At 52.8% G+C, this 57,671-nt stretch carries 52 protein-coding genes and 1 riboswitch (1 of these 53 running past the window's edge); of the genes, 26 read left to right on the top strand and 26 right to left on the bottom strand.

Annotated elements, in window-relative coordinates; all coding sequences use genetic code 11:
- From HB631_RS24445 to zur, 9 genes are all read left to right on the top strand, one after another.
- Positions 1 to 351 carry the 3' portion of a helix-turn-helix transcriptional regulator gene (locus tag HB631_RS24445; RefSeq protein ID WP_213993786.1) on the top strand. The gene continues 9 nt to the left of window position 1, outside the view, so only the last 351 of its 360 coding nucleotides appear in the window; its start codon lies off the left edge, out of view; it ends in the stop codon at positions 349 to 351.
- Positions 352 to 447: 96 nt separating this feature from the next.
- A complete protein-coding gene (locus tag HB631_RS27180; RefSeq protein WP_255557264.1) occupies positions 448 to 588 on the top strand; it encodes a hypothetical protein in 141 nt (46 codons plus the stop codon).
- On the top strand, positions 575 to 826 hold the full coding sequence (locus HB631_RS24440; protein WP_255557263.1) for a pyocin activator PrtN family protein: 252 nt from the start codon (positions 575 to 577) through the stop codon (positions 824 to 826). Before HB631_RS27180 ends, HB631_RS24440 begins: the two co-directional genes overlap by 14 nt.
- Positions 827 to 1,360: 534 nt before the next feature.
- Positions 1,361 to 2,746, top strand: a complete 1,386-nt coding sequence (locus tag HB631_RS24435; RefSeq protein WP_213993784.1) for an MmgE/PrpD family protein — start codon at positions 1,361 to 1,363, stop codon at positions 2,744 to 2,746.
- Between the two features lie 86 nt (positions 2,747 to 2,832).
- Positions 2,833 to 3,588 (top strand): SDR family NAD(P)-dependent oxidoreductase, encoded by a 756-nt coding sequence (locus HB631_RS24430; protein WP_213993783.1) that lies wholly within the window; start codon positions 2,833 to 2,835, stop codon positions 3,586 to 3,588.
- Between the two features lie 26 nt (positions 3,589 to 3,614).
- Entirely contained in the window at positions 3,615 to 4,292 is a 678-nt protein-coding gene (locus tag HB631_RS24425) for an FCD domain-containing protein (RefSeq protein WP_213993782.1), read from the top strand.
- Between the two features lie 111 nt (positions 4,293 to 4,403).
- Positions 4,404 to 5,786 carry an MmgE/PrpD family protein gene (locus tag HB631_RS24420; protein ID WP_213993781.1) on the top strand — a complete coding sequence of 461 codons (1,383 nt, stop codon included), beginning with the start codon at positions 4,404 to 4,406 and terminating at the stop codon, positions 5,784 to 5,786.
- A gap of 712 nt (positions 5,787 to 6,498) precedes the next feature.
- Positions 6,499 to 7,149, top strand: a complete 651-nt coding sequence (gene rcsA, locus HB631_RS24415; RefSeq protein WP_213993780.1) for a transcriptional regulator RcsA — start codon at positions 6,499 to 6,501, stop codon at positions 7,147 to 7,149.
- Positions 7,150 to 7,313: 164 nt separating this feature from the next.
- Positions 7,314 to 7,823 (top strand): zinc uptake transcriptional repressor Zur, encoded by a 510-nt coding sequence (gene zur / locus HB631_RS24410; RefSeq protein WP_213993779.1) that lies wholly within the window; start codon positions 7,314 to 7,316, stop codon positions 7,821 to 7,823.
- 144 nt (positions 7,824 to 7,967) lie between these two features.
- Here zur and HB631_RS24405 read toward each other — a convergent pair whose 3' ends face one another.
- From HB631_RS24405 to HB631_RS24395, 3 genes are all read right to left on the bottom strand, one after another.
- Positions 7,968 to 8,177: a CsbD family protein gene (locus HB631_RS24405; protein ID WP_213993778.1), complete on the bottom strand. Its 210-nt coding sequence runs from the start codon at positions 8,175 to 8,177 to the stop codon at positions 7,968 to 7,970.
- 746 nt (positions 8,178 to 8,923) lie between these two features.
- Entirely contained in the window at positions 8,924 to 9,532 is a 609-nt protein-coding gene (gene lexA / locus HB631_RS24400; protein ID WP_213993777.1) for a transcriptional repressor LexA, read from the bottom strand.
- Positions 9,533 to 9,655: 123 nt separating this feature from the next.
- Complete coding sequence (locus HB631_RS24395; RefSeq protein ID WP_213993776.1) at positions 9,656 to 10,024, bottom strand: diacylglycerol kinase; 369 nt, start codon at positions 10,022 to 10,024, stop codon at positions 9,656 to 9,658.
- 125 nt (positions 10,025 to 10,149) lie between these two features.
- On the opposite strand from HB631_RS24395, the gene plsB reads away from it, so the two are divergent.
- Positions 10,150 to 12,612: a glycerol-3-phosphate 1-O-acyltransferase PlsB gene (plsB, locus tag HB631_RS24390; protein WP_213993775.1), complete on the top strand. Its 2,463-nt coding sequence runs from the start codon at positions 10,150 to 10,152 to the stop codon at positions 12,610 to 12,612.
- A 138-nt stretch (positions 12,613 to 12,750) separates the two neighbouring features.
- Here the strand turns inward: plsB and ubiA are convergent, their stop codons facing one another.
- The 7 genes from ubiA to pgi all read right to left on the bottom strand — a co-directional run bounded on the left by ubiA (position 12,751) and on the right by pgi (position 20,525).
- Positions 12,751 to 13,614, bottom strand: a complete 864-nt coding sequence (gene ubiA, locus HB631_RS24385) for a 4-hydroxybenzoate octaprenyltransferase (RefSeq protein WP_213993800.1) — start codon at positions 13,612 to 13,614, stop codon at positions 12,751 to 12,753.
- Between the two features lie 54 nt (positions 13,615 to 13,668).
- On the bottom strand, positions 13,669 to 14,175 hold the full coding sequence (gene ubiC, locus HB631_RS24380) for a chorismate lyase (protein ID WP_213993774.1): 507 nt from the start codon (positions 14,173 to 14,175) through the stop codon (positions 13,669 to 13,671).
- A gap of 195 nt (positions 14,176 to 14,370) precedes the next feature.
- Positions 14,371 to 16,458 carry a YjbH domain-containing protein gene (locus tag HB631_RS24375; RefSeq protein ID WP_213993773.1) on the bottom strand — a complete coding sequence of 696 codons (2,088 nt, stop codon included), beginning with the start codon at positions 16,456 to 16,458 and terminating at the stop codon, positions 14,371 to 14,373.
- Complete coding sequence (locus HB631_RS24370) at positions 16,458 to 17,213, bottom strand: capsule biosynthesis GfcC family protein (protein WP_213993772.1); 756 nt, start codon at positions 17,211 to 17,213, stop codon at positions 16,458 to 16,460. Before HB631_RS24370 ends, HB631_RS24375 begins: the two co-directional genes overlap by 1 nt.
- Positions 17,210 to 17,857: a YjbF family lipoprotein gene (locus HB631_RS24365; RefSeq protein ID WP_213993771.1), complete on the bottom strand. Its 648-nt coding sequence runs from the start codon at positions 17,855 to 17,857 to the stop codon at positions 17,210 to 17,212. The genes HB631_RS24370 and HB631_RS24365 overlap by 4 nt, the downstream gene beginning before the upstream one ends.
- A gap of 70 nt (positions 17,858 to 17,927) precedes the next feature.
- A complete protein-coding gene (locus HB631_RS27175) occupies positions 17,928 to 18,314 on the bottom strand; it encodes a hypothetical protein (protein WP_255557262.1) in 387 nt (128 codons plus the stop codon).
- Positions 18,315 to 18,875: 561 nt separating this feature from the next.
- A complete protein-coding gene (pgi, locus tag HB631_RS24355; RefSeq protein WP_213993770.1) occupies positions 18,876 to 20,525 on the bottom strand; it encodes a glucose-6-phosphate isomerase in 1,650 nt (549 codons plus the stop codon).
- Positions 20,526 to 21,042: 517 nt separating this feature from the next.
- A riboswitch (Lysine riboswitch) is annotated at positions 21,043 to 21,238 on the top strand.
- Positions 21,239 to 21,344: 106 nt separating this feature from the next.
- Here pgi and lysC point away from each other — a divergent pair.
- Positions 21,345 to 22,709 carry a lysine-sensitive aspartokinase 3 gene (gene lysC / locus HB631_RS24350; RefSeq protein ID WP_213993769.1) on the top strand — a complete coding sequence of 455 codons (1,365 nt, stop codon included), beginning with the start codon at positions 21,345 to 21,347 and terminating at the stop codon, positions 22,707 to 22,709.
- Positions 22,710 to 22,712: 3 nt separating this feature from the next.
- On the opposite strand, the gene HB631_RS24345 is transcribed toward lysC, so the two are convergent.
- The 7 genes from HB631_RS24345 to HB631_RS24315 are packed head-to-tail and all read right to left on the bottom strand — an operon-like array spanning position 22,713 to position 29,557.
- A complete protein-coding gene (locus tag HB631_RS24345) occupies positions 22,713 to 24,368 on the bottom strand; it encodes a sodium-dependent inorganic phosphate transporter (protein ID WP_213993768.1) in 1,656 nt (551 codons plus the stop codon).
- Between the two features lie 19 nt (positions 24,369 to 24,387).
- On the bottom strand, positions 24,388 to 25,038 hold the full coding sequence (locus HB631_RS24340) for an HAD family hydrolase (RefSeq protein WP_213993767.1): 651 nt from the start codon (positions 25,036 to 25,038) through the stop codon (positions 24,388 to 24,390).
- Positions 25,035 to 26,027: an ABC transporter ATP-binding protein gene (locus tag HB631_RS24335; protein ID WP_213993766.1), complete on the bottom strand. Its 993-nt coding sequence runs from the start codon at positions 26,025 to 26,027 to the stop codon at positions 25,035 to 25,037. The genes HB631_RS24340 and HB631_RS24335 overlap by 4 nt, the downstream gene beginning before the upstream one ends.
- Positions 26,028 to 26,029: 2 nt before the next feature.
- On the bottom strand, positions 26,030 to 26,815 hold the full coding sequence (locus tag HB631_RS24330) for an ABC transporter permease (RefSeq protein ID WP_213993765.1): 786 nt from the start codon (positions 26,813 to 26,815) through the stop codon (positions 26,030 to 26,032).
- Between the two features lie 32 nt (positions 26,816 to 26,847).
- Complete coding sequence (locus tag HB631_RS24325) at positions 26,848 to 27,687, bottom strand: ABC transporter permease subunit (protein WP_213993764.1); 840 nt, start codon at positions 27,685 to 27,687, stop codon at positions 26,848 to 26,850.
- Positions 27,684 to 28,481, bottom strand: a complete 798-nt coding sequence (locus HB631_RS24320) for an alkaline phosphatase family protein (RefSeq protein WP_213993763.1) — start codon at positions 28,479 to 28,481, stop codon at positions 27,684 to 27,686. Before HB631_RS24320 ends, HB631_RS24325 begins: the two co-directional genes overlap by 4 nt.
- A gap of 14 nt (positions 28,482 to 28,495) precedes the next feature.
- Complete coding sequence (locus HB631_RS24315; RefSeq protein WP_213993762.1) at positions 28,496 to 29,557, bottom strand: ABC transporter substrate-binding protein; 1,062 nt, start codon at positions 29,555 to 29,557, stop codon at positions 28,496 to 28,498.
- A gap of 195 nt (positions 29,558 to 29,752) precedes the next feature.
- Here HB631_RS24315 and HB631_RS24310 point away from each other — a divergent pair, with 195 nt between their 5' ends.
- Positions 29,753 to 30,493, top strand: a complete 741-nt coding sequence (locus HB631_RS24310) for a UTRA domain-containing protein (RefSeq protein WP_213993761.1) — start codon at positions 29,753 to 29,755, stop codon at positions 30,491 to 30,493.
- A 24-nt stretch (positions 30,494 to 30,517) separates the two neighbouring features.
- On the opposite strand, the gene HB631_RS24305 is transcribed toward HB631_RS24310, so the two are convergent.
- Both HB631_RS24305 and metH read right to left on the bottom strand, forming a co-directional pair.
- On the bottom strand, positions 30,518 to 30,847 hold the full coding sequence (locus tag HB631_RS24305) for a Dabb family protein (RefSeq protein ID WP_213993760.1): 330 nt from the start codon (positions 30,845 to 30,847) through the stop codon (positions 30,518 to 30,520).
- Positions 30,848 to 31,444: 597 nt separating this feature from the next.
- Positions 31,445 to 35,128: a methionine synthase gene (metH, locus tag HB631_RS24300; protein WP_213993759.1), complete on the bottom strand. Its 3,684-nt coding sequence runs from the start codon at positions 35,126 to 35,128 to the stop codon at positions 31,445 to 31,447.
- Positions 35,129 to 35,579: 451 nt separating this feature from the next.
- Between metH and gntK the strand changes: the two genes are divergently transcribed.
- Both gntK and edd read left to right on the top strand, forming a co-directional pair.
- A complete protein-coding gene (gene gntK / locus HB631_RS24295) occupies positions 35,580 to 36,116 on the top strand; it encodes a gluconokinase (protein WP_213993758.1) in 537 nt (178 codons plus the stop codon).
- A 350-nt stretch (positions 36,117 to 36,466) separates the two neighbouring features.
- A complete protein-coding gene (gene edd / locus HB631_RS24290) occupies positions 36,467 to 38,278 on the top strand; it encodes a phosphogluconate dehydratase (RefSeq protein ID WP_213993757.1) in 1,812 nt (603 codons plus the stop codon).
- A 36-nt stretch (positions 38,279 to 38,314) separates the two neighbouring features.
- Here edd and metA read toward each other — a convergent pair whose 3' ends face one another.
- The 6 genes from metA to HB631_RS24260 all read right to left on the bottom strand — a co-directional run bounded on the left by metA (position 38,315) and on the right by HB631_RS24260 (position 45,052).
- On the bottom strand, positions 38,315 to 39,244 hold the full coding sequence (metA, locus tag HB631_RS24285) for a homoserine O-succinyltransferase (protein WP_213993756.1): 930 nt from the start codon (positions 39,242 to 39,244) through the stop codon (positions 38,315 to 38,317).
- Between the two features lie 427 nt (positions 39,245 to 39,671).
- A complete protein-coding gene (locus HB631_RS24280; protein ID WP_213993755.1) occupies positions 39,672 to 41,597 on the bottom strand; it encodes a sigma 54-interacting transcriptional regulator in 1,926 nt (641 codons plus the stop codon).
- Positions 41,598 to 41,679: 82 nt separating this feature from the next.
- On the bottom strand, positions 41,680 to 42,651 hold the full coding sequence (locus HB631_RS24275) for a 2-keto-3-deoxygluconate permease (protein WP_213993754.1): 972 nt from the start codon (positions 42,649 to 42,651) through the stop codon (positions 41,680 to 41,682).
- A 63-nt stretch (positions 42,652 to 42,714) separates the two neighbouring features.
- On the bottom strand, positions 42,715 to 43,878 hold the full coding sequence (locus tag HB631_RS24270; RefSeq protein ID WP_213993753.1) for a UxaA family hydrolase: 1,164 nt from the start codon (positions 43,876 to 43,878) through the stop codon (positions 42,715 to 42,717).
- A gap of 12 nt (positions 43,879 to 43,890) precedes the next feature.
- A complete protein-coding gene (locus tag HB631_RS24265) occupies positions 43,891 to 44,181 on the bottom strand; it encodes a UxaA family hydrolase (RefSeq protein WP_213993752.1) in 291 nt (96 codons plus the stop codon).
- A gap of 211 nt (positions 44,182 to 44,392) precedes the next feature.
- On the bottom strand, positions 44,393 to 45,052 hold the full coding sequence (locus HB631_RS24260) for a GntR family transcriptional regulator (protein WP_213993751.1): 660 nt from the start codon (positions 45,050 to 45,052) through the stop codon (positions 44,393 to 44,395).
- Positions 45,053 to 45,318: 266 nt separating this feature from the next.
- On the opposite strand from HB631_RS24260, the gene HB631_RS24255 reads away from it, so the two are divergent.
- The 11 genes from HB631_RS24255 (at position 45,319) to HB631_RS24205 (ending at position 55,940) form a co-directional block, all read left to right on the top strand.
- Positions 45,319 to 45,519, top strand: a complete 201-nt coding sequence (locus HB631_RS24255; RefSeq protein ID WP_213993750.1) for a hypothetical protein — start codon at positions 45,319 to 45,321, stop codon at positions 45,517 to 45,519.
- Between the two features lie 272 nt (positions 45,520 to 45,791).
- Positions 45,792 to 46,610 carry an ABC transporter substrate-binding protein gene (locus tag HB631_RS24250; protein ID WP_213993749.1) on the top strand — a complete coding sequence of 273 codons (819 nt, stop codon included), beginning with the start codon at positions 45,792 to 45,794 and terminating at the stop codon, positions 46,608 to 46,610.
- A 63-nt stretch (positions 46,611 to 46,673) separates the two neighbouring features.
- A complete protein-coding gene (locus HB631_RS24245) occupies positions 46,674 to 47,468 on the top strand; it encodes an amino acid ABC transporter permease (protein WP_213993748.1) in 795 nt (264 codons plus the stop codon).
- On the top strand, positions 47,465 to 48,133 hold the full coding sequence (locus HB631_RS24240; protein ID WP_213993747.1) for an amino acid ABC transporter permease: 669 nt from the start codon (positions 47,465 to 47,467) through the stop codon (positions 48,131 to 48,133). Before HB631_RS24245 ends, HB631_RS24240 begins: the two co-directional genes overlap by 4 nt.
- Position 48,134: 1 nt before the next feature.
- Positions 48,135 to 48,890, top strand: coding sequence for an amino acid ABC transporter ATP-binding protein (locus tag HB631_RS24235; protein ID WP_275955700.1), 756 nt, complete (start codon positions 48,135 to 48,137; stop codon positions 48,888 to 48,890).
- A gap of 40 nt (positions 48,891 to 48,930) precedes the next feature.
- The gene (locus tag HB631_RS24230; protein ID WP_213993746.1) at positions 48,931 to 50,109 is read left to right on the top strand and encodes a Xaa-Pro peptidase family protein; all 1,179 of its coding nucleotides are present in this window, start codon (positions 48,931 to 48,933) and stop codon (positions 50,107 to 50,109) included.
- Positions 50,110 to 50,300: 191 nt separating this feature from the next.
- A complete protein-coding gene (locus HB631_RS24225; protein ID WP_255557258.1) occupies positions 50,301 to 51,560 on the top strand; it encodes a Zn-dependent hydrolase in 1,260 nt (419 codons plus the stop codon).
- A gap of 15 nt (positions 51,561 to 51,575) precedes the next feature.
- On the top strand, positions 51,576 to 52,583 hold the full coding sequence (locus tag HB631_RS24220) for a hydroxyacid dehydrogenase (RefSeq protein WP_213993744.1): 1,008 nt from the start codon (positions 51,576 to 51,578) through the stop codon (positions 52,581 to 52,583).
- Positions 52,584 to 52,673: 90 nt separating this feature from the next.
- Positions 52,674 to 53,573: a hypothetical protein gene (locus HB631_RS24215; protein WP_213993743.1), complete on the top strand. Its 900-nt coding sequence runs from the start codon at positions 52,674 to 52,676 to the stop codon at positions 53,571 to 53,573.
- A complete protein-coding gene (locus HB631_RS24210) occupies positions 53,566 to 54,654 on the top strand; it encodes an Ldh family oxidoreductase (protein ID WP_213993742.1) in 1,089 nt (362 codons plus the stop codon). The genes HB631_RS24215 and HB631_RS24210 overlap by 8 nt, the downstream gene beginning before the upstream one ends.
- Complete coding sequence (locus HB631_RS24205) at positions 54,651 to 55,940, top strand: hydantoinase/carbamoylase family amidase (protein WP_213993741.1); 1,290 nt, start codon at positions 54,651 to 54,653, stop codon at positions 55,938 to 55,940. The genes HB631_RS24210 and HB631_RS24205 overlap by 4 nt, the downstream gene beginning before the upstream one ends.
- A 99-nt stretch (positions 55,941 to 56,039) precedes the next feature.
- Here the strand turns inward: HB631_RS24205 and HB631_RS24200 are convergent, their stop codons facing one another.
- Positions 56,040 to 56,615: an ABATE domain-containing protein gene (locus HB631_RS24200; RefSeq protein ID WP_255557257.1), complete on the bottom strand. Its 576-nt coding sequence runs from the start codon at positions 56,613 to 56,615 to the stop codon at positions 56,040 to 56,042.
- A 150-nt stretch (positions 56,616 to 56,765) separates the two neighbouring features.
- On the opposite strand from HB631_RS24200, the gene HB631_RS24195 reads away from it, so the two are divergent.
- Positions 56,766 to 57,653, top strand: a complete 888-nt coding sequence (locus tag HB631_RS24195; protein WP_213993739.1) for an alpha/beta hydrolase — start codon at positions 56,766 to 56,768, stop codon at positions 57,651 to 57,653.
- The last annotated feature ends 18 nt before the right edge of the window (positions 57,654 to 57,671 follow it).

Raw genomic sequence — 57,671 nt, 5'->3', positions numbered from 1 at the left:
ATTCAATACATCAATGATACCGCCGGCAAACCTCAGTTTGTCGTGCTGCCCATCGCTGAGTATGAAAAATTGCTCAGTGATGGCTGGGAAGATGTTCCCTACCAGGCCGACGAACACGACGACGAAACAGTACCCGGTGAAGTCGTGTCCATCATGGTCAAACAGGACGTCAGCCTATTGGCCGCCTGGCGCATTCACTCCGGGCTGTCACAGTATGACGTGGCTGAGAAACTCGAAACCACACAATCCGCTGTTTCACAGTGGGAATCTGTGGACTCGAAACCCCAGAAAAAAACCCGCGAAAAGCTGGCGGCGTTGTACGGATGCCGTCCGGAACAGTTGACGCTCTAAGATGCAGCCCCGCCAGGGGCTAATCTGCACTTTTCCGGCAAGGAATCTCTACTGGAGTAATCATAACCACAACGGCAAATTAAAGGAGATAACCGCATGAATTTACTTGAAAATAAAACCGATTTTCTAATATTTAATACAAGTATTCATCTTCTTGAAGCATATGAACAAGTGGCTATTACTGCTCGTAACTCTTCATTTCAGTGCGAACAAGGACAGAGCATTGAAGATATCTGATGTCGCCGAGAGATATCTTGGTATGAAACCCGCGACTGCAGATAAAAAAGCTGGCGCCGGTGACCTGCCGATCCCGACCTTTCGTATCGGGGACAGCCAAAAAGCACCTCGGCAAATTCACGTCCAAGACCTGGCTGATTTTATCGATAAACGTCGCCAAGAAGCTCAGGACGAACTGGAGCGGCTCAAATATAAGCGGCGAGAAGCGGCAAAAGTTGAACTGGCCCGAGCCAGATAAACGCATATTTTGGGGTGATTATTGCAGGCATCAGCACCCCAATAGCACCCCATAACATTTTAACGTGTTGAATTTTATAGCCAGTGCATCCCATCCAGCATCGGCGCGACGGAGAAGCGCTGGGAGGGGAATTGAGCCGTTACCGGTTGAAGCCGGCCGGGAGAGCATTGCGGGAATGTAGTATTGTCGAGCATTTCGGACCATTTATCGTAGTGGCTTTAACAGCACCCCCGGCCCAGTTGAACGAGACCTACGGGATAAAAATACAAAGGGCATGATAGCATATAAAATCGGCTGCCCGCCGCCATTACCAGAGCCCCCCTTCAAACCATTTATACGGTTTTCACGAGGGCTACCCATGACCTGACGCCTTTATCTGCCGTCGCTGCTAAACTTTATCGCTCGCTTTCCTGACGATTATTATCTGATCTATGTAACAGATTTGGAAAATTTACTTTACAGAATTTCCTAAACCATCGAATATTGTCGACAATATGCAATATATCCGTTCATTTGTTTATAGGGGAGCAGTTTATGTCATTTCCTGATTCTCAACAGGCTGCGATGAGAGCCGATGAAGGCGTTACTCGCGTCTTGGCCCATTATCTGGTGGCATCCAGGGCGGGGGATTTGCCGGAAAAAGTCCGCATCCACGGCATCTGTTCTTTCGTTAACTGGCTGGGCTGCGCCGTCGGGGGAAGCGGGCATCCGGCGGTGGATATGGCTTACTCGGCCCTCGCGCCCTTTGCAGGAGCGGAACAGGCTTCTCTGCTTGGTCGGAATACGCGTACGGACATCATGACGGCGGCGTTGCTCAACGGCATCGCCTCCCACGTTTTTGACTATGATGATACCCATCTTAAAACGGTCATCCACCCGGCGGGTCCGGTGGCATCAGCCATTATGGCGCTATCGGAATTTCGCGGCATCAGCGGCGCGGAGTTCATCCATGCCCTGATACTGGGCATCGAGACGGAGTGCCGCATCGGTAACGCGGTTTATCCGGACCATTATGATATCGGCTGGCATATCACCGGCACGGCGGGTGTGTTTGGCGCGGCGGCGGCGGCGGGAAAACTGTTGGGGCTTGATGAGCAACAAATGGTGTGGGCGTTGGGCCTGGCCGCGTCGCAACCGGTGGGGCTGCGGGAAATGTTCGGCACCATGACCAAAAGCTTTCATCCGGGACGGGCGGCGCAAAACGGTTTGACGGCCGCGCTGCTGGCGGCGAAGGGTTACACCAGTTCGGAACAGGGCATCGAGGCAAAACGGGGCTGGGCCAACGTGACCAGCACCCATCGCAACCTGGCGGAGATAACCGAAGGATTGGGGGAGCGTCATGAAAGCCTGCTGAACACCTTCAAACCTTTCGCCTGCGGCATCGTGATCCATCCGGTGATTGACGGCTGTCTGCAGCTACGCGATGAACACTCTTTGCAAGCCGCCGACATCGACGGCATAGAACTGCGGGTTCATCCCTTGGTGCTGGAATTAACCGGCAAGCGCACGCCGAAAACCGGTCTTGACGGTAAGTTCAGCGTCTATCACTCCGCCGCCGTGGCACTGATCCAGGGGCGGGCCGGTGAAGCGCAATACAGCAATGCGGCGGTACAGGATGAACAAATCATGGCATTAAGGGATAGAGTCAGCGCCGTCATCGATCCCGCCCTGGCTGCCGATGCCGCGCATATCGTCATCAGATTGCATAACGGCCGACGCCTTGAAATATTTGTTGAACATGCCATAGGCAGCGCGGCCAGACCGATGACCGAGCGGGATTTGAATAACAAGTTTAATGACCTGGTGGTACCGATAGTAGGACAGGATCAGGCGGCGGCGCTATTACGGGCATGCTGGGACATCGAGTCATGCCGCAATATGGCGGAACTGTCGGCCATGACTCAAGGGGAGCGACGCTAAGCTTTACCCCGACGTCGACGATATTCTTTTAGCTTTGGTAGGTCAGGGAATATAACAACGTTAATGATACAGGCGGAGGGCAATCAATGTCCGGAGAACTGAGTGGCCAGGTGGCGGTGGTGACGGGCGCGGCCCGTAATATTGGCCGGGCGATAGCCCTTGAACTGGCGGCGGCGGGTGCGGCGGTGGTGGTCAACGCCAAGCAATCCGCCGAAGCGGCGGCAGAAGTGGTCCATGAAATTGAACGTCAGGGCGGGCAAGGGTTATTGTTTCTTGCCGATATCAGCGAACCGGAGGGCGCCCGGGATTTAATGACCGCAGCGCAAAACCGCTTCGGCAGAATTGATATTTTGGTCAACAATGCCGCTATACGCCGCGAAGTCCCTTTTGCTCAATTGGACTGGGCGCAGTGGCGCGAGGTATTGTCGGTGATTCTAGATGGCGCTTACCTGTGTGCAAGCGCGGCCTTACCGGCGCTGCGACAGTCCGGCAAAGGCTCCATTATCAATATCGGCGGCATGTCCGCCCATGCGGGATCATCGGGCCGGGCGCATGTCATGGCCGCCAAAGCCGGGCTGCTGGGATTAACCCGCGCCCTTGCCCATGATTTGGGCGCCGACGGCATTACGGTGAATTGCGTGGTGCCGGGCATGATCAATACCACCCGCGGCGCGGCGGCGGGTAATACCGAACCCGCCCATCATGCGGTTCACAACACCTTATTGGGACGACGCGGCACGCCGGAGGATATTGCCGATCTGGTGCGTTTCCTCAGCGGCCCCCACGCCCGTTACCTGACCGGGCAAGTCATCCATGCCAATGGCGGCGCGTTTCTCCCTTGAAAACCCATCTCATCACAGGCGAATTTATGTCTAATACAGCTGATTCCATTATGGTATTACGTTCGTCAACCCTTTGTGATCTGGTGCAGGAAGAGATCCTGCGCCGTATCAAAACCCGGCAACTGGTGGCCGGGATGAAACTCAATGAAATGGAGCTGGCCGAGCATTTGCAAATCAGCCGCAGTCCGGTAAGAGAAGCTTTCCGCGCCTTGGAAGAGGCCGGACTGGTGTCACTGGAAAAAAACCGGGGCGCCTGGATCAGGGACATTTCCGAACAGGAAGCCGCCGAACTTTATGAGGTGCGCGCCGGCCTTGATGTCATCGCCGGTCGCCGTCTGGCGTTGATTATTACTGAGGATCAGCTGCGGGAATTACACGGAATGCTGGACCAGTTGGAGTCCAGTTCGCTGCATGACGATGTGAATAATTATTTTTTATTAAATATCGCCTTCCACGACCGGGTGGTGGCAATGGCGGGCAATGCCACATTGTTGACGCTTTATCGCCAGGTTATCAACCGTATGCATTTAATACGGATGCAAGGCCTTGCCTTATCCGGAAGCTCACAGGCTTCCCATGCCGAACACCGTATGATTTTAGCGTCGCTGGCGGCACGGGACCCCGATGCCGTTGCCCGCACCATGCGTCAGCATATTCAACAAGGGTATCAGCGCGCCTGCAGCGCGCAACATTCGGCGCTTTAGCACGCGAGAAGACATGCCGATGTAAAAGTGCGCGGGCCGTATTCTATAAGCAGCGCTTTAGCGCGCGCGATGCCTTAGTCGATCACATTCTGCACCGGGAGTGTAAACCTTATGAATGGTCGCAATATGGATAATAGCTCTATTGCCGAACGGCTTGCCCATTGGATCCTGTCCCAGGATGCCCGTGGCTATCCGCAAAAAACGGTAGACACCGCGCGCCTGCTGTTGATGGATGTGATGGGCCTATGCATTGCCGCGCGACGTGAATATTACGTACAGTCCGCCCTGTCGTCGACGGACGGCAGCGGTTTATGTACTGTATTGGGACTGCCGGGAGGGCTGACAGCTTATGATGCCGCTCTGGTGAACGGCACCGCCGCCCATGGTGAGGATTATGACGACACCTTTGAGGGCGGCCCGGTTCATTCGGGAGCGGTGATTGTGCCGGCGGTAATGGCGATTTGCGAACGTGAAGGGTTATCCGGGGAAGCATTGTTGCGGGGCATTGCCGTGGGAGCGGAGTTAATGTGCCGTCTTAGCCTGGTGGCGCCAAAAGCCATCCATCGCGCGGGGTTCCATCCCACGGCAACCATCGGCTCCGTTGCCTCGGCGGGAGCCGTTGCGGCGGCGCTGCGGCTGGATTTCGGACAGACAACATCGGCACTGGGTATTGCCGGAAGCATGGCGTCCGGGATTATCGAATACCTGGCCGAAGGGACCTCCACCAAACGCATGCACGCCGGTTGGGCTGCGCAATCGGGCATTCGCGCCGCCTTGATGGCCAGGGGAGGATTAGACGGACCCCGTACCGTGCTCGAAGGGCGCCATGGTTTTTTTCAGGCCTTCGCACCTTCGGTCACGCCTGATTTCGCCCCGCTCTTATCCGGCCTTGAGCAAGACTGGCTGATGCAGTCCATCGCCTTCAAGCCTTATGCATGCGGCACCATGACCCAGCCCTATATCGATTGCGCCATCGCCCTGGCGCGCCGGAAAATCAATCCTGCCGATATCCGTGATATTGTCTGCCGGGTGGGAGAAGGCACCGTGCACCGGCTGTGGGAGGATTTGGCGGTCAAACATCGCCCTCCCACCGCCTATGCGGCAAAATTCAGCACGCCGTTTTGCATGGCCGTGGGTTTTTATGACGGCCGTGCCGGGTTGGGGCAATTCACCCCGGCAAGAATAAACGATCCCGCGGTGCTGGCGCTGGCAAAAAAAATCCGCTATGAAATAGATCCGCAAAATCCCTACCCGGCACAGTTCACCGGCCACCTGCGGGCAACGATGAACGACGGCACCGTGTATGAGCATGTGCAGCCCTGGATGCGTGGAGGCGCGCAACAGCCGCTGTCGCCGGAAGAGCTGGCGGAAAAATTCCGTGATAACGCCCGCCACGGCGGCTGGAGTGACAGCCAAAGCGAAAAGATGCTTCACCTGTTCCAAGAGATTTTTACCCAAGTTGATTTAATCTCCCTGCAGCAGGGAAGAGTGTAGCCTTTAAAGCAAAACACCTAAAACGGATAAGCCTGGTATTTTTTAACAGGCTCTTCCCCCTGTCCAAACATATATATTATCTCAATTATGACCTATGCATTTTCAATAAAAACGAGCAAAGAAAATTTTTATTAATAGTTATTTCCCCATCATATTCAAACCTCTCCTCAGTGCGTCTGGCATAAAATGACACCGCGTTTTTTGAGCACACAAAATGAGGCTGTTTCCAGCCAGGCGGACGTGAAGCCAGGCGGTGACGGGAGAAAATTTTGCCCGCTTTAGGACCGTCGGCGCATGGTACCGAAACCGCGCTTTAGCAGCGAAGTATTAACATTCGATAAGTTTTTTTTGAAAAATATCACACTGCGTGCCAAATAACATACATTCCGTCCCAATGGCTTTAATGGCGATTTACAAACTCGTCATAATCCTCTATCACATGGATTTAGCGCATCCCCTTCGTAATTATTGAGTGAAAGGTTAACCTATGATCATTTACAGCGTGCTTATCACGATTTTGCTGATGTTAGCCATAATCAGCTTAATTTTGCATGTTAGGGAAAGCAGACAAAGAAAGATCATTTTTAACCGAACAAGCAGATGATAAACAAATACCATAAGTAATGTTTTTCGTATTCCAAAGAAAATTTATAGAACGCCTAAAAGCACTCTCTCCCTTTCAATAACATTAACTATAGATACCGCGATTATTATGACAGTGTTTATTCTTGATCCTTGCGCATACACCAGATATGCGTTGAAAAGCTCTCTTGGCGCAAATGGTGTCAAAGGAAGTATTCGTACACTGGATAGCTTGTCAACATTGAGGAAAAAATGCGAAACCGCATCTCCCTCCATTATATTTATCAATCAGAATTATTTTCAATATCAGCACGATAATGAGGAGCTTAAGTCCGTAATTGAGCAACACCCCGCGACGCTCTTTTTTATCTTTATTGGTAATGAAAGCATAAAATTCTATGATTTCATCCCAATTAAAAAAAATGTTATTATCACATCGAAATTTATCAAAATCAGCACTATCAATATGATTATCCGTTACTATCTGGATGTCAGAACATGGCTGGATGATAATAACAAGTTGGGATTTTCACCACTGCGCTTTAGTAAAACGGAAGCAGAAATCCTCACCATGTGGATGTCCGGCTACGATACGATACATATTTGCTCGCATTTACATATTAAAGAAAAAACCCTTTCTTCCCATAAAATAAATATTAAGCGGAAAACCCGGGCAAGCAACAAACAGGTTATTTATCACTTAATGACCATTGCCAACAGCGTCACGGAAGGCATCAATATCCATTCCCCCCGGGAATTGAATATCGCAGGCCACGCCTGATCGCCTGAAATATCATGTCCATGCTGTTTTGCAGCTAGCCTGGAATGCTATGCTTGGAATTTTATACCGGAAATGCGGAAATTAAGTTCAGACGACATGCCTGGATTCGGTATTTTACCGCCATCATGGTAAGATGATGAGTAGATAAGCTACGGGGATTCTCTATGAAAAGCATGACTAGTTCGCAATTGCTCAGTCAGGCTGAACAATTGTGTGAACAAAGGAATGTGCGCCTGACGCCGCAACGGCTCGAAGTATTACGCCTGATGACGCAACAGGAAGGTGCCATAAGCGCCTATGACCTGCTTGATCTCTTGCGGGCCACTGAACCCCAGGCCAAACCACCGACCATTTATCGTGCGCTGGATTTCCTGATGGAACAGGGATTTATCCATCGTGTCGAGTCAACCAACAGTTTTGTTTTATGCCATCATTTTGAAGAACCCAGCCACACATCGGCTTTTTTCATCTGCGATCGCTGCGGACAAGTCACCGAGCAATCCACCGAGGGCATTGAGGAGATTTTACAGCGAATGGCTCGTGCTGCCGGTTTTGCCATGCGGCATAACGTTGTTGAAGCACATGGTTTTTGCGTGAAGTGTTCCGAGGTACAGGCCTGCGATAGGCTGCATCACTGTGAGCATGACCATAGCATGGCCATTAAGAAAAGGTAATATCAATATAGCTACATAAGTTGGCGGGCGTGAGGTACGTAAGGTATGAAACGGGTGGTACATCCTTGTACCTTTGGGTAGGAACCCATAACATAATTAATTTTCTAATAATCGTGATAATAAGCCGGCAATTAAGTCATTCCACTACCAGCGATATTTGTTCTGAGTTTCCCAATTCTTGACTTCCTTTTCCGCTGCTTCTTTGCCGTAACCATAACGTTCTTGAATTTTACCGATTAACTGGTCACGCTTCCCTTCAACAACGGTCAAATCATCATCAGTAAGTTTGCCCCATTGTTCTTTCATTTTACCCTTGAATTGCTTCCAGTTGCCGCTTGCTTGGTCAGTATTCATTGTAAAACTCCTTCGCTATCGTTTAATGAGGAATTTTAATCATTAACCTGAATATAAGAGGTAATGAATAATCGGATTCGTTAAAGAAAATAACTAACAACGTTAATTTGTAAGCTAACCCTATGAGAATAAGTATAGCAGCGGATTTGGTGAAAGGTTTATTTCGCAGAGGATTTGACGCCATTACGGCACTAATACCCGTAATTTTTGCCAGAAGACGATATAAAACAGCAGTTAGCGTAGGGGAAGTTAATGGTCTCAAATGTAACAAGATATGAAAAAAATGCGTTTTCCTATTTGCCGGATGATGGCCTGTAAGGGGGATTTGGGCGCGGATTGATTAAATGACGACAAGGTTATTGATCGGTACAATTTATCACTAAAAAAAGCCATCTATAAAGAACGCCCTTCGTGAAGAACGTCATCTGTATAGAACGTCATCCTTGAAGAATGTCATCGGTACAGAACGAAGCGTATTCGCTCCTCCAAAATACCACCGCCGCCAACAGTGATAATCCCGACATACTTCACGTTGCAGGAGCGTTGATTATACTCGGCCCTTCCCTGGGCCTAGTCCCTCTGGCTGCTGCCAGCAGCGTTCTGATCTGCTCCAGGCGGATTGGTCGCTGCGTCGCCGCCTTCCTGCAACCCGAATTATGTTGGGTATAACCTGTGCCGAAAACCATACCGGGGGAGAATGCGGTAAAACGAGTCACCAACACATTAACGCAACAGAAGACTCAAGGTTAGATCCAATTGCCGTTGCGAATGACACCCACCGCCAAGCCTTCGATGGTGAGCTCCTGTTGACGTAAATCCACCACGATAGGAGAGAATTCACTGTTTTCAGGTAAAAGCTCAACGATATTGCCTTGCTTTTTCAGGCGCTTTACCGTGACCTCATCGTTAATCCGTGCGACAACCACCTGGCCGTTACGCGCATCCTGCGTTTTATGCACCGCCAGAAGATCTCCATCCATAATGCCGATATCTTTCATCGACATGCCGCTGACGCGCAGCAAAAAATCCGCATGAGGTTTGAACAAATCGGGATCAATTTTGTAATGGCTTTCAATATGCTGCTCCGCCAATAATGGCTCACCCGCCGCCACGCGGCCAATCAGGGGCAAACCGCTCTCTTCCTCAATCAGTAAACGGATCCCGCGGGAAGCGCCGGAGACAATTTCAATCGCCCCTTTGCGTGCCAGCGCCTTCAGATGCTCTTCGGCGGCATTTGGAGAACGGAACCCCAGCTGTTGGGCGATCTCCGCGCGCGTCGGCGGCATGCCGGTTTGCGATATGTGATCGCGGATAAGTTCATAAACCTCTTGTTGTCTGGCGGTTAACGCTTTCATTCCGTCCCCTGTTTGTTTATACAGTCTTTATGTGAGTATATACAGGTCGAGCTCAATTGAAAACCTTCTGTGCTGCAAAACACGATAAAAACGGCCTTATTTCACTGCCATATAGAAAAGACATCATTGCACCAACCGCCACAACAGGCTTATCCAGATCCAGGCCGCCAAAATGATGGCAAGCGTAACCGCCAACGAACCGAGATCCTTCGCCCGCCCCGAAAGGGGATGCAGCTCGGGTCCGATGCGGTCTACCACCGCTTCTATGGCGCTGTTGATGGTTTCAACCACCAGTACCAGCCACACCGAGCCAATCAATAAAATACGCGAAATGGGGTCGGATTCGAGATAATATGCAAGAACAATCGCCAGGACGGCCATCACCGCTTCCTGACGGAAAGCGGCTTCATGACGCCAGGCCGCGGAAAATCCTTGAAATGAATATCCCATGGCTTTATAGATACGTTTAAGTCCACTAATTTGGTTTGCCATAAATTTGCGCGCTTTAGGAAAATTGCGCCCATATTACCGGTTCTTTGCGTTCTCATCACCACAGATCTGTTGCGCGGTTTCTGGTATTCTTGTGCCGCAATGCTAACAAGAGGCTTCACAAAGATATGTCAGGTTGGCGTAACATTTATTATGCATTATTGGATTTGCCGATAAAATTATTGGTGAAAAGTAAGGTTATTCCGGCTAATCCACGGGAAGAAACCGGCCTGGATCCAATGCGGGCCATGATGTACGTGTTACCTTATAATTCCAAAGCGGACTTGCTTACCCTGCGCGGGCAATGCTTAAAGCTCGGGTTGCCGGATCCGTTAATCCCGCTGGAAATTGACGGGGTAAGCCTGCCGCGTTATGTCTTTATCAACGACGGCCCGCGGGTTTTTTCCTATTTCACCGAAAAGCCGGAGTCGGTTAAATTATTCCATAACTACCTGGATTTACACCGTAATAATCCGCGTCTCGACGTACAAATGGTGCCGGTCTCCGTGATGTTCGGTCGTGCCCCGGGGCGTGAAGCACAGCCAAACCATCCGACTCCGCAGCTGCGGCTGTTAAACGGTTTTCAAAAATTCATCGCGATTCTCTGGCTGGGGCGTGACAGTTTCGTCCGCTTTTCCAGTCCGCTGTCAATGCGGTATATGGCGACGGAACACGGTACGGATAAGACCATTGCGCAAAAGCTGGCCCGGGTCGCCCGGATACATTTTGCCCGCCAGCGCCTTGTGGCGGTGGGACCGCGTTTGCCGGTGCGCCAGGATTTATTCAATAAGCTGCTGGCGTCAAAAGCCATCGAAAAAGCCATCGAAGATGAAGCCCGCAGTAAAAAGATCTCAACCGATAAAGCGCAGCAGACCGCCATCCAGCTGATGGAGGAGATTGCGGCGGATTTTTCTTATGAGGCCATTCGCTTATCGGATCGTATCTTGAGTTGGACCTGGAATCGCCTGTATCAAGGACTGCATGTCCGCAATGCCGAGCGGGTACGGCAGTTGGCTGAAGACGGCCACGAAATCGTCTATGTTCCCTGCCACCGCAGCCATATGGATTATCTGCTGCTGTCCTATGTGCTTTATCACCAGGGCCTGGTGCCGCCGCATATCGCCGCCGGCATTAACCTGAACTTTTGGCCGGCGGGCCCGATTTTCCGGCGCCTGGGGGCATTTTTTATCCGCCGAACGTTCAAAGGCAATAAACTTTACTCCACCATTTTCCGTGAATACCTGGGGGAACTCTTCACCCGCGGCTATTCGGTGGAATATTTTATGGAAGGCGGGCGCTCTCGCACCGGACGCCTGCTGGAACCCAAGACCGGCACGCTGACCATGACCATCCAGGCCATGCTGCGGGGAGGCAACCGCCCCATTACCCTGGTGCCGATTTATGTCGGTTATGAACATGTCATGGAGGTGGCCACCTATGCCAAGGAATTGCGCGGCGCCACCAAGGAAAAAGAGGGATTTCTGCAGATGCTGCGCGGGCTGCGTAAATTACGCAATCTGGGCCAAGGTTATGTCAACTTCGGCGAGCCTTTGTCCCTGAGCGCCTATCTGAGCCAGTCCGTGCCGCAGTGGCGAGACTCCATTGATCCTATCGAAGCCCAGCGTCCCGGCTGGCTGGCGCCGGCTGTGGACGATATCGCCGGCAAAATCATGGTACGCATCAATAACGCCGCCGCGGCGAATGCCATCAATCTTTGTTCAACGGTGTTGCTGGCTTCCCGTCAGCGTTCGTTAACACGTGAACAATTGCTGCACCAGCTGACTTGCTATCTGGAGCTGATGCGCAACGTTCCCTACGCAGCGGATGTGACCATTCCGGATACCACGGCGGAAGGGTTGCTGGAGCACGCCCTGGCGATGAACAAATTTAACGTCGAGCAGGACACCATCGGCGATATCATCTATTTGTCGCGGGAACAAGCGGTGCTGATGACCTACTACCGTAATAACATCCAGCATTTATTTATCCTGCCGTCGCTGGTAGCCAGCATCGTTATCGGCCATCCCGGCATCGACCGCGCTACATTATTACACTATAGCCACCTGCTCTATCCGCTGCTTAAAGCGGAACTGTTTATGCACTATGAGACGGAGGATCTCGGCCCGGTCATCGACGCGCTGATTGAAGAACTGCTTCGGCAGGGATTGATTATCGAGGAAGCGCAACAATTATTGCTTAACCCGGTCCGCGCCCATACTTTGCAATTATTGGCCGCGGGGATACGGGAAACCCTCCAGCGTTATGCCATTACGTTCTCGTTATTGCGCTTTAACCCCCAAATCAATCGGGGCACGCTGGAGAAAGAGAGCCGGATCATGGCCCAGCGACTCTCGGTATTGCATGGTATCAATGCGCCTGAGTTTTTCGATAAAGCGGTATTTACCACGCTGGTGGCGACGCTCCGCGATGAGAACTACATCAGCGACAGCGGCGATGCCATTAGAGAAAAAGTGCTTGAAATGAGCGGGATACTCGGTGAACTGATGACGCCGGAAGTGCAACTGACCATAGAAAGCGCCAGCCTGCTGGTTGCCGCCCCCGGACTTCAACCCCTGCCGTTGCCGGAATAATACACTAAGCATTATCGGCGGTCCCTGCCGGTTTTGGCGCAAAACCGGCAGGGACCGCTGTATAAGGATGTCCGCGGCCGGTGAGCCGTTAACTGCGAATATGGCTGCGACTATGGTTGCGGCTGCGGCTGCGGATGATTACTTGTTAGCCGTGACGAGCAGGCTCAGCGCGATGCCGAGAAAAATCACCATGCCCACCAGGTTATTATTCAAAAAGGCTTTGAAACAAGCCTGTCGTTCACGTCCGGCAATGAGCTTTTGCTGATAAACGAACAGTCCCCCCGCCAGCGCCAATGCGGTATAGAAAATACCGTTCAACCCTAAGCGCCGTCCCAGCACAACCAATAACAACAGGGTAGCGGCTTGTAAAACGCCGATGATAAGCCTGTCATAGCGCCCGAACAGAATAGCGGTGGATTTTACGCCGATACGAATATCATCATCCCGGTCCACCATGGCATATTGTGTGTCATAAGCCACGGTCCACAATACATTCGCGGCGAATAACAGCCAGCATGAAAGTGGTAAGGACTCACTTACTGCGGCATATCCCATGGGTATTGACCAGCCGAACGCCGCACCCAATACCAACTGCGGTAAATGGGTTACCCGCTTCATAAACGGATAAACCCACGCCAGGACCAATCCGGCCACCGACAAAAATATGGTCATGGTATTCAGGGTCAGCACCAGGCCGAAGGACGCGGTGACCAATAACAAAAACAGGACTTTCGCTTCTTTTTCACTGATGTGTCCGCTGGGCAATGGACGAGACGCGGTACGCTTAACCTGGCCGTCAATTTTACGATCGGCGAAATCATTCACCACACACCCGGCGGCACGCATTAAAAAGACCCCAAATATAAAAACCATCAGAATGCCGACATTCGGGGTGCCCCGTCCCGCCAGCCAAAGAGCCCATAATGTCGGCCAAAGTAACAACAGAGAACCAATGGGTTTATCAATGCGCATCAACCGACACCAGGCCTGCCATTTGCCCATTGTGGCGCTGTGTTCCACTTTTCTCTCCTTTACTTCATCAAAATGCCGCCGCTCTTAACCATACAGCGGGGCATCGGGTAAAAACAATTCGGTCAATAACAAAGGCTTTCCATTCGGACGCAAGCAAGAGCGACGCGCCCACAAACTCCCGGTCCGTCCCAATTGTATGTAGTCGCGGGCCGGTATACCGTCGCGGAACAACCATCGCCCCAACGGCATATCCCCCAAAGTTGTAAGCGCATACTCCGGCCCGTTCAGCATCGATTCCGGTATCACCATACGGCCCGCCAGCCAAGGCGCGTCATCGCCGTACAGTACCACCTCCCGCAGCCAGTAACGCTCGCTGGCGGGCAGCAAGGCAAGTTCATCGCCCGACTCATCGGCGGTGACCAAACCCTCCCATCCGCGCCGCACGCTTATCCGCCGGCAGTGGCGCTCCAGGCGCCGGGTCATCGAACCACACTCCATCAGCCAATCGCGCTCAGTGGGATTAGGCTGCGGTGACTCAGCGGTTAACCATTGGATAGATGCCAGTAATGAGATATAAGGATCATCCGTCATCCGTTCCCCATTGTTTGAAAAGTAGCGGGTGTCATTATTGTAGCCCAGAACTTCGGCTTAATGACCTGTCTGCGGCGGGAGAATTATCGGATGGGGATATCCCTTCGCCAATATCGCCCGCGGCAGCCGGCAAGTCAATAAAATGGCCTCCCGGGGGAGGCCATGACCGTGCGGATAACCTACATCGCCGGAACCTTAGTGCAAGGCTGGAGTACGCTCTTCGGTTAAGCCGTAAAGGTAGTATTTACGCCCGACCATTTGTCCGCCGTCGCGGGTCAGCGGTACCCAATTGAGCTGAGCGTTGGTCCGGTTCGGTGTCACCGTGAACAAATCCAACGGTATCGACAGATAGAATCCCTTGGTGAATGACCCTTCGCCATATTCTTCTTTGGAAACGTTGGTGAAGGTGGCGAACGCGCCGGCGGTTATTCCGCTGTCAAAGCGCCGTGAGATATCGAACGTCACGCCTTTGTCTTTAGCCAGGTAACGCCCCACGCTGGCTTTCACCAGCACCCCGTTCATGAAGCTGGGTTGCCAGTAACCGGTCAGGTTGCCGGTGGCGACGCTGTAGTCGGCGAACTGCATCATATCATTCCAGTCGCGCTGCTTGACGTAGTTGCCGTCCAGCCCCACCGCCCAGTTAGCATCCAGCGGCCGGTATAACACTTCACCGCCGACACCGCCGTACATCATCTCCAGGTAACCGCCATATAACTGACCGTACCAGCCGTCACCCAAACCTTGCATATACGTGGTTTGCAGATTGCTGATGTAGACGTCATTACCGACATATTCCCGGATCCGGGTACGAACCCGCGGCAGGTGGGAATCACTGGGCGGATTGGTAAAGTTGAATTTATCGTAGTTGTTGATGATATTACCGAACACGCTGCCGGAAGTGACCCAATGATTGGTCATCCAATAACTGGCGGTGCCTTCCACGCCGAGTTGGTACATGTAAAAGTCTTCGGGACCGCCGACGGACTGATTAAGTACCGGAGACCAGCTCAATTCCAGGCGATTACGGTCAATATAATAGCCCTGTTCGGCATGCTCCGGGACATCCGGTTCGGTACGGCGCTGTATCAGCGGCTTCTCTTGCCCAAGCGGATAACCGCTCAAGGTATTCTGCAAACTCTTGACGTCGGTCTCGGTGGTGGCCATCGGCATGTTCAACCGGGTGTCGGTCACTTTAAGGGTATCGATATTGGCCGGCAGATTATTCACCAGGATACGGTTGGCGCGATCCACGCCCTCCGAGCCATCCCGGTATTTATCCTGTTGGCCGGTCATATACATGGTGTTGCCCTTGACCTGGATGTGCGGCGCCGTATAACCCGCATTGCTGTTCAGGTCCTCCAGCTGCTGCGCCGCAATCTGGTGCTGCAACATATCGGACTGCTCATGGGGCTGATAGGCCGGTTTTTCGCTGTCCAGGTGCCGTTGGCGCAAATCGTCAAAATTGGTGCGCAGGGTAAACCCGAACATCATGGTATTGCCGCGTTCATAGCTGAGATTGACATCCGCCCAGTTGGTGATCCGATAGATCGCCCCGACGTTCACCGGCGTTTTCGGTTTCAAATCGCCGGCAAAATCGTCCTGGTAATTATTGCCTTCGTATTCCAGCTTCAGGCGCAGCGGTTGCCACGGCGTCTGGTACTCCACGCCGCCGAATACCGCCGAGGGACCGTGAAAAAAGACGCCGGTGTTAAACGAGCCAGCGGTATTATTGCTATTGTTGCGATAACAATATTTGTCTGAAATTTCGCAGAAAGGATTTTTAACGTTCCCCCTGGTACCCAAATAACCCCAGCCAAGGCCGATGGAGAAGTCAAACGGGCCCCAGGCCTTGCTGGCGGCCACAAATTCACTGTCGAACAGGCCGGTACCGCCGAAATCGCGGATGCCCAAAGAGACTTCAGGCAAATAATAACCCTCTTCCCACAGGCGCACCTTGGCATCGATGCCTTTGTCTTTATAGGTTTGCGAGCCGCTGAAATTCGGGTCATTACTGTACAGGCGGGTTCGGACATCGGTGTAACGCAGGGTGGTTTCCAGCCAGGGGAACAGCTGAATATTGGCCGACCAGAAACGATACTGATCGTTGTCCCGGTAGTTGAGGCTGAATTCGCCGTCCCGCGACATGCGGGCGGTAGGAGTCTGCAACAGGCCGACGCCGCCCTGGTCCATCTGCGAAGGCCCCAGCGGCTCGGTATAAGGCTCAGCTTGGCAAGCGGAGGCCACTGACAACGCGATGATGCTGAAAAGATATTTTTTTTTCATCAGTCAGGGATCCGGTGAGTCAACAAGGAAACGATTTGTTCATTTAAGCCCTGATAAGCACTGGGTAATGACCAGGAAGAAAAACCGACAAAAATAATACTGCCCGGCGCCGCTTCGTTATGGCGCCGATTCCAGTAAGCCACCGGAACCTGCCGGTATTGGCCATCGGGTTGGATTAGCCAGGCGTAGCTTTTTTCGGCGCCGTCTAAACGCTCATGAGTGTCCAGATAATCGTCCACATCGCTACCCACCTGATAAGGCTGCGACCCGGCGGGCGTTACCGCGCCGAAGACATGGACACTGGTGGGCCGCGCCAGTGCATACACCGTATAATCGCCGCTTAATTTATGATCGGCCCCGTCTTCCAGCCGGATGACATCCGGATCCATGGAGACGAACTGGCGGCCGGTGACTCTCAATCCGGCAATCTGGCTACGCACCTGATCAACGGAATTTGCCAGCCCGTCGTCATTATCCTCTCTAAGTTCAGCGCTCCACGCCCCCAGGCGGGCCACCAGTTGCCGTTGCTGCTCCAGCTGTGCGGCGGTAGCCAGTTTTTCGGCAATGACGGTGCCGGGCCACCAGGTATGGCCCGCCAGCGCCGGATTGAGCGCAATTTGTTCCAGGTGGGTTGCGCCATTGACCATAACGGCCTGGGACTGTCCCGGTAAATAGATAGCCACCCGGCTGTCGGCAGAGGCGGACGCAATAAAACCAGCACACAAACTCACTAGCAGTAAGAGTCGTTTTTTCATGGCTTATAAGGGTTTAAAGTGATGGTTTCAATCGGGAAGAAATCCGGTCCGATAAATTGTTGGGTTTTTTCCACGGCGCCGGTGCTTGGATCGATCCAGAAACGGTTGCGATAATGGGTATTTAATTCCGCCACGGTGACATCTTCATCAATGATGCGATAGGTATGGGGGACGTTCAGCACAGTCAAGGTTTCATTACCCTCGAGACTGAACCGGGAAATAAAGGTGGCGGAATACGATTGCTTATCTTGGGTCCAGGACTGAACGCGGGTCCATTCGGTGCCGTCGGTAATCCTGTTGGCCTGAGCCAGCGGATCCGTGGTCAGATTGGTCACCTCAAGGAGGTTGTCGGTTAAACCCAGGGTTTTTACCAACCGGCCGTTATGGGTGACAAGCATGGCCTTATCGCGGGTGACCCACTTCAGGAAGCCATTCTCGGCGTAGGCCAGAACGACAAAAATCTGTGAGCCCTTATTGACCCTGGCATACATGCTGGCATACGGAAGGTCCCGAATCTGTTCGGGTGTCATTACCACATCGGGCGTGCCGAACACAGCTACTTTGAACGTCTCGCCAATACCTTGTTGCGCTGGACTGCACGCGGCCACCAGAAAGCACACCACCAATAAAAAGAAATAGCGCACGTCGTTCATCCCAAACGAAAGGAGACCAAAAAATAACCACACTAGCGTGTGGTTATCGAGTAATTATGATTTATCGAGTCGTTGTGGTGGTTCCGGTACCTGTACCGGTGGTGCCTCCGCCGCTTGCCGCGCTATTACCGTTATCATCGTTGTGAGAACTGATCAGCGCGACACCGGCAATCAGCGCAACCGCACCGACACCCACTGCTGTCGCGGCACCCGCGCCCAAACCCGAAGCGGTAGCCGTACTCCCTGTCGTGCCGTTGGAGGTGGTTGGCGCTGCAGCGATCGCATAGGAACCACTAGCCATCAACATCGCAGCTATTACAACATTAAACAATTTTTTCATATTTATTACCTTAGACTTGTGAGGATGATGACTATAAAGCAATGGAATGTTGATTTGCCTTATATAAGCATCATAAAGCAATATAATGCAATAAAATATATCTTGCATTCATCCGTGGGAATTGAGGTTAAAAAATCCTAATTAAAAGTCTGCGGGGGAACAAAGCAGTGTCTTTCGCTATTTGATGGTTAATTTATAAGATTAAACGCTAATATTGACTGGGAATAGACATATTATTCAATGTCATGAAAGTTCGATGACGATTATAAATCAGAAAATTCTCACGCTTGTAACGCCACCGACAAAACGAAAAGTATCGAGATCATAACAGGCTATGCGCTTGAAGTAGCGCGCTTTAAAATTTTAAAACTCTTTTCGGCATAATCGCATAGAAAAATTGTTAATAGGCTCTTTTTTTGCGCCTTTTTAGGATTAACCTTACTAACCATTTAAATGTTAATTCAAAACAAGCAGATACCCTTAAATAAACGCTAATTAAGCATAACGGCAGCCAGTCCCTTGGCAGCTCGTCCGATCATTATACCCGTCATACTTCAAGTTGCAGGTGCGTTGGCAATACTCGGCCCCTCCTTGGGCCTCGCCCCTTCGGGGCCGCTGCAAGCAGCGTTCGCCGCCTTCCTGCAACTCGAATTATTTAGGGTATGGTAATCAGTGACGCCAAGCTTTAAAGCGGTTAATCAAACCGTTGGTGGAGCTGTCATGACTGGTTACGCTATCGTCGGCGGCCAATTCCGGCAGGATACGGCTCGCCAGCTGTTTACCCAATTCAACGCCCCATTGGTCAAACGTGTATATATTCATGATGACGCCCTGGGTGAAAATTTTGTGCTCATACAGTGCAATCAACGCACCCAGGCTGTAGGGAGTGATCTCTTTGATCAGAATGGAGTTGGTGGGGCGATTGCCTTCAAACACCTTAAAAGGTGCCACGTGAGACACCTGTTCCGGCGTTTTGCCCGCAGCGGCGAATTCATCTTGCACCACTTGCAGGGATTTACCGAATGCCAGGGCTTCGGTTTGCGCAAAGAAATTCGATAATAGTTTGGCGTGATGATCGCTTAACGGATTATGGCTGACCGCCGGCGCAATGAAATCGCAAGGTACAATTTTAGTACCCTGGTGAATTAATTGATAAAAAGCGTGTTGGCCGTTGGTGCCGGGTTCACCCCAGATAATCGGCCCGGTTTGGTACGTCACCGGATGCCCGTTGCGATCGACATATTTGCCGTTGGATTCCATATTGCCCTGCTGGAAATAGGCGGCAAATCGATGCATATATTGATCGTAAGGCAGGATGGCTTCGGTTTCGGTGCCATAGAAATTGTTATACCAAAGACCAATAAGCGCCAACAGCACCGGCAGGTTTTGTTCCGCGGGGGTTTGGGCGAAATGACGATCCATTGCGTGGGCGCCGCTGAGCAACTGTTCAAAATTGTCGAACCCGACGGATAAGGCAATGGACAGGCCGATGGCGGACCACAAAGAGTAACGTCCTCCTACCCAATCCCAAAATTCGAACATATTTTCAGTGTCGATGCCGAACTCGCTTACCGCTTTGCCATTGGTGGAGAGTGCGGCAAAATGCTTGGCGACATGTTTCTCATCTCCCGCGGTGGCCAGGAACCAGTCACGGGCGCTGTGGGCATTGGTCATGGTTTCCTGGGTGGTAAAGGTTTTGGAAGCCACCAGGAACAGGGTAGTAGCAGGATCAAGATGTTTCACCGTTTCCGCGATATGGGTTCCGTCAACGTTGGAGACATAATGCATGTTCAGTTGATTTTTAAAAGGTCTTAACGCCTCGGTGGCCATATAGGGCCCGAGATCCGAACCGCCAATGCCGATATTCACCACATCGGTAATAGGTTTACCGGTGTAGCCCAGCCATGCGCCGCTAATCACCCGTTCGCAAAATTGTTTCATTTTGGCCAGTACCGCATTCACTTCCGGCATGACATCTTTACCGTCCACCACGATCGGCGTATTGCTGCGGTTGCGCAAAGCGACATGCAGTACCGCCCGATCTTCGGTACGGTTGATTTTTTCACCGGAGAACATGGACTTGATCGCCCCGGAGAGATCGCACTCTTTAGCCAGGTCCTGTAATTTCGCCAACGTCTCGCCGGTGATCCGGTTCTTGGAAAAGTCCACCAGCATCTGGTCGTCAAAAGTGGCGGAGAATTTGCTGAAACGATCGCTGTCTTGGGCGAACAGATCGCTTATCTTCACGTTTTTCATCTGATCATAATGCTGTTGCAGCGCTTTCCAGGCCGCGGTGTGGCTAGGGTTAATATTTTTCATAGCAACGCTCTTGTTGAGAATTAAAAAGATCCGATAACGGTGATTGTATCGCTAAGGCCACGGCTTGCGATGCCTTTTTATTGCGAAATACCCTTCATACATCAAGCCGCAGGTGCGTTGGCAATACTCGGCCCCTCCTGGGGCCTCGCCCCTTCGGGGCCGCTGCACGCAGCCTTCCTGCAACTCAAATTATTTTGGGTATGATCATCCGCCGGCAATGCCGATCGCGCCATGGCCTCGCGAGGCGGGCGCCTGTATTTCAGAGTAACAGAGTCAAACGGATTTGCGCTATCGCCATGACTTTCCGGCAAAATGAATATCGCTTCGCGCTGCTCGTTGACAGGAACAGAATTACCCGCTATTTGTAGTGGCCTAGTTGCGCATTCAATACCCTAAATAATTCGAGTTGCAGGAAGGCGGCAACGCAGCGAAGCCCCAGGAGCTTACTCAAGTAAGTGACTGGGGTGAGCGAGGAAAGCCAACGCACCTGCAACTTGAAGTATGACGGGTATATGCGTGAACCAGAAGAGGCGCGCCGCCCAGGCAAGGTTCCGGAGGATCCGTTTTCCGTTGAAAGAACCCGAGGGGGAGCGGCGCCGAGGTGGCGGTTAACATACGGACTTCCCGCCACCGACCGCATGGGCTGAATCCCGTGGGTTGTCACCCGCTTTTTCGCCATTGGGCGATAGGCACGGTGGGGCGCTTCTGGGTGTATCGTAGGTCATCTACGTCTGCTCCCTGTTTTCCGCTCTTAACGCGTGCCAGGCATCATTTAACGTTGTCATCATGGATGGCATCTTGACACGAGGCATCAAGAGCATGGCAGAAACAGTTTCAAACTCCCTGATTGTGGCAAAATTCGGCGGCACCAGCGTCGCTGATTTCGACGCCATGAATCGCAGCGCGGATATCGTGCTGTCCAATCCCTCGGTTCGGCTGGTGGTATTGTCCGCCTCAGCGGGCGTCACCAATTTGCTGGTGGCGTTGGCGGAAGGGAATGAACCCGATCGTCGCGCCTTCCACCTGGATGAAATTCGCCGCATTCAATACGCCATCATCGATCGTCTGGCGGAATCACGGGTCATTCGTGAAGAAATTGATCGCATGCTGGATAATATCGCCATGCTTTCCGAAGCGGCGGGCCTGGCGACCTCTCATGCCCTCACCGATGAGCTGGTGAGCCACGGCGAGCTGATGTCGACCCTGTTGTTCGTGGAAATATTGCGCCAGCGCCAAGTGGCCGCGGAGTGGTTCGATGTGCGCAAAATCATGCGCACCAACGATCGATTCGGCCATGCCGAGCCGGATATCGGCATATTAAAGGAGTTGACGCGGAACGTGCTATTGCCGCGGATTTCCCAAGCGCTGATTGTCACGCAGGGCTTTATCGGCAGCGAGACCAAGGGCCGCACCACCACGCTGGGACGCGGCGGCAGCGACTATACCGCCGCGCTGCTTGGCGAAGCGCTGCATGCGGCGCGTATCGATATCTGGACCGATGTGCCGGGCATCTACACCACCGATCCGCGCGTGGTGCCGGAAGCCCGGCGCATTGATGAAATCAGCTTTGAGGAAGCGGCGGAAATGGCCACTTTCGGCGCCAAAATCCTTCATCCGGCCACCCTGCTGCCGGCGGTGCGCAGCGATATTCCGGTCTTTGTCGGTTCCAGCAAAGATCCCCATATCGGCGGCACGCTGGTGTGCAATAAGACCGCCAATCCCCCTCTGTTCCGTGCCATCGCCCTGCGCCGCCGGCAAACGCTGCTGACCCTGCATAGCCTGAACATGCTGCAGGCCCGGGGCTTTTTGGCGGAAGTCTTTAATATCCTGGCCCGTCACTACATCTCCGTGGACTTGATTACCACTTCGGAGGTCAGCGTGGCGCTGACCATGGATACCACCGGCTCCACCTCCACCAGCGCCAGTCTTTTAACCACATCGCTGCTCACCGAGCTTTCGTCCCTGTGCCGGGTGGAGGTGGAAGAAAACCTGGCGCTGATTGCCCTGATCGGCAATAAGCTCTCCCAGGCCTGCGGTGTGGGCAAAGATGTGTTCGGGGTACTTGATCCCTTTAACATCAGGCTGATCTGCTACGGCGCCAGCAGCCATAATCTATGCCTGCTGGTACCCGGGCAGGACGCGGAACAGGTCGTGAAAACCCTGCACCATAATCTGTTCGGGTAATGCTTAGACAATATGGGGAGCGTTGTGGCGATCGTCCAGATCGTCCGCGTCCTCTTCTTCCAGTTCCAGCACGTTGTAGGCCACCGAGCAGAACAGCGAGTTGACGCGCTTCATATCCCCCAGCAGGCCGAGATGAAGGGAGCTGGTTTCCAGGCTTTGAACGTTTTGTTGATGCAGCCGGTCCACATGGGCGTGTGCATAACGGCGATCGGTGATGCGGAACCGGTGTTTTGCCCGCCGCAGACGCCGTGCGCTGGTGATATCCCCCGACAGGAATACCGACAGGCTCAGGCGCAAATTGGATACCAGCTGTTCATGGAGGGTATCCAGTTCCTGCAACCCCTCGGGGGAAAATGCCCGGCGGGATGCCAGGGATTTGGCGGCGATATCGCCGGTCATGCGTTCGATAATGTCCCCGGCCTGTTCCAGATTAAGGGCCATCTCGATAATTTCCGCCCAGCGACGGGAATCCGACTCATCCAAATCCTCTTTGGGCATCTGCGCCAGATAAAGCTTGATGGCGGTATACAGCACATCCACATCATCATCCAGCCGGCGGACCTCCCGGTCTTTGTTCGGTTGACCGTGCAGCACCTCGCGATGCAGCAGCAGCATACTCTCCACCACATCCCCCATGCGCAGGGTTTCGCGTGAGGCATTGGCCAACGCCAGCGCCGGGGTATCCAGCGCGCTCACATCCAAATGACGGGGGCGCACGCCGAGTTCGCTTACCGGCGTATCGCCGATCCATTGCGTACAGAGACGGGCCATCGGGCCGGCAAACGGCACCAGGATAAGGCAGCGGATAATGTTATAAAAAACGTGGAAATAAATTACCAGCTCGGCGGCGCTTACCGGCAGACGGCCCAGCAGGGACGCCAGCATTGAAATGGCCGGTAACACCACCACGCAGCCGATTAACTTGAACAGCAGGCTGCCGAGAGCCACCCGCTTGCCTTCGGCGTTTTGTCCGCTGGCGTTAATCATCGCCAGAATGCCGCTGCCGAGATTGGCGCCAATCACCAGGCACAGGGCAACTTTAAAGGAGATCACATCGGTGGCGGTCAGCGTGGCGGTGAGCAATACCGCCGCCAGACTGGAGTAGCTGATAATGGCGAACAGGGCGCCGGTGAGGGAATCCAGCACCACGTCTCCGGTCAAGGAGGAGAACAGGACCTTCACGCCGTTGGCCTGCGTGATGGGGGTCGCGGCGGTGACAATCAGCTCCAAGGCCAGCAGGATCAGACCCAGGCCGATAAACACTCTGCCTATTTGCCCGATTCGCGCCTGCTTGCGGCCGAGGAACAGACAAACACCGACAAAAATCAACAGCGGGGAGAGCCAGGATAAATCAAAGGTCAGTACCCGGGCCATCAAGGCGGTACCCACATCCGCCCCGAGGATAATCACCAGGGCGGGGGTCAATGCCACCAGTCCCTGGGACACAAACGAGGTCACCAGCATTGCCGTGGCGTTGCTGCTTTGCACCAGCGCCGTAACGCCGATCCCCGCCATAAACGCCATTGGTTTTTTTTCTACGCTGCTACTCAGCACCTGCCGTAAACGAGCACCGTACACACGCATAATCCCGGTGCGGACAATGTGAGTGCCCCATACCAGTAATGCCACCGCGGAAAGCAGATGCAACAAAGTTAACACGCGTTTTGAAACTCCTTTATTACCAGTGGTGAATCGGCCACCCAGCCCCTTGAGCATGCCGCAGCAGGACGCCATCCGGATTAACGGCATGGGGATTGCCAACTTGAATCAGCAAGGGCAAATCGTTACTGGAATCGGAGTAAAAACTTGCCTCCGTCAATACCGATAAATCTCCCCCCAGCAGCGCCGATAAACGGGCTACCTTACCTTCCCGATAGGTTAATATGCCTGTGGTCTTACCGGTATAGGAATCGTCTAGCACCTCAGGCGTAATGGATAAGGTTTCACCGACGCCGAAACGTTGCGCAATGGGCGACACCAGGTGCTCACCGGAGGCGGAGATGACGATAACCCTGTCCCCCCGCGCCCGGTGGGCATCAACACAGCGGCCGGCCTCTTCCCGCATGGCCGGGACAATCACGGTCTCGATAAACCGGTCCACATGGTGCTTTACCTCGCCGGTTGACCGGCCGATTAACGGCTGCAGGGTAAAGGCCATATACTCATCCATGGAGAGCGTCCCCTGGGCATATTGCCGCATCAGCGTCTGCTCCCGCTGGACAAAGGCGCTTCCCTCCGTCCATCCCAGTTCGAACATATAACGACTCCACAAGCTGGCGCAATCGCCATTTATGAGGGTTTCATCCAAATCGAATAGCGCCAGCCTCATGCCACCTCACATAATGTCGCTAAATCTAACTGTAGACCAATCTGCATATCATTTGGATGAAGATCGGCCACCGAACGGTTTAAAACATCCACCAGCAGTTCAATGCCTTGCGTTTGCACGCGATAACGGATCACATTCCCCAGCAGGCTGTGGCTGATGACCCGCGCGTCGATGCCCTGTCCGGCCGGAACCAGGGTAATGGACTCAGGCCGTACGGCCACTTGTCCCTGCCAGGGGCGTCCGGTCAGCAAAGCGGCCTGCTGCGGGCTCAGCACATTGTAACTGCCGATAAACCCGGCGGCGAAAGCATTCACCGGCTGGGTATAGAGCATTTCCGCGCTGCCGTTCTGCACGATTTTGCCCTTGTTCATCAACACCACCCGGTCGGACAGGGTCAGGGCCTCTTCCTGATCGTGGGTGACGAATATTGCCGTCAGACGCAGCTCCTGCTGAATACGGCGGATTTGGTCCCGTAAATGTTTACGAATACGGGCATCCAATGCCGAGAGCGGCTCGTCCAGCAACAGCAGCCGCGGCCGGGTCACCAGCGATCGCGCCAGCGCAACCCGCTGGCACTGCCCGCCGGAAAGCTGGTGCGGATAACGGTGGGCGAACTCCTGTAACTCCACCAACGCCAGCACCTCGTCCACCCGCCGGCGGATCTCGGCGGACTGCAATTTCTGCATTTTCAGGCCGAAGGACACATTGCCGTCCACGGTCATATTCGGGAACAGGGCATAACTCTGAAATACCATGCCGATGCCCCGTTGCTGCGGCGCCAGCGGCACCAGGTCTTCACCCTGCAGAACGATTTGCCCGCTGTCCACCGAGGTGAGTCCCGCCAGGCAACGCAACAGAGTGGATTTTCCACAGCCGCTGGGGCCCAACAGCGTAACAAATTCACCCTCATCCGCGCTGAAATCGATATTCTCGAAGACCTGGGTCGGCCCGTAATGTTTATTGAGTTGTTTAACCGCCAGATAAGACATGATTAATCCTTGTCCTTGTTAACGGTATTCGCCGCCAGGGTCAGCAGCAGTACCACCAGGAAGTATGAGATGACCAGCGCGCTGGTTAAATGACCGCTGCCGTTACGCAGGTTGTACAGGTAGACCTGCAGCGTTTCAAAGCGGTTGCCCACCAGCAGGTTAGCGAATACAAACTCACCTATCAGAAAAGAGAAGGACAGCAGCAGCGCGATCATGCAGCCTTTACGCAGATTCGGCAGTACCACCAAAATCGCCGCTTTCCAGGTGCTGGCCCCCAGCAACTGCGCCGCATCCATCAGATCGCGCAAATGAATGGCCTGCATATTATTGGTGATGGCCCGGTAGATAAAGGGCAGCGCAATGGTGAAATAACAACCGATCAGAATCCAGGGCGTGCCGGTGAGAGCCAACGGGCCGTCGGAATAGAGCTGCAGCAACCCCACCGATGACACCACCGGCGGCACGGCAAACGGCAGCAGGATCAGGATATTCATCACCGAATCGAGCCGAGGAAAATAGTAAGCAATTACAAACATTAATGGCAGCACCAGCACCACCGATAACGCCAGGGCGCCGAAACAGATGATCAATGAGTGCTCCAGCGCAATCAGAAAGCGGGGATCCCGCAACAGCTCTGTCATCCATTTCAGCGTGAAGCCTTCCGGCAGAATCGTCGAGCCCCACTGGCTGGAAAAAGCGTAAATCAGCGTGGCCACCAACGGTGATAACAGGATAACCAGCATTACCGTGACCACGCTACGGTGATAGAAAGTTTCAATACGCGACATCGTAACCTCCTGAACAACCGGCCGGCGATACATCAAGGTTGGACATGGGTGTAGCTCCGCCGGATGATCCATTGATGCACCAGGGTGATAAAGACCATCAGCACCACCAGGAACATGCCCAGTGCGCTGGCCATATTTGGATCCAGGTCCAGATCCCCCGCCACCAGGGCGGCGATACGGATGGGAATAACGTTGAAATTACCGCCGGTCAGCGCATAAATCGTGGCGTAAGCCCCCAAGGCATTTGCCAGCAAAATAACAAAAGTGCCCAACAGAGCCGGCGCCAGCACCGGTAAACCAATGTAGCGCCAATAATGCACCCGTCCCGCCCCCAGCAACGCGGCGGACTCGCGCCAATCCTCGCTCAAGGCGTCGAATGCCGGATAAAGCAACAGCACGCCCAGCGGAATTTGAAAATAGGTGTAGAGCACCATCAACCCGGGTTTGGAATAGAGGTTGAAATCCCCCAGCACGCCGTAACGGCGCATAATCAGCGTGACACAGCCGTTGGTGCCCAACAGGATGATAAAAGCGAACGCCAGGGGTACCCCGGTAAAATTACTGGTCATATTGGTGAAGGACATCACCGCGGTTCGCAAGCGGGATACACCCAGTTGGCGCAATGAATAGCTGCACACCAGTGCAATCAACAGGCCGAACGCGCTGGACCAGAAGGTTATCTCAAGGGAAAAAACGATGGCCTGACGGTAAAACGGCGAGGTGAGAATCTCCTGATAATTGGCAAATCCCCAACCGCCCGCTTCGCTGTTAAAGCTGTTAAAGGCCATCCAGATCATCGGCGCAATCTGGAAGGCGCAGAAAAACAGTACAAAGGGCAACATAATGGCCGCCGCCAGCCATTTACCTTTCATTTGAGCAGCCCCGCACATACCGGTTTATCATGTTCTACCCCCAGTAAGGAACATACGGTACCGCAAAGTTCGGTTTGCCGCACCGCCGCCGGTGATTGGCTGAACGCATCGCCGAAGACAAACAGCGGCACCTGGCGCTCTTCCGGCAGAATACCGCCATGGCTGCGGTCATCGTTCATACCGTGATCCGCGGTCACCAGGACCTGATAACCCTCCGCCAGCCATTCCGGTAAATATAACGACAACAGCCCGTCCGCCACCCGCGCCGCGTTACGGTATTGCGGCGTGGATAAACCGAAACGATGGCCGGCATCGTCGATATTCATCGGATGGATTAACATGAAATCCGGCTGATAACGCAGTCGCAGGCTTTCAGCGTCTTCGAACACATGGGAATCGGGATAATGATCCGCATGATAAAAATGTCCGTACTGAATCACCGCCTCAGGGTCGAGGGTGTGCCGGTCCCGCGCCGCATCGAACGGCGCACGGTTATAGAGTTCGCTGACCCAATGATAGGCCGCGGCCGCGGTGGTCAAACCGGCGGCGCGGGCATAATGAAAAATACTGCGATGACGGGAAAGCCGCACCACATTATTGTGGACCACGCCGCTCTCCACCGGCGGCATGCCGGTAAGAATGCATTCATACAATGGCCGCGATAATGACGGCAATTCACATTCCAGCGAATAGAGGCATCCGTGCCCCGCCGCGCATTCCGCATGCAGATAGCCCATGGCGTCATAGGCCACCTGATAGTTTAATCCGTCCAGTATCACCAACACAGTTTTCATCAGGACTCCTTGACTTACTGCTGCATGGATATCATGACATTTTCCTGCCACAGGCGGGGTAAGGTTTTAGCACTCTGCTCCCAGGCGGCCTGATCGGCGATGGGATGGGCATTTTTATATTGCCCGATGGGCAGCAGCTTGGCCTTAACATCCGCCGGCAGGGTTAAATGCTCTATCCGAATCGGACGGGCATAACCTCTGGCCAGGTTGATCTGTCCGGCGTCGGAGAAGATATATTCCCGGGCGAATTTAGCGCCGTTGGGGTGTTTAGCGTATTTATTGATGATGGTGGTATAACCCGAGGTAATGGAACCGTCGGAAGGAATCAGCACTTCGAAACGGGTTTTATCAATGGTATCGCGATAGTTAAGACCGTTGAAATCCCAGACGATGCCCACATCCACTTCCCCTTTTTCCAGCGAAGCGATGGTGGGATTATTCAGTCCCAGCCGCCCGGCTTTGGCCAGCTTGGCAAAGAAATCCAGGCCCGGTTTCAGGTTCTTTTCGTTGCCGCCCATGGCATAGGTCGCCGCCAGGACGCCGTTAACCGCCTGCGCCGCGGTGCTGACGTCACCCACGGAAACCTTATAGCTGCCATTAAGCAGGTCGGCCCAGCTATGGGGTATTTGTTTTACCGTCTGCTTATTGACGATAAAAGCAATGGTGCCGGTATAGGCCAATGCCCAGTTACCGTCCTTATCCTTGGCCCAGGCGGGCACCTGATTCCAGGTACTGGGTTTATAGGGTTGCGCCACCCCTTTTTGTACCGCCAAAGGTCCGAAAGACGATCCCACATCGCCGATATCGGCGCTGGCATTATTTTTTTCCGCCAGGAACTTGGCGATTTCCTGGGCCGAACTCATGTCGGTGTCGCTGTGCTTCAGGCCATATTTACTGGATAAATCCGCCCAGGTGTCTTTCCAGTTTGCCCAGCTGTCCGGCATACCGACACTATTAACCTCGCCTTCTTGTTGTGCTGCTTTTTGTAGCGCCGCCACATCGGCGGGCGCGGCGTAACCGGCCTGACTGGCCAGCAAAACGGCGGTAGTTAACACTGAAGCGAACAAAAGTTTCATATGTGATGCTCCGGATGATAGTGTGTGAATGAAACAGTAAACTGGTCTAGTCCAGCAAGAACCAAGCCAATCTACTTAAGAAAGATGAATATTTGATGTCAGTAATTCTTTTAGCCTGTTTTTTGTTATGGTTTCACTACCGCATCCGCAAAGGCGGAAAATCATGCACTACGATAATGCAGATGGGTGACAAAAATGCCTCAAAATGACGCTTCTTTTCTGCAAAGCCTTTCCCGGCAGAAAACCGTTACCGCCATTTGTCAGGCGATTACCGGCTGGATGACCCAAGGTGTATTGACCCATAACGACCGTTTGCCGGCGGAGCGCATCCTGAGCGAGCAATTCGCCACCACCCGCATCACCTTAAGAGAAGCCCTGGGTCAACTGGAAGCACAAGGGATGATTTATCGCGAGGAGCGTCGCGGCTGGTTTGTCAGCCCGCCGCGAATTATCTATAACCCGCTTCAACGCAGTCATTTTCATGCCATGGCCAGGGAACAGGGGCGAAAACCCGGCACCGAAGTCTTGGATGCCGGTGAAATCGAGGCGCCGGAAGCGATATGCAGCCATCTGGACCTGCCGGCGCGGGGGCGGGTATTTCGCATTCGCCGGGTGCGGCGCATTGACGGGCGAGCGGTACTTTATGTCGAACATTACCTCAACGTCGCATTTTTCCCGGCGATACTAAAAGAGGATCTCACTTCCTCCCTCACCGAACTCTACGCTAACCGCTATGGGATCCGTTATGGCAAGGTACGCTTTGATATGTTGCCCACCACCTTTCCTCTTGCGGCATCACAGGCGCTGAAAGTGGCGGATAACAGCCCGGCACTGTTCATTACCCGTATCAATCGCGATCAATACGCGCGTATTATCGATTGTGACCTGGAATACTGGCGTTACGACACGCTGCATATAAGCGTGGAGGCGGAATAAGGGTGGAAAACATTGCGGGTAAAATCAGTCATCCTCACCTGGGGTTAATAGCGCATCAAAAATAAGAACCGAACATACCCCGTCGGTGAGGGATGGCTGAATAAAATGTTCTCGAACGTAAAGATGATGACGGTGAATAAGATAATCTTCCAGCGCCGCATGGTCAGCAAAATAGAGGCTCACCTTGTGTCTGAAACCTTTATCGTGTTGCTCGCGGCTGATATTTTCGTGCCATGTGGCCTTGATAATACCCGGAATAAACCGATCCATGGTCAGCAGCGCGACGGCGATGCGACGGACCTGTTCCTCACTGAGCGTCCCTTTGAACCGGAACAACACGTCATGTTGAATCATCTTAACCTCTCACCGTCATAGAAGGGGTTTCCTTCAGGAACGTGGCGCTGTTTTCTCCATTCCTTTACCGGGCAGATAATTACGCTTCATATATCGCTGCGTTGTTCTGAATGCAGCCACTAAATTTGCCAGGAAAATCTTCTCTTCATGTTGGTCCATATACCACCCCAATTTGCCATATTTATGAGTCCAAAAACCATTAACGCCGCCGGTTCATAACTGCCGATAACGGGAATTATCTCCCGTTATCGTGAAATATATTATGTCCTATGGGTTAATCGTTAATATCTGCCGACCGCTCAGACTGCTTCCAAAAAAATAATAATTTAAATAAAGATATGAACAATTACATTTAATATAATAATTAGCGTTTTGATTATAATGCCGCTTTGCTTAGATCAATCTAACGCCGGCGGGAGAATAGGTAAAATAATTATATTATTAGCCACAATTAATTAGCGGTGTATGATTCTTATTATAAAATCAATATTGCTAATAAATTCAATGTTAAACATTCTGACCATGGTCAATAAATGGGTATTTTAAGAAGTAAAAGCAATCCCGAAGGATTGCTTTCCTGCCCCCGATGAGAAATCTTCAGTCGGCATCGTAGCCCAGATTGGGCGCCAGCCAGCGTTCAACTTCCGCCACCGGCATATTTTTTCGGGCGGCATAGTCCTCCACCTGATCGCGCTGAATTTGCGCCACGGCATAATATTTGCTGTCGGGGTGGCTGAAATACCAGCCGGAAACCGCCGCCCCAGGCCACATGGCGTAAGATTCGGTCAACCGCATTCCGGTATTTTCGTCAACGTTGAGCAATCCCCAGATGGCCTCTTTTTCCGTATGATCGGGACAGGCGGGATAACCCGGTGCCGGGCGGATACCCTGATAATTTTCCCGAATCAGCTCGTCATTACTGAGATTTTCCGTGGCGGCATATCCCCAATACACTTTACGCACCCGTTCGTGCAGGTATTCGGCAAACGCCTCGGCCAACCGATCGGACAAGGCTTTGACCATGATTTTATTGTAATCGTCGTTCTGGGCGTCATAGTCCGCCGCCAGCTTGTCTTCTTCCAAACCGGCGGTCACGGCAAAAGCGCCGAGATAATCCGCCTTGCCGCTGGATTTCGGCGCCACGAAATCCGCCAGGCAGTAATTGGCGAACTCGGTTTTTTCAGTCTGTTGGCGCAAATGATGGCTGACGGCGATAACCTCGCGGCGGCTTTCATCCCGATAGATTTCAATATCGTCCCCCACCCGGTTGGCGGGAAACAGTCCCACCACGCCACGCGGGAGCAGTGATTTTTCGGCGGAGAGCTTATCCAGCATGGCGTTGGCGTCGGCAAACAGCCGCCGGGCTTCTTCGCCGATCACCTCGTCCTGCAGCAAGCGCGGGTATTTACCCGCCAGCGACCAGGTCATAAAAAACGGCGTCCAGTCGATATAATTGCGCAAGGTCTCAATGGATGCCGTCACCGCCTGTACGCCCAGACGGTGCGCCACCGGCGGAGTGTAATCTTCCCAGTCCATGGCGGCGTCGTTGTCCCGCGCGGCCTGTAAGGTCACCGGGGGAGTACGGGGTTTTTTACGAGCGTGCTGGATACGCACCGTGTCATACTCGCTGCGGGTTTTCCGCACAAATTCGTCCCGTTGCGTATCGGACAGCAGTGCGGAAACCACCCCAACGCTACGGGACGCGTTTTGCACATATATCGTCGGTCCGCTGTAGTTGCGCTCGATTTTCACCGCGGTATGGGCCTTGGAGGTGGTTGCACCGCCAATCAGCAGCGGCAACGTAAATCCCTGCCGTTCCATCTCCTTGGCGACGTTGACCATTTCATCCAGCGACGGCGTGATCAAGCCGGACAGGCCGATGATATCCACGTTCATTTCCCGGGCGGTTTTCAGGATCTTATCCATCGGAACCATAACGCCCAAATCGATGATTTCGTAGTTATTGCATTGCAAAACCACGCCGACGATATTTTTGCCGATGTCGTGGACATCGCCTTTCACCGTCGCCAGCAGGACTTTGCCCGCCGCCTTTTTTTGCTGCTTGCCGGCCTGGATAAAGGGTTCCAGATACGCCACCGCCTGCTTCATGACCCGCGCCGATTTCACCACCTGCGGCAAAAACATCTTGCCTGCGCCAAACAGATCCCCCACCACGTTCATGCCGGACATCAAAGGGCCTTCGATGACCTCGATGGGCTGAGCCGCCTGTTGCCGCGCTTCTTCGGTATCCGGCTCGATAAACTCGGTAATCCCTTTTATCAAGGCGTACTCAAGGCGTTTTATCACCGGCCATCCGCGCCATTCCGCCTGCTGTTGCTTGCTGACCTCGTCGGCTTTGCCGCCGCGGTACTTCTCCGCCAATTCCAGCAGCCGTTCGGTACCGTCGGCGCGGCGATTAAGCACCACATCCTCCACCGCCTCGCGCAACTCCGCCGACAGGTCGTCATAAATGGCCAGTTGACCGGCATTGACGATGCCCATATCCATACCGTTGCGGATAGCATGATAAAGGAATACCGCATGGATGGCTTCCCGGACCGGTTCATTGCCGCGAAACGAGAAAGACACGTTGGAGACGCCGCCGGAAATCAGCGCGTGAGGCAGTTCGGCCTTGATATCGGCACAGGCGCCGATGAAATCCATCGCATAATTGTTATGCTCCTCAATACCGGTGGCGATGGCAAAGATATTCGGATCAAAAATGATATCTTCCGGCGGAAAGCCCACCGTCTCGGTCAGGATCCGGTAAGCCCGGCGGCAAATGGCGATTTTGCGCGCACGGGTATCCGCCTGCCCATCCTCGTCAAAGGCCATCACCACCATCGCGGCGCCATAACGGCGCACCAGGCGGGCATGGTGGATAAAAATCTCCTCCCCCTCCTTCATGGAGATGGAGTTGACGATGCCTTTACCCTGGATGCATTTCAGGCCTTGCTCGATAACATCCCATTTGGACGAATCGATCATGATGGGCACGCGGGCGATATCCGGTTCTCCGGCGATAAGGCTCAGGAAACGCACCATGGCGGCTTCGGAATCCAGCATGCCTTCATCCATGTTGATATCGATCACCTGCGCGCCGCTTTCCACCTGCTGCAGGGCCACGGCCAGGGCTTCATTATATTTTTCTTCTTTTATCAGCCGTTTAAAACGCGCCGAGCCGGTGACATTGGTGCGCTCGCCCACATTCACAAACAGCGTGTCTTTATCGATGTTAAGGGGTTCCAGCCCCGCCAGGCGGCAGGCTACCGGCCGATCCGGCAACCGGCGCGGCGGGATGCCCTCAATGGCGCGGACCATGGCGGCGATATGTTCCGGCGTGGTGCCGCAGCAGCCGCCGACGATATTCAAAAAACCGGCGCCGGCCCATTCCTTGATCTGCTTGGCCATGACATCGGGGCCGAGATCGTATTCGCCGAAGGCATTGGGTAATCCGGCATTGGGATGGGCGCTGATATAACAGTCGGCGATTCTGGACAACTCGGCGACATACTGCCGCAGCTCATCCGGGCCAAGGGCGCAGTTCAAACCAAACGACAGCGGTCTGGCGTGCCTCAGGGAGTTATAAAAGGCTTCGGTGGTCTGGCCGGACAGCGTCCGTCCCGAGGCATCGGTGATGGTGCCGGAAATCATCACCGGCAACTCCACGCCCATGGCTTCAAATTCGGTTTCAATGGCGAAGATGGCCGCCTTGGCATTGAGGGTATCAAAGATGGTTTCCACCATAATCAAATCCACGCCCCCCTCCACCAGCCCGTGCACCGACTCTCTGTAAGCATTCACTAACTGGTCAAAGGTCACGTTGCGAAAAGCCGGATCGTTTACATCGGGGGATATCGAGGCGGTACGGTTGGTGGGACCCAGTACGCCGGCAACATAACGCGGTTTCTCCGGGGTGCGCGCCGTCCATTCGTCGGCGCACTGACGTGCCAGGCGGGCGGCTTCGACATTGAGTTCGCCGGCCAGCGATTCCATATGATAATCGGCCATGGCGATGGCGGTGGAGTTAAAGGTATTGGTTTCCAGGATGTCGGCGCCCGCCTCCAGATAGGCGTAGTGAATAGCGGAAATCACCTCGGGCTTGCTGAGCACCAGCAAATCGTTATTGCCCTTCAAATCACTGGGCCACTGGGCGAAACGCTCGCCCCGGTAGTCCGCTTCCTCCAGCCGGTAGCTCTGAATCATGGTGCCCATGGCGCCGTCCAGCACCATGATGCGCTGGGCCAATTGCCGGCGAAGTCCGTCAGTTCGATTGTTCACTGTTACCCATCCACCGCAGAAAAAATATACCCGTTATACTTCAAGTTGCAGGTGCGTTGGCAATACTCGGCCCCTCCCTGGGCCTCGCCCCTTCGGGGCCGCTGCAAGCAGCGTTCAAATCTGTTCCAAACAGATTTATCGCCGCGTCGCCGCCTTCCTGTAACTTGAGTTATCTTGGGTATAGCGTCAAATATTGAGCCAAAATAGGCAGAACATCCTAACATAAGTTAAGCGAGAGCGAAGATGGCGGTTCATGAGACTTTTTCAGTTATCACCCGCTAGTTTAAAAAAACGCCACTTAATGTAAAAGTTATGTTTCATATTGCTCTTATAATTTGAAGCAGATCACAGAAGAAAATAAAAGTCGTTGATGTCGCTAGAAACCGATAAAAAAACACGCATAATGTTACCGGTAACATCACTGAACTTTTAGCTGGCCCGGAGCCATACGATGACAACTACATCCAATCATATCTTCGTCTTAATGGGCGTTTCAGGCAGCGGTAAATCCGTCGTGGCCAGTGCCCTGGCCCGTGAGCTATCGGCCGCTTTCCTGGATGGTGATTTTCTCCATCCCCGCGCCAATATCGAAAAGATGGCGGCGGGCCATGCGCTGAACGATGACGACCGCGCGCCCTGGCTGGCGGCGATTAACGACGCTGCTTTTGCCATGCAGCGCACCAACGCGGTCTCCATCATCGTCTGTTCGTCGCTGAAAAAGCAGTATCGCGACCGCCTGCGGGTGGGCAATGACAACTTATCGTTCATCTACCTTAAGGGCAGCTTCGAGGTGATCGAAGAACGAATGAAGGCCCGTAAAGGTCATTTTTTCAAATCCGAGATGCTGGTGACCCAGTTCGATACCCTGGAAGAGCCGGGAGCGGATGAACCGGATGTGTTCGTGGTCAATATCGCCCAGCCGGTTGAAAAAGTGATCGACGATACCCTGAATTATATTCGGCATTTTAATCAGCAAAACGCCCGCTGATCCAGACGGCCGGCGATGCCGTTATCATCGTCTTAAAGAATGTAAAGGATTTTACATTTGATACCAGGCCGGATGAGCCCGAGTTTTTGGACCTCCGGCTTTTTAAGTTCTTAGTAGCTGAAACGATTCAAATTTGATATTCCGACGCGAGTTCCGGTTGAGATAGCAATGAAAGCACCGGCCTTTCTGGGGGCCAACCGAAAAAAAGCGCCGTCAGGCGGCACCGCTACCGACATATTTTAATAATAAAAGCGCAAAAGCATCCTGATGTGCCATCGGACAACACATTCCGTTGTTCAGCGCTGCCCGCAAAGGCGCGTCTGAACCGTTCAATCTTAAGTGAGGCATGTATGAATCCTACCGTAGCCCGTGTGACGCAACGTATCATTGACCGTTCCACATCCACCCGCGCCGCTTACCTGGCACGCATCCATGATGCACGGACCAAAACGGTCCACCGCGCCCAATTAGCCTGCGGCAACCTGGCCCATGGTTTTGCCGCCTGCCAGCCCGACGATAAGTCCGCGCTGAAAAACCTGACCCATAATGACATCGCCATTATCACCGCCTATAACGACATGCTTTCCGCCCATCAACCCTACGAACACTATCCGGAACGGTTGAAAGCCGCTTTGCATGGAGCCGGCGCGGTGGGCCAGGTGGCGGCCGGCGTTCCGGCAATGTGCGACGGGGTGACCCAGGGCCAGGACGGAATGGAGCTATCGCTCATGAGCCGCGAGATTATTGCCATGTCGGCGGCCATCGGCTTATCCCACAACATGTTCGACGGGGCGCTGTACCTGGGTATTTGCGACAAGATAGTCCCCGGTCTGGTGATGGCGGCGTTATCTTTCGGCCATCTGCCGGCGGTATTCGTACCGGCCGGCCCCATGGCCAGCGGTTTACCGAACAAGGAAAAAGTCCGGGTCCGCCAGCTCTACGCCGAAGGTAAACTGGATCGGGCCGCCATGCTGGAAGCGGAGGCGGAATCTTATCATAGCGCCGGTACCTGTACTTTTTACGGCACCGCCAACTCTAACCAGATGGTGATGGAAATGATGGGCCTGCACCTGCCCGGCTCCTCCTTTATTCAGCCGAATACCCCGCTGCGTGACGCATTGACCGATGCCGCTGCCGTCCAGGTCACCCGTCTGACTGAAAACAGCGGCAATTATCTGCCCGTCGGCCGGCTGGTGGATGAAAAGGTTATCGTAAACGGTATCGTGGCGCTGCTCACCACCGGCGGTTCAACCAATCACACCATGCATCTGGTGGCCATGGCCCGCGCCGCCGGCATCATCATCAACTGGGACGATTTTTCCGAACTCTCCGACTCGGTGCCTTTGCTGGCGCGGATTTATCCGAACGGTCCGGCGGACATCAATCAATTCCACGATGCCGGCGGCGTTCAATTAGTCATTCGCGAACTGCTGAAAGGCGGCTTGCTCAATGAAGACGTCAATACCGTTGCCGGATTCGGCTTAAGCCGCTATACCCTTGAACCCTGGTTGGATCAGGGGACCCTGGCCTGGCGTGAAAGTCCGGAAACCTCCTTGGATGCGAAAGTGATTTCCTCCCTTGAAAGCCCCTTTGAACATCACGGTGGCACCAAGGTATTGGACGGCAATCTGGGGCGTGCGGTAATGAAGACCTCCGCCGTACCCCTCGTCAACCAGGTTATCGAAGCGCCCGCGGTGGTGTTCGAGAGCCAGCATGACGTCGGTCCGGCCTTTGATGCCGGCCAGTTGAATAAAGACTGTGTCATCGTGGTGCGTTATCAGGGCCCTCGCGCCAACGGGATGCCGGAGCTGCACAAACTGATGCCGCCACTGGGTGTCCTGCTGGATCGCGGTTATAATATAGCGCTGGTGACCGATGGGCGTCTCTCGGGGGCCTCGGGCAAAGTTCCCTCGGCAATTCACGTTACGCCGGAGGCTTATAACGGCGGGTTGCTGGCGAAAGTACGCACCGGAGATGTGGTGCGGGTGAATGGCGTCACCGGCGAGTTGTCACTGCTGGTGGACGAAAGCGAACTGTCCCAACGTATCGTCACATTGCCCGATTTAAGCGCCGGCCATATCGGCAGCGGACGGGAACTGTTCGGCGCCCTGCGCAGTCAGCTCTCGGGAGCCGAACAGGGCGCCAGTTGCATCGTTCTCTAACTCTACGTCACTGACATTGCGGAGTCCGGCCCGGCATTAATCGACGGTGGGATTCATATTGCGCAAATCGAACGGCGTGATTTGATAAACGTAATAATTGAGCCAATTGGCAAACAGCAGATGCCCGTGGCTCCGCCAGCTGGCTTTCGGCGTCAGGTCGGGATTATCATCCGGAAAATAATTAACCGGCATCAAAGGATCCAGGCCGGCGGCCAGATCCCGATGGTATTCGCTGGCCAGGGTAAGGGCGTCATATTCGGGATGACCCGTGACAAAGGCCAGCCGTTTGTCCTTGCTGGCAAACAGGTACGCACCGGTTTGCTCGGACTCCGCCAGGATCTCCAGATCGGTATAGCGGCGGATAACGTCGGTAGGGAAATCCGCATAACGGGAATGGGGCGCGAGGAACGTCTCATCAAAACCGCGGGTCAGCAATCCGTGGGGCTTGAGGGTATTGTGCTGATAAACCCCGGCCAGTTTTACCTGGCGGGTCATTTTGGGGATGTCGTACAAAATATTCAGCGCGGCTTGTACCGCCCAACAGACAAACAGTGTCGATGTGACATGATCTTTCGACCATTGCAGGATCCTGGCTATCTGCGGCCAGTAAACCACATCGCTGAAATCCACCAGCCCCAGCGGCGCACCGGTAACCACCAGGCCGTCGTAATTCTGGTCCTGTATGTCCTCAAAGTCGCAGTAAAAGGTATTGAGATGCTGCGCCGGCGTATTTTTCGACTCATGGCCGTCGATGCGCAACAGTTGAATATCAATCTGGAGCGGCGAATTGGATAATAAACGCAGGAATTGGTTCTCCGTCTCGATTTTTTTCGGCATCAGATTGAGTATCAATACCTTCAACGGACGGATTTCCTGCGTGCTGGCACGTGAAGTCGTCATCACAAAGACATTTTCATTGCGCAGAAAATTTACTGCCGGCAACTCATCAAGAACCCGAATCGGCATAACCTTAGAACCTCAAAGCATACGTTTATACGTTTAGACATCCAGATGCCCGACCATACCGCTTTTGCTAAATGATGTCGAGTATTCAACCATAAGTTGAAAATGTTTCATCTTAATCACTATTTTAGCTTAATGAACGTTTCTCGGCCGTTATTTTATAAATATCTGATTGATATAGTAAAAAAGGCTTTTAATGCGCAAAAAACGGATTCTTGACGATGATCGGCGGATAGTGGAAGTTAGGAATCAGGGGATTCGGGAATGAGGGAATGGGGGAATTAGAGTACTAAGACGCTAAGGACCTAAGGAGCGAGGCAAATATGGACCTATTACATAGCGTATAGTCGAAATGGTGTTAATAAGACGCCGCAGGCCGTTACGATAACCTGGTGCAACCGAGTGCTCGGGCAGATTTTCCGCCCAATCCCTAAGGTTTCATTAACCAGCGGTTAATGGAGGTACGATCCACATCCAACATGCGCGCGGTACGGCTTTTGTTATAACCCTGTCTGGCAATGACCCGCTCCAGTATCGCCCGGCGAATCTGCGTGTAATTACCCTCCAAGAGATCGCAGTGGCTACAGGCTTTTTTTGCCGTATGCTGTTGCGCGCCGGTGAGATCCTCGATGTAAAGCGCGGCCTGGTCGAGATCCAGCGTATCGCCGGCGGCCGAGAGCGCCAAACGCTCCATAATATTGCCCAACTGCCGCGCATTGCCCGGCCAGTCGTAACGGGTCAGAAAACGCCACAAGTCGGCCGCCAGACGCAGCGGAGGCAAATCATAGCGCCGACGATAACGGCTCAACCAGTATTCACCGATGGCGCGGATATCTTCCGGTCGTTCACGCAACGGCATGGCGGTAATCTTCAGCACATTGATACGGTAGTAGAGATCTTCGCGAAAGCCGCCTTCCTGGACAAACGTTTGGATATTACGGTTGGTGGCGGCGATGATGCGCACATCAATGGGAATAATTCGGTCCGATCCCAGGCGGATCAACTGCCGTTCCTGCAACACCCGCAGCAGTTTTGATTGCAGGCTTTTGTCCAGCTCGGTGATTTCATCCAGAAACAGCGTACCGCCATGAGCCAGTTCAAACAGCCCGGTTTTACCCTTGCGCGATGCGCCGGAAAATGCGCCTTCCACATAACCGAACAGCTCGCTTTCCAGAATATCCGGCGGGATGGCTCCGCAATTTACCGGCACAAACATTTTATCCCGGCGCTCACTGGCATTATGGATGCTTTGGGCGATGATCTCCTTACCGGTCCCGTTCTCACCAATCAGCAAAATCGTGGCATCAGTCTTGGCATAGGTTGCCGCCAGTTGCAACCGGCGCGCCATTTCAGGATGACCGGTGATAAAATCGTTGAAACCATAGCGCGCCTGGAAATTGCGTTTTTCCGCTTCCTTTAAGCGTATCGCCTGCTCTTCGCCGCGTACGGTGGCGGCTTTTTGCAGGGTTATAATCAGCCGGTCGGTCTCGCCATCTTCAATGATGGGCGTCACCTTGGCCAGCAGGGATCCATAGGCGCCGCTATCGATAATCAGACTTTCGTTCACATCATATTGTTCGTTAAAGCGGGACAAAGACCCCAACGTCAGGTAGCGCTGCAAGTTATCCCCGGCACGCTGCGTCAACCCAAGCATGGACATCGCCTGGCTATTGCTGTGCAGAATTTCTCCCCGCCCGTTGACGGTGATAATGGCCTTGCTGACCGCATCAATCAGGGTTTGCAACTGGCGGTTTTCAACCCGCTGGCGCGCCAGCCCCCGATAGACGGTAAGGGCCTCTTCCAGCGCCCGTTCAATGGATTCCGCGCCGGTATTCAACAGAGTGCAACGCTCGGCGGGCAGGTCGAAATAATCGGTGCTGATGGCATCGCCGATCAGCCGCTCCACCTCGCCGCTGGCCATTTGCTGATGCACCTGCTGACGAATTCGGTTAATGGTGGGTAACGACATATCCGGCACGCTAAAAATCTTCAGGGGAATATTCAGCATAGCGGCAATCTTACGGCTGCCATTGATAACGCTGATATAACCAACAATGCCAATGCAAGGTTGATTTCGGTAGGGAGCCAGGGCATCGATAATATCGTAGGCCGAGGTTTTGATTTCGATAATCGGCTGCTTTATACAAAGCTCCAGCAATCGCACCATGCCGCCGCGGCTGATGAAAATATCGTAATCGTCCAGCGGTAATTGCTTTAGGGTCTCTTCGATCCCGGTCAGGCTGGATTCGATAATAGTGATATTGGCTTTACCGGCATAATGGGCTTTTATGCCGGCAATATTTTCGGTGAGATCGGCGGTGGGTGAGATAATACAAAAATGCGGAAGCTTCTTCATTACATAAGGTCCCATAGACAACTTCCGCACGATGATAAAGAGATAAGAAATTTTTACTGTTAGCTGTTCCCGTAATTTACATTTAGGTCCTTGCCTTTTTAGGGATCAGCTGCTGTTTTTTATCCCAGCGCTGAGCCTCTTTCTTCGCGACCCAGGCGCTCAGCAAGGGCGTCAGCAGCGAGGAAACGATAGTGGAGGCCGCAACCTGCGGCGTCGCCACCGCCACCAGTCCCGCCATGCTGTGATCAACGCTGGCAATGGCCGCCGGAGTGGCTACCGCGTTGCCCGCGGTGGTCGATACCGCCGCGCCGGCTATGCCGCTGCCCCCTGTCAGCCGTGATACCAGGATGTTGAAGAAACCGCCGATGACCACCGTCATCACACCCAGCAACACGCCCGACAACCCGGCTTGCAGCAGCGTCATAAAATCGATATTGGTGCCCAGGCCAAAAGAGAAGAACGGGATCAGCATGCCGCCGCCGCTTTTGAGAAAGGTGCGCATCTCTTCATCCAGATTACCCAATATCACGCCGATAATGATAGGAATGATCACCGCGATAAAATCCAGCAGCGGAATGGATACCAAACCGGCGGTACCCATCGCCACCATGGTGAGGAAGGGACCTTCCAGCACCGACAGCACCGCAATGGCGCCACGATCGGTCTCATTACCGTATTCTTTGGTCAACGCCGCGTACAGACCCATATTGGCATTGGTCATGGCCGAGATAATGGCCAGGCCGGACAGTCCGAACAGACCGCCCTGCCCGCAAAATTTGACCACACCCAGGCCGATGATAATACCCACCACCAGCTTCGACAGGGTAATGGCCGCCCCTTTTTTCAGCGCCTGGGGTGCGGCGTTAAAGCGTATCTCCGCACCCATACAGATAAAGAATACCGCCAGGATCGCCATCGAACCATGGGATAACGCGGTGGTAAAACTGCCAATTTCCAGGGCATGGGGAAAAAATGTTTTAAACAGGGCGCCGATAATCAGCGGTATGACCATCATGCCACCCGGAAATTTTTCCATTGCTCGTTTGATTTTCATTTCAGCCTCTTATTATGTAATCAATAAAAAGGGACGTCACCGTCCCTTGGGGCCTAAATAGATTCAGAAGGAAGGCGCAATTTTATAAATGGAGAACTCATCATGGCCAAGCTCTTCCGCTTTGGTGCTTTTGCCATTGGCAACCTTCAGTATTTCATCGAAGACCCTTTGTCCCATCTCCTCGATGGTGGCTTCACCGCGCATGGCGGCTGAAACATCCAGGTCGATGTTATCGCTCATTTTGGCAAAGGTGGCTTCGTTGGCGGTGATTTTAATCACCGGCGCAATAGGCGTGCCAGTGGGACTGCCTCGCCCGGTGGTAAATACAATCAGATTGGCGCCCCCCGCTACTTTGCCGGAGAGGGATTCAATATCTTGCCCCGGGGTATCCATCACCCACAGCCCGTGGCCCTGCGGCCGGTCAGCATATTTCAGCACCCCCTGCAACGGCGAATGGCCCGCTTTATGGATGCAGCCGAGGGATTTTTCTTCAATAGTGGTCAAACCGCCTTTGATATTGCCCGGCGTCGGTTGCCCGCCGCGGATATCTTCTCCCAATGCCTTGGCCCGCCGTTCGCAGTCCAGCACCATGTCGATAAATTCTTTAGCGACCCGCGGGTTGACGGCGCGTTTGGCAAAAACCTGCTCGGCGCCGATAAATTCAGTGGTTTCGGACAGCATGGCGGTGCCGCCTTCCGCAATCAACCGGTCGCAGGCAACGCCCAGGGAAGGATTAGAGATAAGCCCCGAGGTGGTATCCGAACCGCCGCATTCCATACCCAGCGTCAGCTCGGCGAGGGATATCGCCTCCGCCTGCTGCATCGACAGCTCCTGGGCATAGGCGCGAGCCAGGGAAATACCCTTAGCCTGGCAATTGAGCGTGCCGCCTTCACCCTGGATGGTCACGCAGCAGACCGGTTTGCCGGTTTTGCGTATTTCATCGGTAACATAGGTGGGCTCCGCCCCTTCACAGCCGAGCCCCACCACCAACACTGCGCCGACGTTACCGTTAGCGGCAACGTTAATCAGGGTTTTTACCGTGAGTTTTGCATCGCTTGCGATTTGGCAACAGCCGAAACTGTTATTGATCCAGACCGCGCCTTTCACCTGCAGGCTGATATCCCGCGCCACTTTATTGGAACAGGCGCTGGTGGGTAAAATCAGTACATGGTTACGGATGCCGACGGATCCGTCGGGACGGCGATAACCTTTGAATGTCATGCTCATACTCTTCTCCTGTTATTGCCAGTCGCCGCGGCCGCGTTCACTTTCCACATTGTGGACGTGGACATACTCGCCCCGTTGAATGGGCGCGGTACTGCGGCCGATGGATTCACCGTATTTGTAGACTTCGCCATGCAAAGCGATATCGCTGATGGCAAACTTGTGCCCGAACGGCACATCCTGGCGTAAAGACACATCGATAATCCTATTGTCGATGGCGACTGTAGCGTTTTCTCCAGCTCGGAGGGCGACCAGGGCAACCGCAACGTTGTCCCTGTCATTGATAACCACTGCGTTATTTTTCATGGGTGATCCTCTTTATAGCTTCATTGCTTCCGGGCTATAGAGAGCAACCTTTATGCCATAGTTATAATTTATTGATATTGCTATATTTTTATAAATATCAACGCGTCCGTGGGGAAAAGCTGATGCAAATAGCCTCAGCTGATGCGGATATTTACCTCAATTACCGAAATAGCGATGCAGGGGAGTGGCCTTGGCGGGAAAAGCGTTGAGATCAGAGGAGAGTAAATTTTTCGATAATCGACATACGAATATTATCTATATGATGAGCGACTTCCACAGCGGCTTGCTCCGCGTTCCCCGTTTCAAGAGCGGCAATAATAGCCATATGTTCATTCAGCACGGGAATCATGCGTTTATCCACACGTTTGAGTGAGAACATCCGGGTTTTGCGCCGCAGTTCATCTATCATCTCGGCCAAAAGCTTATTTTCGCAATAATGGATAATCAGCCCATGCAGCTCCGCATCCACCACCTGATGCTCATAGCTGAAAGGATCGCCGGCCTGCTTGAGCTTTTCAATCCTTACCTTAAGCAGCGTTAGCTTATCAAGCGGGATTTTACCGGCCGAGCGGGACGCCGCCTCGGTTTCCAGCAGGCGTCTGACGTGGAGAATCTCCAAAATTTCCTCAAGGGTCACCATGCGGACAAAAAGCCGATTATTGGATTTACGCTCCAGGATCTTTTCCCCTTCAAGCCGATGCATCGCTTCACGAAGCGGTGTCCTGGAAATACCGAGACGGATGGCTAACGCGCGCTCTTGTATCTGTTCTCCTTGTTTCAATTCTTTGGCAATGATCAAATCAAGCAACGCTTCATACGCTTGATTGCCAAGACCGCCATTACCGCCTTCCAATAATGATGTTTTATTCATAATGTCTTTTAATCTTTCATGAAATTAAGCAGAGGGTGTCGGGGACCGACCATATCAGATGGAATACCATAGGTATATTAATCTATTAACTATTGCAAGGATGTCAACGTTTATTGGTAATCAAGGCAGCCTATAAGCAGATGTGTGATCAAGACAGGCAACGCTATTGCACAAAAATAAACCAAAAGCACTGCTTTGGTGCGTTCATTGGGCCAATCCACCAAAGCGGATAAAACCAAGAGCTTATTCAAAAGGGATAAGGCCAGGTGAAAAAATATTCTCAATATAAATATCAGGCTGTAGTAAACACCCGCTACGGCGACGATAAAAGGCTGATATTGATCGGGCAATGCGGGAACCCGGCAAAAAATTTAGAGATGCTCAGCCAGGATATCTGGCTGAATTTTAATACATTTGAAAATTGTAGGGCTAAAAAAATCCGCCACATTGTTTCTCTTCGTGAATGAAATCCACCGTCACGGTACAATTTTTTTAACACGTGAGCTAACGCGCTTTTCTTCTCAATAGGAATATTTGGCACTTTTATTGCTAACATAAAATATACCATTTTGATACCAGGCGGCCATACCCGGTTAACCGAGAAAGAAAAACAGTGTAGCCATTCTTTCTTTAACTTGGTATACCACTTGGATACCAAATTAACATAATGATAGCTATCTAAAATAAAGCGGCCCTAACGGCTGATGAACATAATTATTCACCTGACAAGGGTATATCCATGCGTTTATTGTCCATTTTCACTCTGATAAATTGCAAAAAAGCGGGAGCGATATTCATTTTTGCGCTGGGATGCGCTCAATACGTCAATGCGGCGGATAACGCGGTTGACAGCATTATGTCAAAAGGCGAGCTGCGCGTTTGCTGGGCCGAAGACAATCCCTATTCATATAAAGACCCCGCCACCGGCAAATGGGAAGGCTTTGACCACGATATGGCCGTGGATCTCGCCAGCGCCATGGAAGTAAAACTGGTGGATGTGGATTCAACATTCAAAACCATTATAGCCAGTGTGAAAAATCATGAATGCGACATTGGCGGGGCGGCATTATTCGATACCATGAAACGGGCCGAAGTGGTTCTTTTCTCCGATCCTCTTTCTTATGAAACCAGCGGTGCTTTTGTCAAAAATGATTCTCCTTATAAAACCTATGCCGATTTGGACCAGAAAGGAAAAGTGCTTATCTCCAAAACCGGATCCGCATCAGGTGATTTCGCCAAACGGTTTTTCAAAAACGCCGAAATACGGTTTGTCGCTTCCGATAACAGTTCGGTAGACGCGGCTGAAGTGGCCAACGGCCGGGCGGACGCATGGTGGGTTTCGTACACATCCACATCGCGAATGCTCCAGCAAAACAAACAATTCGGCATGCGGCCCCTGGGCGAAAAACCGCTGGACCGCGTTGGCATCGTCTGGGCCGTTGACCTGAATGAATATCACTTGCAGCAGGTGATCAATATATGGCTACGCGGACAGCTTAATTCCGGGCGTACGGCCGAGCTGTGGAAAAAATGGTTTGGCACCGATTATATTCAGTAAAAAACCATGAATGCCGAATCACCGGCATCACCCACTCTCTTCATGTCTGGATGAGGTCGCTGTATGACAGAGTCAGCCATAATCGCTAAAAGTAAAAAGATTGATAAGCAAAAAATCATCGGCACAGCCATCGTTATCCTGTTATTCGCGTTTGTTATTTATAACGTGAAATGGAGTTTTGTGCGTACCCTCGATTTTTCCGTGATTTATCAATATTGGCGGTTATTGCTCAAAGGGCTTTCCATGACGGTGTTTGTCACGCTGGTATCGGTAATATCCGGCCTGCTGAGCGGTATCATCCTGGCTCTCCTTTATCAGCTCCCCTTCCGGTTGATAAAAATCCTTATCGCCATTCACGTGGAGATCTGGCGCTCTACGCCGCTGCTGGTGCAAATTTTCTGGATCCATTTCGCCCTGCCGCAAATCACCGGCATTCCCACCCCGGCTCTGGTATCCGGCATTATAGCCATGACGCTCCAGTCAAGCGCCTACCTTACGGAAATCACCCGTTCGGGCATTGAAAGCATTCCCATGGGGCAATGGGAAGCGGCGAAGGTGCTTAACCTTTCACAGAGCACCACCTGGCTCAGGGTCATTCTGCCCCAAGCGCTGAAACTGATGCTGCCGGCGCTTTGTAATACCGTTCTCAGCTTTTTCAAAGGCTCAACCATACTTTCGGTGCTGGCCATAAGCGAACTGGTGACAGTGAGTAATAATATTGCCAGCTTCACCTTCAGGCCCATTGAGGTTATCACCTTTTCGGGCCTGCTCTTTTTTATTATCGGATATGGTTTTTCGTACCTGAGCGCCATGCTTGAGAAAAGACTTTCGCAATCGTCTTTGCGGGAGCCGACATGAATTTCCATTTTTTTGTTATAGAAAATTCTTGGAAAATTCTTGCACAGGGGGCCGTGACAACTTTTTTAAGCTGCTGCCTGTCGCTGGTGCTCGGTATTGTTCTTGGCGCGGTATTATGCTGGGGAAAGATGCAAGGCAGCGGCCCGCTCTATCGTGTTTCGGTTATCATTATTGAAACTTTCCGGAGCATACCTGAATTGATTCCTATATTCTGGATATACACCTGCGTCCCGTTTATTTTTGATGTGAAATTATCCGCATTTTCCTCCGGCATTCTCGCACTAACCCTTTGCAGCGGTGCTTTTCTTGCCGAAATATTCAGAACGGGCATCTTGGCGATACCGAAAGGGCAATTTGAAGCCTGCGCTGCGCTGTCCATACCCATGACAGAGAAATGGAAAACGGTCATTATTCCTCAAGCGGTCAAGGTGGTATTTCCAGCGTTTGTGAATTTCACCAGCGATCTGGTAAAAATTTCCAGCTTACTCTCAACCATCGGCATCGCTGATTTAGCTTATCAGGCATCGGTCATCAGTGGTGAAAACTATCGTTATCTCGAAATCTATACACTGGCCGCCGTATATTATTTGATCATGATAGTGCCGCTGAGCTTATACGGCCGCTATTGTGAAAACCGCAGCAAAAAAAATATGTCGAGGACCTAAAATGCGTATGAATGCGGATATTCCCTCCTCACATATCGTCATCTGCCAAGAAGTGAAAAAATACTACGGTAAATTTTGCGCCCTGAATGACATCTCACTGGAATTCAAAAGGGGGTCCGTCACCTGCATTGTCGGTCCGTCAGGCAGCGGAAAATCCACCTTCCTGCGGACGCTAAATGCCCTTGAACCCATTGATGCCGGTGAGATTTTCATTGACGGCATCCAGTTGGAGCCCAGCGCGGCCTCCGCGCGGGCCATACGCAAAGATGTCGGCATGGTCTTCCAAAATTTCAATTTATTTCCACACCTCAGTGTAAGAAGCAACGTCACCTTGGCGCCGATCAGTGCCTTGGGATTGGGCAGGAAAGAAGCGGATTCACGGGCGGAGCAGCTCCTGGCCCGCGTCGGTCTGGCCGATCAGATAGACAAATACCCCGGTCAACTGTCGGGCGGGCAACAGCAACGGGTCGCCATAGCACGGGCGCTGGCCATGGAACCGGCCCTGATGTTGTTCGACGAACCCACATCGGCCCTTGACCCGGAAATGGTATCGGAAGTGCTCGCGGTCATGAAAGAGCTGGCCGAAAGCGGCATGAGCATGATTGTCGTTACCCATGAAATGGGGTTCGCCCGCGAGGTGTCGGACCGGGTCATCATGATGAACGATGGGCAGGTAGTGGTTGATTTACCGCCGCGGGAGTTTTTCAAACCGGCCAATGACGCAAGACAATCAGCGTTTCTCTCAAAAGTGCTTTGAGGCAAAAACAGCACGTCTTCTCCCTTAAGGAAAATGTGAAATGATAGACAAGAACTTAATCGACAGCATTCCCCAAGGCAGTGATTCGGCCTTTCCACAGCAGGAATTCGACAGCCGCATTGCGAAACTCCAGGCCATTTTAAAAGATAACAATATTGATTTATATCTCACCAGCGGCGCTGAAAATATTTTCTATCTTTCCGGCCAGCAAACCCCTGGCTATTATGTCTTCCAGTGCCTGGCAATCCCGGTTCAGGGAACGCCGTTCCTGGTGCTCCGGGAACTGGAATCCTATAACGCCCGCTTTAATACTTATCTCAACCATTTATACGGTTATGGTGACGGTTTTTCTCCCGCTGAAGCACTGGCCTCGGCAATTGAGCAGGAAGGCTGGAAAGGAAAACGCATCGCCATCGATCGGAACGCGTGGTTTCTTACGGTGAATATTTTCGCCGAGCTTTCCGCCCGCCTGGGGGAAATGCAGGATGGCAGCGGTTATGCGGAATCTTTGCGCCGGGTAAAAAGCCCCCTTGAAATTCTGGCGCTGGAGGAGGCCGCGCGGGAAAATGACGCCGGTATGGCGGCAGGAATACAAGCCGCCAAGGCGGGCGTTGATGAAAATGCCATTGCCGGCGCTATCATGGGCGCAACCATTACCGCCGGCTCGGAATATATGGGAATGGAGCCCTTTGTCACCTCCGGCCCTCGTTCCGGTGTTCCTCATACCACCTGGCGCCGCCGCGTAATCCAACAGGGCGACGTGGTGGTATTGGAAACCGCCGGCTGCCACCACCGTTATCACGCCGCGCTTTTTCGGACCATTATGGTGGGTGATGTCCCGCAAAAAGCCCGCGATTGGTATGATATCACCCGGACCGCCCTTGCAGCGGCCATGGCGGCCATGAAACCCGGCAACCTCTGTTCTGATGTCCATGATGCGGCGCAGCGGGTGATTGACGCAGGCGGCGCCACGGATGCCTACAGAAAACGGACCGGATACAGCATGGGTATTTCATTTGCTCCCGACTGGGGTGAAGGCAATATTCTACATCTCAATAAAGGTTACGACGTGGAACTGGTTGAAGGCATGGCTTTTCATATACCCATTACCCTGCGGGAATATGCTCAATTTACCGTCGCCTGCAGCGAGACGGTCATTGTTACGCGCAGCGGATGCCGGTCGTTAAGTAAAATTTCTCAAGACCTGATTAATATTTGATAAACGAGAAGAGGGTTTTTCATCTGAATTCCTGACGATTATTCATGGTATAGCCTACCGGTAACGGGGAATATCAGCACTCTTTGGTATACCAACGGTATTTATTAAATCGGAGGGATATAGGGCGTAATGAAATTCAGCCTATTTTTTTCTTATTGTGCATCATTATCATGCTCAGGGAATGTTTATCTATGATTGAACCAGATTTGGAATTGGCACAGGCTTTATTCAATGAACTTTATGCCATCGGGTATGACGGTATTGGCGTCACGCGCGACACCTATGGGCCGGGGGAACAGCGCGCCCATGACCTTATCAGGCTGAGTGGAACGGAACTTGGCCTCGAGGCTCGGATTGACGCGGCGCTGAATCTTTATCTTACCTTGCCAGGCCTGGAGCGAAGCCTGCCCGCCGTTCTGACGGGTTCCCATCTGGATTCCGTCCCCCGCGGCGGTAACTATGACGGGGCAGCCGGGGTTATCGCCGGCATGTCGGTGTTGGCGTCCTGGATAAAATGCGGCCGGCGGCCGAAACGCGATGTTACCGTTATCAGCATACGCGCGGAAGAGAGCGTGTGGTTCCCGGTGTCCTATATCGGCAGTAAGTCCGCATTAGGACTATTGCCAGCCGATGCCCTGGAGGCGGTGCGTTTTGATACCGGCAAGACCCTGGGCAAGCATATGGAAGAGCAAGGGGGATTCCCTGAAACGCTAGTGAACGGAGCCCCCGCCGTTTCCATCGGCGCTGTTTGCGCCTTTATCGAACTGCATATAGAACAGGGATCGGTCTTAATCGAAAGCCGCCAGGCTATCGGTATTGTGACCGGAATTTGCGGCAGCCTGAGATACCGCAGCGCGACCATAACCGGTCAATACGCTCATTCCGGCGCGACGCCCAGGACACATCGCCATGATGCCGTGGTGGCTTTTGCCGAACTGGTCCACGAACTGCAAAACACATGGCAGGTCTTGGAAGCGGATGGGCATGAATTGACGCTAACCTTCGGCCAGGTCAATACCGATTCAAAACAGTCGGATTTCAGCAAGGTGGCGGGAAAAGTTGTTTTTTGCATTGATATCCGATCCCGCGATGTCGATACCCTGGATCTGATGAATGACTACGTTCAACGTGCCGTGGCCGATCTATCCGCTAAACATGGGGTAAATTTCAATCTGGGAGAAAAAATCCGCAGCCAGCCGGCAAGCATGGACCCGGCATTACGCCACGGGTTAACGGTATGTGCGAAAAACAGGGATTTGAAATTTCACGCTATGCCGAGCGGCGCGGGACATGATGCCGCCATGTTCGCGTATACGGGTATTCCTACCGCCATGATTTTTATTCCCAACGCCAATGGCAGTCACAATCCGGATGAACAAATGGAAATGGATGATTTCAGCAACGGCGCCCGGGTGCTGTCCGATATTTTATGGCAAATATCCAATCAATAGTTATTACTGGAATACATGATGAAACAGCCCGTTTGTGTAATCACCCATCCCATCCATAAGGATGGCATAGCGCTATTAATCGCCGCGGGTGTTGATGTGCGATTCGCCTATGATTGCGATGATAAAGCACTGGGGAAAGCCCTTTCATCGGCAAATGCGGTGATTACCAGAGGGTCTATTAAAAGCAATAGTATCGATTGTGCGGATAATCTTGAGGTCATAGCCAATCATGGCTCAGGCACAGATAAAATTGATGTCCGGTATGCCCATACAAAGGGCATAGCGGTGGTCTATACACCGAACTGTAATACCCTGGCCGTCGCTGAACATACTTTGTTATTAATGCTGGCCTTGTCCCATAAACTGCTTTGCGCCGATAGGGCGGCGCGCAAAGGGGAGTGGGATTTTAAGTTTACCGGCATCACCCACTCTTTATACGGCAAATTCCTGGGCATTATCGGCTTTGGCGATATCGGACGCCAGGTCTGCAAAATGGCCATAGGCGGCTTCGGGATGCGGGTTTCGGTCTGGTCACCCCATGCCGTCATTGCCGATATCATTGCCGCGGGTGCCATCCCGGCCGGCAGTTTGACCGACCTGCTTGGAAATGCCGATGTCATCAGCCTGCATCGGCCGCTGCGCCCAGACACTTTTCACACCATTGATAGCGTGGCCCTACGGAATATGAAATCTTCCGCGTTGCTTATCAACACCTCCCGTGGCGGCCTGATAGATGAAGATGCTTTATATCAGGCATTACAAGAGAATTGGATTGCCGCCGCCGGTTTGGATGTGTTTGAACATGAACCCCTGCTGCCCCGCTCACGGCTGTCCACACTGCAAAATACCCTGTTGACGCCTCACCTTGCCGGCTCAACCCAGGAAGCCTTGCGAAAGACCGCCATCTGCTGCGCCGAACAAATAGTATCGGTTTTCAGAGAGATAGAACCTCAGCATCTCTTGAATAATGAGGTGTGGCAGTCGCGACGAAAAATCGGCCATAAACTCATGCTCAAGGAATAATACCGGCGAATAACGGCAGGTGTCTTTTCAATAATATCAGCTGCCCGGCCGTTAAATAGGGCAGTAATGCTCAAAGTGTAGGGAGGGAAAATGTATCCTTTAGTCAAAGTGGTATTAAGTATTGACGGCGATCCGGATCCTGTACTTAATCCCGATCCCGATGCCGTCGTTTTTCGCAAATATCATAAAATGCAATCCTTGGTGAATGAGTATTGTGATGGCAAAGCGACGATGACAATTCACAGCAGTCCGGTATTCCGGCAGCGGTTTATCAGTGACGAGTACATGCTGTTCTGGCGAGAGTGGGCAACGTCGGGCAAAAACCTGGCCCTGCATATTGAGGATGATCTATATCGGTTATCCTCTGCTGAAACTTTGCAGCCGAGTATTTTCCACCATCCGGAAACAATATTTGACGTCATCAGTACGACACTGGAAAGACTCAAACAGTGGAATATCGATTGCAGCTGCTTTCGCGGGGGGTCAAACGGACACGCCCCGGCGCTTGCGGATTTTTTGGCAAAACAGGGCATCATCGCCGATCTGAGCTGTGCGCCGGGACTTAACTGGCCGGAACGTGGCGTTGATTGGCAAGGCGCGCCGGCAACCGCCTATTTTCCCTTGAACGATAACCTGTCGGCCAGAGACGGCTACAGCCAGAAAGCGCTGTTAATGATCCCCTTGGGCTGGGACGGAATCACACCTGAAGACCGGCGCCGTCCCACGGTGAATTACCTGGCAAATGAAACCAGTACCCTGGAGCATTTAAAACGGGTCTGGGACTGTCTTGTCCGAAGAGCCACGGATCTTGGCCAGCCCCAGGTGGTTTCTTTCCTTTGCCATACCTACTCAGTGGAAAACCAAGATTTGAATCAGCAGCTAAAGAAAATGCTCACCTATATCTCTCACCATGACGGCCAATTCATTTCCATTACCGAGGCCATGAAAGAAGCGAGGCAACCCTATCCAGGAGAACATGGACATGCATAATAATCAGCCCAGGCGATATTACCGCATTGATATGACGGTTCTCACCCGGTTCATCAAAGATATATTTGTCGCCAACGGTTGCAGCGAAAACAATGCCGATATCATGGCGAATGTGTGTATTGAGGCGGATTTACGCGGGCATTCCATCCAGGGTATCGATCATATTTATTCTATCCTGCGTGACCTGGATAACGGCGTTTTATTAGGCGATGCCGCTCCGCGGATTATTTCAGAAACGGGCGCAACGCTGCTCATCGATGGCGCGGGATGCCCTGGATATGTGGGCGGCGTATTCGCCACGGAACATCTGATACAGAAAGCCCGCCGTATGGGCACCGCCTCAGCGGCCCTCCAGGACGCAGGGGATCTTTTTATGCTGGGATATTATGCCGAGCAGTTCGCCCGCGCCGGACTGATCGGTTTGGTATTCACCAATACCTGGCCACCGCGCGTGCACCCTACCGGCGGTATCGACCCGGTTCTGGGCACTAACCCGTTGGCCATCGGAATCCCTACCGGAGGGATTCCGATGGTGTTCGACTCGGCTACCAGCACCTCGGCCATCGGGCATGTCAGGCTTGCAGGTTATCATGATGAAGATATTGCGCCCGGTATCGCGATAGATGCCGACGGCGCGCCGACAGTGAATCCTTACCAGGCGCTGCAAGGCGCGCTGACCCCCATGGCCGGCCATAAAGGATTCGGGCTGGGACTCTGTATCGCACTGCTTTCCGGGGCAATGGCGGGCGGCGAGCTGGGTTCCCGGCTGGACATCGTGGCCCGGTCGCGAGAGGGGACCCAGGGTAAAAGGTGCCACCTGTTTATCGCCATCGACCCCGCGGCTTTTGGTGATGCCGCTGAGGCGCGAAGCCGCGCGGATGTCTATCTGGCGGAAATAAAAGCGGGCAGAAGGATGCCTGGCGTTGATGAAATAATGATTCCGGGCGAACGCTCGGCCAAGGTCCGTAAAGACAATCTCAAGCAGGGAATACCGATTCTGGCGGAGGTCTGGAACAGGATCTGCCGGTTTGCCGCGGATGCGGGCGTGGACATTCCCTCAGTGAAAGGTGAACAATCATGAGCCAGCCGGATATGAAAGTAGCGGATATGCAGGAGAGGGTTGATGCTATCACCCATGCAATCAAACCCCGTAGATTATGGAATTCCATTATGGAGATGGCTAAATACGGCGCTACCGCCAACGGCGGCGTAAGTCGGCTCGCCTTGACTGAAACGGACAACAATGTCCGCATCACGCTAATGGAATGGTTTAATCTTCCACACTACCATTTTTTTGTGGATGCAATAGGTAACTTATTTATACGCCGTGACGGCGCCAGTCCCTCCTCGGACCCGGTAATGACCGGCTCACACCTGGATACCCAGCCCTCCGGTGGGAAATTCGACGGTATTTACGGGGTTCTGGCCGGGTTGGAGGTATTTCGCACCCTTGATGACCTGGAATTGTTCACCTCCCGTCCGCTTGAATTGACGGTCTGGGCTAATGAAGAGGGCTGTCGTTTTGTTCCGGGATGCATGGGTTCCGCCTGTTTTGCACAGCCTGAAGACCTGCCCCATTGGCAAGTCATCACAGACAGTGAAAACATTTCCGTCAAGCAGGCGGTAGCGTGCTTTCACCGGACAATGTCCGAGGTCCCGCATCGGCCGCTGGGGATCCCCGTACACGCCTACATCGAAGCCCATATTGAGCAGGGACCGATACTTGAGAACAGCTCTGCGACAATAGGAATCGTCAGCGGTATACAGGGATGCAGGGATTTTCAGATCACTATCACCGGTATGGAGGCACATGCCGGAACCACGCCGGCATCATCCAGGCATGATGCCATGAAGACAGCGGTATTGCTTTTACAGGATCTTTATTCGGTTATGGATTCTGCCGGGGAAGAGTGTCGTTTCACCGTCGGCGCCTTCCAGGTGTATCCCAACAGCAGCTCTGTCGTGCCGGGTCACGTTGTTTTTAACATTGATTTACGCCACCCGTCGCAATCGTCATTAACGACATTGGGCAATAAAGTCATTGAGTTATCCGACAAACACTCGGACCGGTGCGCCATTCATGCAAAAGAACTGAGATGGCGAAAACCCTTTGAGTTTAAGAAAACCATACCTGATTTGATCCAAAACGCCGCCGATCGTCTTAAGCACCCGAGCAAGGTATTACCCTCTGGAGCCAGTCATGATGCCGTTAATCTGCATTTATGCTGCCCCACGGGTATGATCTTTGTCCCTTGCGAAGGAGGCATCAGTCACAATGAAAAGGAAAATGCCGCCCTTGGCGATCTGCATGCCGGAACACAGGTTCTGGCGGAGGTGTTATATCGCCTCGCCGAAAATATCTCATGAAACAAAACTAGTGAAAACGGAGCACAGCATCAAGGCTTTGCCGCTGTGCCTCCTGATTCCCGTTTTATTTTAGGAGCAGCTAGGCGGGATAATTTTCATTTAGTCGGCGTCTTTCTGATTTTGTCGGAATTTTGCCACCTTATGCCGATTTCCACAAACCGCCATGCTGCACCAACGGCGACGATGCGACTTGGTTTTGTCATAAAACCAGAGGCAACATTCATGATTTTCACATTCACGCACCAGAGAGAAATCGGCATAGGCCAGTAAATCCGCCGCCTGTTCCGCTAACGGGCCGAGCAATTGTTTAGCGGTTTCAGGTTGGTAAATACGCGCAATGCTTAATATCCCTTCCTCGCCCACCTTAAGTGCAGGATAGCTGCCCGACTGCGCCAGATAATCATTTAATTTGCCGATGGGTAAGGATTGCCCGTTTTTTTTGCTTTCAACCAGCTCCCGTACCGTCTCGCGCAGGGTTCTGGCCTCGTTTAACAGACTGTCGCCCTGTATATCCATTTTTCCCGTATGCAGCAAAAGACCGGCTTTCGACAACCAAAGTTTAACGTCATCACTGGTTTGCCAGAGGTCACATTGTTTTCCGTCAATTATCTCTACCGTATTGAGCAGATCCAGCGCCGTATGATCGGCGAGAAAACGCGGGACAGCGTTCGACATGGCTTTTTGCATAGTGATGTTGATCTCAGAAACGAACCTTTCATCATTGTAACCAATAAAAATCATCTTGACTAGTTACATAATGCGGGCATACTGACTTCACATAACTAGTAATAACACACTTTAAAGGTTACACATAAGAGGTGCACTATGACTGCTAATACCCATTTCCCCGTTCATTATCAATTTGTAGATGCCGATGGTGTTCGCGTTTTTTACCGCGAAGCAGGTAAGGCCGATGCGCCGACCCTCCTGTTGTTACATGGTTTTCCCAGTTCGTCCCACCAGTTTCGTGAGCTGATTCCGTTATTGGCGGACAAATTCCATATCGTTGCCCCCGATCTTCCGGGCTTCGGTTTCACCGAGGTCCCCGCCGAACGCAATTATGTCTATAGCTTTGATGCGCTGGGGAAGACCCTGACCGATTTCGTGGATGCCCTTGATCTCACCAGCTATGCCCTGTACGTATTCGATTACGGCGCGCCGACGGGTTTGCGGCTGGCGTTGACTTATCCCGAACGGGTGACCGGACTTGTTTCACAGAATGGCAATGCCTACCTTGAGGGATTAGGGGACGCCTGGGCACCGATTCAGGCTTACTGGGCGGATCCCACCCCGGAGAATCGCCGGCTGGTTCAGGATGCGGCGCTGAACTTTGACGGCATTCGTTGGCAATATGTGCACGGAGTTCAGGATAAGGCACTGGACCGCATTGCCCCGGAGGCCTATTCTCTCGATAATTTCCTGCTATCCCGTCCCGGCAATACATCTATACAGCTCGATCTGTTCCTCGACTACGCTAATAACCTGAAGTTGTATCCCGCTTTCCAGGCGTTTTTCCGTAAAGCACAGCTGCCGACGCTGGTGATCTGGGGAAAACAGGATCCTTTCTTTATTCCGCCAGGCGCCCAAGCCTATAAATCAGACAATCCGAATGCAGTTGTTGAACTGCTGGATACCGGCCACTTTGCCTTGGAAACCCATGTGGAATATATCGCCAAGCGTATCCGTGAGGTGATCGGCGGTGAGGAAGTCTGACAAACAGAAAAAAGCCCC

Origin of the sequence: Sodalis sp. dw_96 (assembly GCF_018449575.1) — a bacterium.
Classification (GTDB): domain Bacteria; phylum Pseudomonadota; class Gammaproteobacteria; order Enterobacterales; family Enterobacteriaceae; genus Acerihabitans.
Note: the sequence above shows the minus strand (reverse complement) of the source record. Positions and strands in the feature narration are given on the sequence as shown.

Bases quoted from the DNA above. Each gene is read 5' to 3' on its own strand.
- HB631_RS24225 (WP_255557258.1), top strand. From the start codon at position 50,301: ATGATTGAACCAGATTTGGAATTGGCACAGGCTTTATTCAATGAACTT.
- HB631_RS24230 (WP_213993746.1), top strand. From the start codon at position 48,931: ATGATAGACAAGAACTTAATCGACAGCATTCCCCAAGGCAGTGATTCG.
- HB631_RS24375 (WP_213993773.1), bottom strand. From the start codon at position 16,458: ATGAAAAAAAAATATCTTTTCAGCATCATCGCGTTGTCAGTGGCCTCC.
- HB631_RS24240 (WP_213993747.1), top strand. From the start codon at position 47,465: ATGAATTTCCATTTTTTTGTTATAGAAAATTCTTGGAAAATTCTTGCA.
- HB631_RS24340 (WP_213993767.1), bottom strand. From the start codon at position 25,038: ATGAGGCTGGCGCTATTCGATTTGGATGAAACCCTCATAAATGGCGAT.
- lexA (WP_213993777.1), bottom strand. From the start codon at position 9,532: ATGAAAGCGTTAACCGCCAGACAACAAGAGGTTTATGAACTTATCCGC.
- rcsA (WP_213993780.1), top strand. From the start codon at position 6,499: ATGACAGTGTTTATTCTTGATCCTTGCGCATACACCAGATATGCGTTG.
- HB631_RS24210 (WP_213993742.1), top strand. From the start codon at position 53,566: ATGCATAATAATCAGCCCAGGCGATATTACCGCATTGATATGACGGTT.
- HB631_RS24325 (WP_213993764.1), bottom strand. From the start codon at position 27,687: ATGAAAGGTAAATGGCTGGCGGCGGCCATTATGTTGCCCTTTGTACTG.
- ubiC (WP_213993774.1), bottom strand. From the start codon at position 14,175: ATGACGGATGATCCTTATATCTCATTACTGGCATCTATCCAATGGTTA.
- HB631_RS24320 (WP_213993763.1), bottom strand. From the start codon at position 28,481: ATGAAAACTGTGTTGGTGATACTGGACGGATTAAACTATCAGGTGGCC.
- HB631_RS24435 (WP_213993784.1), top strand. From the start codon at position 1,361: ATGTCATTTCCTGATTCTCAACAGGCTGCGATGAGAGCCGATGAAGGC.
- edd (WP_213993757.1), top strand. From the start codon at position 36,467: ATGAATCCTACCGTAGCCCGTGTGACGCAACGTATCATTGACCGTTCC.
- HB631_RS24235 (WP_275955700.1), top strand. From the start codon at position 48,135: ATGCGTATGAATGCGGATATTCCCTCCTCACATATCGTCATCTGCCAA.
- HB631_RS27175 (WP_255557262.1), bottom strand. From the start codon at position 18,314: ATGCAAGATATATTTTATTGCATTATATTGCTTTATGATGCTTATATA.
- HB631_RS27180 (WP_255557264.1), top strand. From the start codon at position 448: ATGAATTTACTTGAAAATAAAACCGATTTTCTAATATTTAATACAAGT.
- HB631_RS24245 (WP_213993748.1), top strand. From the start codon at position 46,674: ATGACAGAGTCAGCCATAATCGCTAAAAGTAAAAAGATTGATAAGCAA.
- HB631_RS24265 (WP_213993752.1), bottom strand. From the start codon at position 44,181: ATGAAAAATAACGCAGTGGTTATCAATGACAGGGACAACGTTGCGGTT.
- HB631_RS24395 (WP_213993776.1), bottom strand. From the start codon at position 10,024: ATGGCAAACCAAATTAGTGGACTTAAACGTATCTATAAAGCCATGGGA.
- HB631_RS24215 (WP_213993743.1), top strand. From the start codon at position 52,674: ATGTATCCTTTAGTCAAAGTGGTATTAAGTATTGACGGCGATCCGGAT.
- HB631_RS24250 (WP_213993749.1), top strand. From the start codon at position 45,792: ATGCGTTTATTGTCCATTTTCACTCTGATAAATTGCAAAAAAGCGGGA.
- gntK (WP_213993758.1), top strand. From the start codon at position 35,580: ATGACAACTACATCCAATCATATCTTCGTCTTAATGGGCGTTTCAGGC.
- HB631_RS24275 (WP_213993754.1), bottom strand. From the start codon at position 42,651: ATGAAAATCAAACGAGCAATGGAAAAATTTCCGGGTGGCATGATGGTC.
- zur (WP_213993779.1), top strand. From the start codon at position 7,314: ATGAAAAGCATGACTAGTTCGCAATTGCTCAGTCAGGCTGAACAATTG.
- ubiA (WP_213993800.1), bottom strand. From the start codon at position 13,614: ATGGGCAAATGGCAGGCCTGGTGTCGGTTGATGCGCATTGATAAACCC.
- HB631_RS24305 (WP_213993760.1), bottom strand. From the start codon at position 30,847: ATGATTCAACATGACGTGTTGTTCCGGTTCAAAGGGACGCTCAGTGAG.
- pgi (WP_213993770.1), bottom strand. From the start codon at position 20,525: ATGAAAAATATTAACCCTAGCCACACCGCGGCCTGGAAAGCGCTGCAA.
- HB631_RS24200 (WP_255557257.1), bottom strand. From the start codon at position 56,615: ATGTCGAACGCTGTCCCGCGTTTTCTCGCCGATCATACGGCGCTGGAT.
- HB631_RS24405 (WP_213993778.1), bottom strand. From the start codon at position 8,177: ATGAATACTGACCAAGCAAGCGGCAACTGGAAGCAATTCAAGGGTAAA.
- HB631_RS24205 (WP_213993741.1), top strand. From the start codon at position 54,651: ATGAGCCAGCCGGATATGAAAGTAGCGGATATGCAGGAGAGGGTTGAT.
- plsB (WP_213993775.1), top strand. From the start codon at position 10,150: ATGTCAGGTTGGCGTAACATTTATTATGCATTATTGGATTTGCCGATA.
- HB631_RS24310 (WP_213993761.1), top strand. From the start codon at position 29,753: ATGCCTCAAAATGACGCTTCTTTTCTGCAAAGCCTTTCCCGGCAGAAA.
- HB631_RS24420 (WP_213993781.1), top strand. From the start codon at position 4,404: ATGAATGGTCGCAATATGGATAATAGCTCTATTGCCGAACGGCTTGCC.
- HB631_RS24315 (WP_213993762.1), bottom strand. From the start codon at position 29,557: ATGAAACTTTTGTTCGCTTCAGTGTTAACTACCGCCGTTTTGCTGGCC.
- HB631_RS24330 (WP_213993765.1), bottom strand. From the start codon at position 26,815: ATGTCGCGTATTGAAACTTTCTATCACCGTAGCGTGGTCACGGTAATG.
- HB631_RS24220 (WP_213993744.1), top strand. From the start codon at position 51,576: ATGATGAAACAGCCCGTTTGTGTAATCACCCATCCCATCCATAAGGAT.
- HB631_RS24425 (WP_213993782.1), top strand. From the start codon at position 3,615: ATGTCTAATACAGCTGATTCCATTATGGTATTACGTTCGTCAACCCTT.
- HB631_RS24335 (WP_213993766.1), bottom strand. From the start codon at position 26,027: ATGTCTTATCTGGCGGTTAAACAACTCAATAAACATTACGGGCCGACC.
- HB631_RS24280 (WP_213993755.1), bottom strand. From the start codon at position 41,597: ATGAAGAAGCTTCCGCATTTTTGTATTATCTCACCCACCGCCGATCTC.
- HB631_RS24195 (WP_213993739.1), top strand. From the start codon at position 56,766: ATGACTGCTAATACCCATTTCCCCGTTCATTATCAATTTGTAGATGCC.
- HB631_RS24370 (WP_213993772.1), bottom strand. From the start codon at position 17,213: ATGAAAAAACGACTCTTACTGCTAGTGAGTTTGTGTGCTGGTTTTATT.
- metA (WP_213993756.1), bottom strand. From the start codon at position 39,244: ATGCCGATTCGGGTTCTTGATGAGTTGCCGGCAGTAAATTTTCTGCGC.
- HB631_RS24260 (WP_213993751.1), bottom strand. From the start codon at position 45,052: ATGAATAAAACATCATTATTGGAAGGCGGTAATGGCGGTCTTGGCAAT.
- HB631_RS24430 (WP_213993783.1), top strand. From the start codon at position 2,833: ATGTCCGGAGAACTGAGTGGCCAGGTGGCGGTGGTGACGGGCGCGGCC.
- lysC (WP_213993769.1), top strand. From the start codon at position 21,345: ATGGCAGAAACAGTTTCAAACTCCCTGATTGTGGCAAAATTCGGCGGC.
- HB631_RS24270 (WP_213993753.1), bottom strand. From the start codon at position 43,878: ATGAGCATGACATTCAAAGGTTATCGCCGTCCCGACGGATCCGTCGGC.